Origin of the sequence: Streptomyces sp. NPDC100445 (assembly GCF_044759735.1) — a bacterium.
In the GTDB taxonomy this organism is placed as follows: domain Bacteria; phylum Actinomycetota; class Actinomycetes; order Streptomycetales; family Streptomycetaceae; genus Streptomyces.
The window spans coordinates 110,188-165,502 of record NZ_JBIVZV010000005.1 but is presented as its reverse complement, the minus strand read 5'-3'; the positions used below and the strand labels follow the sequence as shown (position 1 = coordinate 165,502).

Below are 55,315 nucleotides of genomic sequence, written 5' to 3'. Positions count from 1 at the left end.
GTCGGTGCCGCGTTCGTGGCGGTCGGCTGGCTGAGCACGCTGCGCGGGCTGCTCGCCTCGGCCCGGCACGGCACCCGGGCCCGGGCCCAGGTGGCGTAACGATCCGGCGCCGTCCGGGACGGCCCCGGGCACGGGCGGCGTAACGAACCGGGCACGCCGCACCCCGCGTGGGCGGACGGCGAGGGCCGCCCGATAGCCTTCGGCCATGACCACGCTGCAATCCGTTGTGCGACGCCGCCGCGCCGTCGCCGCCGCCGGCGCCGTTTCCGCCGGACTGCTCGTCCTGTCGGCCTGCGACAAGCCGACACCCGTCGCGACGATCACCGTCGGCAGGAGCTCGGTCAACGCCGAGGCCCTCTGCTACAACGACGGCAAGGCCCTCGACGCCAAGTCGCTGGCGAAGTGCGCCAAGAAGGCCGACGACGTCGAGTCGATCAAGGTCGGCCAGGACGAGACCGTCCGCATCGGCGTCGACCCGAAGGTCGCGGACGCCGGCTGGATCCTCCTGGTGAACGGCCGCCAGTTCACCGACACCAGCAAGGAGACGTACCGGACGATCCCGAGCAGCGCCTTCTTCAGCGCCCAGTACGGCACCCAGGGCAACACCAACGCGCTCTCCATCCGCATGGGCGGCAAGGCGAACGAGGGCGTCTGGTCCTTCAAGCTGAAGAAGGCCTGATCACGACGGCGGCACCGGTCCTGGTCGCCACCGCGGTCCCCGTCGAGCGGGACGCGGTGGCCCGGGCGCTGCCCGCGCCCGAGGAGGTACGACTGCCGGGCGCGGTGCTGCACCGCACGGCCGCCGGCTGGGACCTGCTGGCCGCCGGGGTCGGCCCGGCGCTCGCCGCCGCGTCCACCGCCGGCGCCCTCACCGCCGCCGCGCTGGCCGGCCGGCCCTACGGCCTGGTGGTCTCGGCCGGGATCGGCGGCGGTTTCGCGCCCGGCGCGCCCGTCGGCTCGCTCGTCGTCGCCGACGCGGTCACCGCGGCCGACCTCGGCGCCGAGACCGCCGACGGTTTCCTGCCGGTCACCGCGCTCGGGTTCGGGACCGTCACCCACCGCCCGCCGCCCTCACTCGTACGAGTCGTGTCCGAGGCCACCGGCGCCCGTACCGGCACCGTCCTGACCGTCTCCACCGTGACCGGCACCGCCGCCCGCGCCGCCGCCCTCCGCGCAGCGCACCCCGGCGCGCTCGCCGAGGGCATGGAGGGGTTCGGGGTGGCCGAGGCCGCCGCCGCGCACGGGGTGCCCGTACTGGAGATCCGCGCCGTCTCCAACCCCGTCGGGCCCCGCGACCGTGCCGCCTGGCGCATCGGCGACGCCCTCGCCGCCCTCACCGAGGGTTTCGGGAAGCTCGCGCCCGCACTGGAGAGTTGGAACCCGCATGACCACTGAGCCGCTGAAGATCTCGTACTCGCCCTGCCCCAACGACACCTTCGTCTTCGACGCCGTCGCCCACGGGCGCGTCCCCGGCGCCCCCGCGCTGGACGTGACCTTCGCCGACATCGACATCACCAACGGCATGGCCGAGCGCGGCGAGTCGGACGTGCTGAAGGTGTCGTACGCCGTCCTGCCGTACGTCCTGGACACGTACACGCTGCTGCCGTGCGGCGGCGCGCTGGGCCGGGGCTGCGGACCGCTGGTCCTCACCCGCGAGCCCGGGACCGACCTGACGGGCCGTACGGTGGCGGTGCCCAGCGAGAAGTCCACCGCCTACCTGCTGTTCCGCCTGTGGGCCGCGGACACGCTGCCGGGCGGGGTCGGCGAGATCGTCGTCCTGCCGTTCCACGAGATCATGCCGGCCGTGCGGGAGGGCAAGGTGGACGCCGGACTGGTCATCCACGAGGCCCGGTTCACCTACCGCGACTACGGGCTGCACAAGCTCGCCGACATGGGCGAGCACTGGGAGCGGACCACCGGACTGCCGATCCCGCTCGGCGCGATCATCGCCAAGCGCGCGCTGGGCGCCGGGACACTTCACCGGCTCGCCGAGTCCGTCCGCGCCTCGGTGCGGGCCGCCTGGGACGACCCGGAGGTCTCCCGCCCGTACGTCCTCGCCCACGCCCAGGAGATGGACCCGGCCGTCGCCGACCAGCACATCGGGCTGTACGTCAACGAGTTCACCGCCGACCTCGGCGAGGACGGGTACGCCGCGGTCCGCGGACTGCTCACCCGCGCGGCGGCCGAAGGACTCGTACCGCCCCTCGGCCCGGACGCGCTCGCCTTCCCCTGACCTTCCTAGACGTCCAGCTGGTCGGCGACCGCGCGGAGCAGGCCGGCGATCTTCTTGCCGGAGACCTTGTCGGGGTAACGGCCCTTCTCCAGCTGCGGCGTGATGTTCTCCAGCAGGGTCGTCAGGTCCTGCACGATCGAGGCCAGCTCGTCCGGCTTCCTGCGCTGGGCGGCGGCGACCGACGGGGTCGGGTCGAGCACGACGACCGACAGCGCCTGGTCGCCGCGCTGGCCGGCGACCACCCCGAACTCCACGCGCTGACCCGGCTTGAGCACATCGACTCCGGCGGGGAGAACCGAGGAATGGACGAAGACGTCACCGCCGTCGTCGCGGGAGAGGAAGCCGAAGCCCTTCTCGCTGTTGAACCACTTGACCTTGCCGGTAGGCACGTCTGTCCTCGTCCTCGTACTCGTTGGGGGAATGCTTCGGAAACGGCTCTTGATAGCACAGAGCGGGCCCACCGTGACCCGCCGCTACCAAGGCTAATGGTCTTCGGGCGGGTGACAAGACGTCCCCCGGCTGTTCTCTCGCGCCAGGAACTACCCTGGTCGGGTGCGTGACAAAACCCAACCGAATTCCCCCGAGCCCGGTGACCGGCTGATCCGCGCCGGTGCCGTCGTCTTCTTCGTCGGGGCCGTGGCCACCCTGGTGACGGTGGCTCCGATGCTGCTCGGCGCGACGCCTTTCCCGACGTACATGTTCGGCCTGAGCATGCTCATGGCCGTCGGTTTCCTCGTCGCCGCCGCCGGAGTGCTGCGGTCCGTCGCCGCCGGACGCCGTCAGGCGCGGGACGCCTCCCGGTAGCCGGCGAGCCAATCCGGGAACGCCGACAGGTCGTCCAGGACGACGTCCGCCCCGGCCGCCCGCAGCTCCGGCGCCGGGCACGGGCCGGTCGCCACGGCCACCGCGAGCGCGCCCGCCGTACGGGCCCCGCGCACGTCACCGACGTGGTCTCCGACGTACACGCCCGCGCCGTGCTCGCGCAGCGCCAGCGCCTTCTGCTCCGCCCACAGGTCGCCGACGACCACGTCCGGCTCGATGCCGAGGTGGGCCAGGTGCAGCTTGGCGTTCGGCTCGTACTTCGCGGTCACCACCATCGTCCTGCCGCCGGCCGCCCGGACCGCGTCGATCGCCTCCCGCACACCCGCCATGGCGTGCGTCGCGGTGATGGCCGTCGACGGATACATCTCCCGGTACAGATCGGCCATCACCGGCACCTGATCGGCCGGAAACCAGTGGATCAGCTCCTCCGCGAGCGGCGGCCCGAGCCGGGTCACCGCGAGATCGGCGTCGATGAACGTCCCCGTCCGCTCCGACAGCGCCAGGTAACAGGCGCGGATGCCCGGCCGCGAGTCGATGAGGGTCATGTCCAGGTCGAACCCGACGGTCAATGAGGAAGCCATACCCCACATTCTGCCGCCCCCCAAAACCCCCCAGCAGCCCCCCACCCGCCAGAATCCCGGCCACCGAAAGAGGCACGGGCGACGACACCCCGAAAGGGGCGCGGGGAACTGCGCGAGCAACCACGACCCACCCGCACCCGGCACACACCCCGAACCGCAGCCGAGCCCCACCGCGCAACCGACGGAGTCACTTCCGTTGGGAGCGCCACGCCAGGTACAGCGCCGAGGCGACCGCCGCTCCCCTGACGACCCACGGCCACGTCTCGCCGACGGCGTCGCCGAGGTGCCCCTGGGCGATCGGCTCGCCCCACCGCCCCTCGGTACGCCCCCACAGCCACGCCAGTCCAGCCGCGACCGCCGTACCCGGCAGCACCAGTACCGCCCACTTGGTCTCGGCCGGCGTCAGCCGCCGCGACCCGTAGGCGATCAGCCAGCCCAGTCCCAGCGGGAGCCAGCTGCCGAGCACCGCGCCGGCGACCAGAGCGGCGGCGGCGAGCAGCAACAGCGGGTTGGACCAGCCGGCGGCGGGCCGCGGGAACCGGCGGCGCCGGACGGTCCCGGCCACGGCGTCGTCGCCCGGGCCCGCGCCGACCTGGGCCTCCGCCCCCTTCGCATCCTCGGCCCCCGCCGCTCCCGCACCCGTGCCGTCGGCCTCCGGGGGCCGTCTGAGCAGCTCGGGGATCTCGACCCCGCCGACGAACCCCGGCACCGGGTCGAGGTCGGCCAGGGGACCACCGGGACTCATCCGCCACCAGTCGGGCGCCGCCACCGCGTCCCCCAGTTCATGCGCGGGCGCGAGGTGCGGCGGGGACGCGGCGGCGGGCGGCGGCGCCGGTGCGGCGGCGCGCGGACGCGGCACGGCCCGCGCCCACCGCCCACGGGCGCCCTTCTCCAGCGGCCCCGGCCCCGGCCCGGACGTCGGCTCGCGGTCCGCGGGCTGGGCCGGCACCGCGGTGCCGGGCGGCGGCGGCCCCCCGCCGGTGCCGTCCGCCGCCGAGACCACCTCGTCGGGGGTGCCGAGGCGCTCCAGGATGCGGCGGACGGCGGCGGGCGAGTCCACCGTCGTCCTCGCCCGCGACCGGTCGATCTCGTTGCGCAGCTCCGACACGAGCCGCATCCGGGTGGCCGACGGAAGCTGCCGTTGCTGCGCGACGTCTCCGACGCGGCTCAGATACTCGTAGACGACCTGGTCGCTCTCGATCCCCACGAAACCCCTCCGGGGTGACGCCGACTGAACCCCCGTGAGGACCGTACCCCCTCTGTCCCGGCGCCCCGGGCAGAGGGAAGTCCGCTACCGTTGGCCGGATGAGCCCCGAGGCCCACTCAGTCCCTCGGTCCCTCGCGGAAGCGCTCCGCGCCAGGGACGACGCCTCCCTGGCCGCGCTGCTGCGCAGCCGCCCGGACCTCATCACCCCCGTCCCCACCGACCTGACCCAGCTCGCCACCCGCGCCGGCACGCGCGCGTCGGTGCTGCGCGCCCTGGAGCGGCTGGACCGGTTCGCGCTCCAGACGGCGGAGGCGCTGGCGGTGGCCCCGGACCCGGCGCCGTACGACACGCTGCTGGGGCTGATGGCGGGGGACGCCGTGGACGAGGCGGTGGCCGCCGCGCTGCCGCGGGCCCTGGCCACCCTGCGCGAGCAGGCGCTGGTGTGGGGCGACGACGACCGGCTGCGGCTGGTGCGCACCGCCCGTGAACTGCTCGCGCCGTCCGCGCAGCACCCGTCCCCGACCGGGCTGGGCCCCACCGTGCGGGAGGCCACCTCGGGCATGTCGCCGGGCCGGATCCAGGAGATCGTGACGGCGGCCGGGCTGGCGTCGACCCATGACGCGGTGTCCGCGGTGACCGCGCTGACCGGGCTGTTCACCCACCGCAGGAAGATGGCGAAGCTGCTCGCCGGGGCGCCCGAGGCCGCCCGCGAGGTGCTGTCCCGGCTGGTGTGGGGGCCGCCGTACGGGCAGGTCACCGCGGATCCGGCCGCGCACCTGCGGTGGCTGCTGGACCGCGGGCTGCTGCTGCCGACGGCCCCCGGCACGGTCGTCCTGCCCCGCGAGGTGGCCCTGCACCTGCGGGAGGGCCGCGCCCACCGCACCCCGGAGCCGCTGCCGCCCGCGGTGGCGACGGCCGCGACGCACGGCCCGCAGGTGGTGGACGCGACGGCCGCCGGTCAGGCGTACACCGCCCTGGCGACCGTCGAGGAGCTGCTGAAGGACTGGGACGAGGGCGGTCCGGCGGTGCTGCGGGCGGGCGGGCTGAGCGTCCGCGACCTGAAGCGGACGGCGGTCGCCCTGGACGTGTCGGAGCCGGTCGCCGCCTTCTGGGCCGAACTGGCCTACGCGGCCGGTCTGATCGCGTCCGACGGCGAGGCCGACGAGCGGTACGCGGCCACGCCCGCCTACGACGAGTGGCTGGAGGCGCCGCCCGCCGACCGCTGGGGCCGGCTCGCCGAGGCGTGGCTGGCGGCCACCCGCGCCCCGGGCCTGATCGGCGGCCGGGACGCCAAGGACCGCACGCTGTCGGCGCTCGGCCCGGGCCTGGACCGGTCCGCCGCGCCCGAGGTGCGGCACCGGGTGCTGACGTTGCTGGCCGCGCTGCCGCAGGGCGCGGCCCCGGACACCGGGTCGGTGCTGGCCCGGCTGCGGTGGGAGCATCCGCTGCGCGGTCCGGTGGGCGCCGCCCCGCGCGAGCGCGGCGGGCCGTGGGGGAAGGACGGGGGCGAGGAGGACCTGCGCACCCGGCTCGCCCGCTGGACGCTGACGGAGGCCGAACTGCTGGGCGTGACCGGGCGGGGTGCCCTGTCGGCGCACGGCCGCGCGCTGCTCGGCGCGCCCGCCGCCCCGGCGTCCGCCGGGCCCGCCGCCGGCGCCGCGGACCCGGCCGGGCCCGGGGACAAGCTGCCCGTGCACCACCACCGGCCCGCCGCCCGGCCCGCGCCCCTGTCCGGCCCCGAGCGGGCCGCCGCGACCGCCGCCGCGGCCCGGCTGCTCACCCCGCTGCTGCCGGAGCCGCTGGACCACGTGCTGCTCCAGGCCGACCTGACCGCGGTCGCCCCCGGGCCGTTGCGCCGCCCGCTCGCGGACACGCTGGGGGTGCTCGCGGACGTGGAGTCCAAGGGCGGCGCGACCGTGTACCGGTTCACCCCCGCCTCCGTGCGCCGCGCCCTGGACGCCGGCCGGGCCGCCGCCGACCTGCACGCCTTCCTCGCCGAGCACTCCCGCACCCCGGTGCCGCAGCCGCTGGCCTACCTGATCGACGACGTGGCCCGCAGACACGGCCACCTGCGGGTCGGCGCGGCCTCGGCGTACGTCCGCTGCGACGACGACGCGCTGCTGAACGAGATCCTCGCCGACCGGCGCGCCGCCGGCCTGCGCCTGCGCCGCCTCGCCCCGACCGTGCTGGCCTCGCAGAGCGACCCGGCGGCGCTGCTGGAGGGCCTGCGCGCGATGGGGTACGCGCCCGCCGCCGAGTCCGCCGAGGGCGACGTGCTGATCGCCCGCGCCCACGCCCACCGCACCCCGCCGCGCACCGCGCCCGAGCCGGTGCCGGAGGGGCCGCCGCCGCCCGACGCCACGCTCCTCGCGGCGGCGGTCCGCGCGATCCGCGCCGGTGACCTGGCCGCCACCGCCCCGCGCAAGCCCGTCGACGGGGCCCCGGCGGGCGGCGAGCTGCCCCGCACGTCCGCCGCGGACACCCTGGCCACCATGCAGGCCGCGGTCCTGACCGGTGACTCGGTGTGGATCGGCTACGTCAACGCCGAGGGCGCCGCCACCCAGCGGGTGATCGCCCCGATCCGGGTCGAGGGCGGCTTCGTGACGGCGTACGACCACACGGCGGACGAGGTGCGCACGTTCCCCCTGCACCGGATCACGGGCGTCGCCGAGCTGGCGGAGGACTGAGTCCGCCCCGCCGGCCCCCGCGGCCCCTCGGGGAAGTGGGCCGGATGAGGCACACTGGACGTTTGGCTATTGCGGAAAGGGTGTGCCGCGCGTGAACGGTCCACTGATCGTCCAGTCCGACAAGACCCTGCTCCTGGAGGTCGACCACGAGCGGGCCGGTGACTGCCGGCGCGCCATCGCGCCCTTCGCCGAGCTGGAGCGGGCACCCGAGCACATCCACACCTACCGGGTGACCCCGCTCGGCCTGTGGAACGCGCGCGCCGCCGGGCACGACGCCGAGCAGGTCGTGGACGCCCTGGTGGAGTACAGCCGGTACCCCGTGCCGCACGCGCTGCTCGTCGACATCGCCGAGACGATGGACCGCTACGGCCGCCTCACCCTGAGCAAGCACCCCGCGCACGGACTCGTCCTCACCACCACCGACCGCCCGGTGCTGGAGGAGGTGCTGAAGTCCAAGCGGATCGCCCCGCTGGTCGGTGCCCGCATCGACGCGGACACCGTGGCCGTGCACCCCTCGGAGCGGGGGCAGATCAAGCAGACGCTGCTGAAGCTGGGCTGGCCGGCGGAGGACCTCGCCGGGTACGTCGACGGCGAGGCGCACGCCATCGACCTGCTGGAGGACGGCTGGGCGCTGCGGCCGTACCAGAAGCAGGCCGTGGAGAACTTCTGGCACGGCGGGAGCGGTGTCGTGGTGCTGCCGTGCGGTGCCGGCAAGACGCTGGTCGGCGCCGGGGCGATGGCCCAGGCCCGGTCCACCACGCTGATCCTGGTCACCAACACCGTCTCGGCCCGGCAGTGGAAGCACGAGCTGGTGAAGCGGACGTCGCTGACCGAGGACGAGATCGGCGAGTACAGCGGGACGCGCAAGGAGATCCGGCCCGTCACCATCGCCACCTACCAGGTCCTCACGACCCGGCGGAAGGGTGTCTACCCGCACCTGGAGCTGTTCGACTCCCGGGACTGGGGGCTGATCGTCTACGACGAGGTGCACCTGCTGCCCGCGCCCGTCTTCAAGTTCACCGCCGACCTCCAGGCGCGGCGGCGTCTGGGGCTGACGGCGACCCTGGTCCGCGAGGACGGACGTGAGTCGGACGTGTTCTCGCTGATCGGGCCCAAGCGGTTCGACGCGCCGTGGAAGGAGATCGAGGCGCAGGGTTACATCGCGCCCGCCGACTGCGTCGAGGTCCGCGTCAACCTCACCGACGCCGAGCGGCTGGCGTACGCCACCGCCGAGGCGGAGGAGAAGTACCGCTTCTGCGCCACCACCGCCACCAAGCGGAAGGTCACCGAGGCGATCGTCCGCCGGTTCGCGGGCCAGCAGATCCTGGTCATCGGCCAGTACATCGACCAGCTGGACGAGTTGGGCGAGCACCTGGACGCGCCGGTCATCAAGGGCGAGACGTCCAACGCGCAGCGGGAGAAGCTCTTCGACGCCTTCCGCGAGGGCGAGATCAGCGTGCTGGTGGTGTCGAAGGTCGCCAACTTCTCCATCGACCTGCCGGAGGCCACGGTCGCCATCCAGGTGTCGGGGACGTTCGGCTCCCGGCAGGAGGAGGCCCAGCGGCTCGGCCGGGTGCTGCGCCCGAAGGCCGACGGCCACCAGGCGCACTTCTACTCGGTGGTCGCCCGCGACACCCTCGACCAGGACTTCGCCGCCCACCGCCAGCGGTTCCTGGCGGAGCAGGGGTACGCGTACCGCATCATGGACGCCGACGAGATCCTGGCCGACGGCTAGGGCCTGTCGTTGGGATCGTTCCGGCGTCGCGGGGTCCGGCACGCACATCTGCGGCGTTGTCGTCGGTCCCCGACGCTCCGCGTCGACTCCCTCCTCCGCCTTGCAGCTGCACGCACCAGACCTCGCTCGGGTGGGCTGACAGGCGCCGCACCTCATGGCCGGCCTGATCCAAACGACAGGCCCTAGCGCGGCGCCGTTCCGGCCGCGCCGGGCGGTCTAGAAGAACGCGTAGCTGTCCATCCAGCCCTTGGTGGTGCCGGACTTGCCGTAGTACCAGGTGACGCCCTTCTTGTAGGCGGTGCAGTACACGCGCACCTTGTTGCCCGCGAAGACCGACTTCTTCACCTTGTAGGTGTAGCCGGGGCCGGTGTGCATGTCGGCGTGGTCCCACTGGACGACCGGGTAGGTCGCGTCCTTGATGTTCTTGGTGCAGCCGGAGGAGTCGACGGCGTAGGCGCCGGGCGCGGCCAGGACGGTGGCGCCCAGGGCGAGCGCGGTGGCGGCGGTCAGCGCGCCCACCGCCCTGCGGATCGGTGGCGTCGGGAAGGGCATGCGGTGTCCCCGTTCGGTCGGTCGAAATGATCGGACAGCGGTTGATCATGCTGTCACACGAGCCGAGCGGCAGGAGGACGCGCACGCCCGCCAACGGTCGCCGCCGTCAGGGCAGTTCCGTCGGGCCGGGGCGCCCCGCGGCCCCGATATTCGCTGGCACCCGTCCGCCGGTCCCTCTAAAATCTCCGCTCTTGCCCGCCTCCCCCACCGGAGCGCCGCCGTCCGGCCGGAAACCGGACGGCACCGACACAGCCCACGCAGCAGGCCCACCGGAGGCACCCCCTTGTCCACGCCCACCGACGACCCCCTGGCCCGAGAACGCGCCCACCTCGCCGCCTCCCGTGCCGCCCTGCGCGCCATGCGGGAGGACGCGGAGTCCCTGGACATCCGGGACGTCACCGCGAACTGGGTCAACGCCGAGGTCCTCGCCCGGCAGATCGAGGAACGCGTCAGAGCGCTGGCCGACCTCAGCGACACCCCGCTGTTCTTCGGCCGCCTCGACTACCGGCAGCAGCGGTGGGAGACGGGCGGACGCTTCTACATCGGGCGGCGGCACGTGCACGACGCCCACGGCGACCCCATGGTCATCGACTGGCGGGCACCGGTCTCGCAGGCCTTCTACCGGGCGTCCCGCAAGGACCCCATGGACGTCGGGCTGCGCCGCCGCTTCGGCTACACGGGCGGCGACCTCACGGCGTACGAGGACGAGCACCTCGACGACGCGGCCGGCTCCCCGCCGGACGGCACCGGCCCCACCAGCAAGCTGCTCCAGCGGGAGATCGAACGGCCGCGTGTCGGCCCGATGCGGGACATCGTCGCCACCATCCAGCCCGAGCAGGACGAGATCGTCCGCAGCGGGCTCGGCGGCACCGTCTGCGTGCAGGGCGGTCCCGGCACCGGCAAGACGGCCGTCGGCCTGCACCGGGTGGCCTACCTGCTCTACGCCCACCGCGAGCGGCTGGCCCGCACCGGCACCCTCGTCATCGGGCCGAACCGATCGTTCCTGCACTACATCGAGCAGGTGCTGCCCGCCCTGGGCGAGCTGGCCGTGCAGCAGGCCACCGTGGACGACCTCGTCGCCCACGTGGAGGTGCGCGGCACGGACGACGCGTCCGCCGCCGTGGTCAAGGGCGACGCCCGGATGGCCGAGGTGCTGCGCCGGGCCCTGTACTCCCACGTGACCCTGCCGGCCGAGCCGGTGGTGGTGGTACGCGGTTCGCGGCGCTGGCGGGTCCCCGCGCACGAGCTGGAGGACATCGTCCGGGAGCTGCTGGCGCGGGACATCCGCTACGGGGCCGCCCGCGAGGCGCTGCCGCAGCGCGTCGCGCACGCGGTGCTCGTGCGGATGGAGCAGGCCGGGGAGGCCCCCGACGACCGGGTGCAGGACGCGGTCGCCCGCAACGCCGCGGTGAAGGCGGCCGTGAAGACGCTCTGGCCGGCCGTCGACCCGGCGAAGCTGGTGCTGCGGCTGCTGACCGACGCCGCGTTCCTCGCCGAGCACGCCGCGGGCCTCCTGGACGAGGACGAGCAGCGGACGATCCGGTGGGACAGGCCGGTGCGGAGCGTGAAGGCGGCCAGGTGGTCGGCGGCGGACGCGGTGCTGATCGACGAGGCGGCCGACCTGATCCGGCGCACCGCCTCGCTCGGCCATGTCGTCCTGGACGAGGCGCAGGACCTGTCCCCGATGCAGTACCGGGCCGTCGGCCGCCGCTGCACCACCGGCAGCGCGACCGTCCTGGGCGACCTCGCGCAGGGCACGACCCCGTGGGCGACCCGGAGCTGGGCGGAGGCGCTGGCCCACCTCGGCAAGCCGGACGGGGCCGTCGAGGAGCTGACGGCCGGTTTCCGCGTGCCGACGGACGTGATCACGTACGCCTCGCGGCTGCTGCCCCACATCGCGCCCGGTCTCACCCCGGTCGCCTCCGTCCGGGAGAACCCGGGCTTCTTCGAGATCCGTACGGCCGCGGAGCCGGCCGGTGTCGTCGCGGCCTGCGCCGAGCTGCTGCGCAACGAGGGCTCGACCGGTCTCATCGCCGCCGACGCCCGGATCCCGGAGCTGGCCGAAGCGCTGGCCGCGGCCGGCATCGGCCACCTCGGGCCGGGTGAGGAGACGACCCGGGAGACCCGGTTGACGCTCGTCCCGGCCTCGCTCGCCAAGGGCCTGGAGTACGACTACGTGGTCCTGGACGAGCCGCGGGCCGTGGTGGACGGCGAACCGGACGAGCGGACGGGCCTGCGCCGGTTGTACGTGGCGCTGACGCGTGCGGTGTCCGGCCTGATCGTCACCCACTCGGCCCCGCTGCCCGCGCAGCTCGCCGGGTAGCGCCCGGCGCGGCGGCGCGCGGGCGCGCCGCCGTGGGCCGGGGCCGGGCCGGCTAGGCGGCGCCGTCCAGGGCGGCGCGCCAGCGGGTGACCGCCTCCGCCGAGACCGGGCCCCGCCAGCCGTCGGGGCGGGCCGCGCCGCCGATGTGGAACGCGGCGAGGCCGCCGGCCCGGAGCCGGGGCACGTGGTCGAGGCGGAGACCGCCGCCCACCAGGATCTGCTGGGCGTACCCGGGTTCGCCCCCGCGTGCCGCCTCGGCGAGCAGGGTGGGCAGGCCGTCGTCCACGCCGGTGGCGGAGCCGGCGGTGAGGTAGGTGTCCAGTCCGGGCAGGTCGGCGAGGTGCTTGCGCAGGGCGTCGCGGTCGGCGGCCCGGTCGATCGCCCGGTGGAAGGTCCACCGGCAGCCGTCGAGCGCGTCCACCACCCGCTCCACCGCGGCCAGGTCGACGCCGCCGGCCGCGTCCAGGAAGCCGAGCACGAACTGGTCGGCGCCCACCGCCCGCAGTTCGCCGGCGACACCGGTCAGCCGGGCCACGTCACCGGCCGCGAAGCCGTCCGCGAGGCGGAGCATCACGCGCAGGTCGATGTCGACGGCGGCGCGGATCGCGGCGACGGTGGCGGGCGAGGGGGTGAGCCCGTCGGCCGCCATCTCGGTGACCAGCTCCAGCCGGTCCGCGCCCCCCGCCTGGGCGGCGACCGCGTCCTCGGTGTCGAGGGCGATCACCTCCAGGACTGCACGCTTGCTCATGGCACCCCATTTCCTCCGCGACTACAGGTCTAGTCCAATCAAAGCCTACGCCGGAACGGGGCCGCCCCTCACCCGAAACGGGGACGCGGACGCCGGCGAACCCGCGGCGCGGCAGAATGCCGTCCATGGCCGACCTCGACGCCCTGCGCCTCCGCTTCACCCGCACCCTGGAAGCCGCCCGCGCCCCCGGCGGCGGCCCCGACCCCACGCCGTACGCCGACGACCTGCTCCGCCGCTGGCGGGAGCCGCAGCGCCGCTACCACACGGCGGCCCACCTCACCGAGGTGCTCGACCACGTCGACACCCTGGCGGCGTGCGCCGCCGACCCGGACACGGTCCGCCTGGCCGCCTGGTTCCACGACGCCGTCCACCTCCCCGAGAGGTCCGAGAACGAGGAGCGGTCCGCGCGACTGGCCGAGCGCGCCCTGCCGGAGGCGGGCCTGTCCCCCGCGAAGACCGCCGAGGTGGCCCGGCTGGTCCGGCTCACCGTCACCCACGACCCGGCCGCCACCGACCGCGACGGGCAGGTGCTGTGCGACGCCGACCTGGCGGTCCTGGCCGCGCCCCCGTCGGCGTACGCCGCCTACACCGCCCGGGTCCGCGAGGAGTACCACTTCGTCCCCCACGACGCCTTCCGTACCGGCCGGTCGGCGATCCTGCGCCAACTCCTGGACCTGCCCAGCCTGTTCCGCACGCCGTACGGCCGGGAGCACTGGGAGGCCACCGCCCGCCACAACCTCGCGGGCGAGCTGGAAATGCTGTCGACCTGAGATCGGGCCCCGCCGTACTGTGCGCGCATGCGGATGATGAGCGGGGACCAGGTGGACGCGGCCGTCGCGCACTGCGCGGCGACACTGCGCGCGGGAGCGGACCGCGACTGGGACGCGGTCCACGCGGCCGGCATGGACTGGACCTGCCGCACGACCGCCTTCCACATCGCCCAGGCCTTCACCCACTACGCGAGCCGTCTCGCCAGTCGCGCCCAGGAGCGCTTCCCGCTGGCCCTCACCCTCCCCGAGGGCACCGACAACGCCGGACTGATCCAGGTGATCGAGGCGACCGGCGCCCTGGTCGCCGCCGCCGTGCGCACCGCGCCGCCCGGGGTCCGCGCCTACCACCCGCAGCCCTTCGGCACCGCCGACCGCGAGGGGTTCGCGGCGATGGCCGTCAACGAGGCGCTCCTGCACACCCACGACATCGCCCGGGGCCTCGGCGTCGCCCACGACCCCGACCCGGAGCTGGCCGCGGCCGTCCTCGGCCGGCTGTTCCCGCACGTCCGGCCCGGCCCCGAACCCTGGCCGACCCTGCTGTGGGCGACCGGCCGCGGCGAGCTGCCCGGCCGCGCCCGGGTCACCGACTGGACCCTGTACAACAACCTGGTCCTCCCCACCGAGCGTCTCGTCCTGACCGGCGTCCGCCCCGCCGCCGCCGACGATCTGCGCCTGGGCGGCGGGGGCGGCCTGGACTGGCTCGGGGACGGCCCGCACGAGGGCACCCGCCAGGCCTGCTCGTACCTGATGAAGGCCTACGAGACGGGCGTCCACCGGCCGGAGTTCGGCGTCTTCGCCCTCGTCCGGTCCGAGGACGGCCGGGCGGTCGGCGGCATCTGCTTCCACGGCGTCCCCGACGACGAGCGCCGCGTGGAGATCGGCTACGACCTGGTCGAGGGCGCCCGCGGCCACGGCTACGCGACCGAGGCGGTGCGCACCCTGACCGAGTGGGTACTGGCCCGGGACGACGTCGACACGGTCGTCGCGACGATCCAGCCGGACAACCTGCCCTCACAACGGGTGGCGGAGCGCGCCGGGTTCGTCCGGGCGACCCTGGACGAGGAGCGCGTCGCCCACACCGAGTACGACATGGAGGCCGGCCACCGGCTCTACGTGCGCCGCGCCTGACGCCCCTTCGGCCGGCGCAGCCCGGACGCCCGCAGCAGGCGCACCACCTCACGGCTGCGCACCTCCACCGCACCGGCGGCCACCGCGTCCGCGTACCGGTGCGACGGCAGGTCGTAGTGGTCGCGCTCGAAGGCCCGCCGCGGCACGCCCAACGCCTCGGCGAACCGGTGCAGTTCGTCGTAGGACACATCGCTGACCAGGTGCGACCACATGCGTCCGTGCCCGGGCCAGGCCGGCGGGTCGACGTAGACGGTCATCGGCGCCTCACGAGGACGCCGCCCCGCCCGTGACCGGGCCGAGCGAGCCGACCCGGGCGACCTTCACGCCCGCCTTGTGGCACACCCAGTGCGGGTCGGGCCCCAGCTCCGGCTCCACCTCCAGGGCGTGCGGGTCGCCGCCCCCGCACACCGGGCACAGCGGCCAGCGGCCGTACCGGTCCAGCAGCGCGTCCTGCACGTCCTGCGCGACCAGCCCGGCGACGTAACCGGCGCCCTCCGGCCACTGCTCGACCCACCAGCGCCGCTGCACGACGGAGTCCTCCACCAGCGAGACCACGTCCGGCTCCGCGGCCCCGCCCGCGACCAGATCCGCGAGCACCAGGGCACGGGCCGCGTGCAACGCCTGTTCCAGGGGGCTGATGGGATTCATGCACCCCATTGTGCGCACTCTTGACCCCGGCACCGAACCGAAAATATCTTTCATGGGTGACCCAGGAACTGAAGGAAAGTTTCGGCAGTCCGGGGGGCTCACTCGCCGCCAAGGTGCGCACCCTCGGCCCCTCCATGACCCGCTCCATGCAGCGCGTCGCCGAGGCCGTCGCCGGCGACCCGGCCGGCTGCGCCGCCCTCACGGTCACCGGTCTCGCCGGGCTCACCGGCACCAGCGAGGCCACCGTCGTGCGCACCGCCCGGTTGCTCGGCTACCCCGGCTACCGCGACCTGCGCCTCGCCCTCGCCGGGCTCGCCGCCCAGCAGCAGTCCGGCCGCGCCCCCGCCATCACCACCGACATCGCGGTGGACGACTCCCTTGCCGACGTCGTCGCCAAGCTGGCCTACGAGGAGCAGCAGACGCTCGCCGACACCGCCGCCGGACTCGACACCGGCCAGCTGGGCGCCGCCGTCACCGCGCTGACCGGCGCCCGGCGCACCGACGTGTACGGCATCGGGGCCTCCGGGCTCGTCGCCCAGGACCTCACCCAGAAACTGCTGCGGATAGGGCTCATAGCCCACGCGCACAGCGACCCGCACCTCGCCGTCACCAACGCGGTGCAGCTGCGCTCCGGGGACGTGGCGATCGCCATCACGCACTCCGGGTCGACCGGGGACGTCATCGAGCCGCTCCGGGCCGCCTTCGAGCACGGGGCGACGACCGTCGCCATCACCGGCCGGCCTGACTCGCCCGTCACCCAGTACGCCGACCTGGTGCTGACCACGTCGACGTCGCGGGAGTCGGAGCTGCGGCCCGCCGCGATGTCCTCCCGGACCGGCCAGCTGCTGGTGGTGGACTGTCTGTTCGTGGGGGTCGCCCAGCGGACGTACGAGACGGCGGCGCCCGCGCTGGCCGCGTCGTACGAGGCGCTGGCCCACCGGCACCGCAGCGCCTCGCGCTAGGGTCTTTCGTTCGGATCGGGCCGGGTCAGGGAGCGGGGTCCGGTGCCGTGGATCGCAAGGCGGAGGAGGGCGTCATGGCGGAGCCATGGCAACCGACGACAAGGCGGCGAGGCGCGGTGCCAGACCCCGCGAGCCCGGCACGATCCGAACGAGAGGCCCTGGACCGCGCGACGCGCCGTTCGCCTCGGTCCGCGGGCCGGCCCGGCCTGTCGCGCGGCTCCCCGCGCCCCGGACCCGGTTCACTGGCACCCTGTCGAAAGAGTCACCGGAGCGAGCCACCCCCCATGACCTCTCATGACCTGCGTACCGAACTTGCCTCCCTGACCACCGAGGCCTTCCGCCCCGAGCTGGCCGGCATCGACCGGCTGCCCACCCTGGAGATCGCCCGGCTGATGAACGGCGAGGACGCGGGGGTGCCCGGCGCCGTCGCCACCCAGCTGCCGCGGATCACCGCCGCCGTCGACGCCGTCGCCGCCCGCATGGCCCGCGGCGGACGCCTCGTCTACGCCGGCGCCGGGACCGCCGGCCGGCTGGGCGTGCTGGACGCCTCCGAGTGCCCGCCCACCTTCAACACCGATCCCGCCCAGGTCGTCGGCCTCATCGCGGGCGGCCCCGACGCCCTGGTGACGTCCGTGGAGGGCGCAGAGGACTCCGGGGAGCTGGCCCGCAGGGACCTCGACGCGCTGAAGCTGACCGCCGACGACAGCGTGGTCGGCGTCTCCGCCTCCGGCCGTACCCCCTACGCGGTCGGCGCCGTCGAGCACGCCCGCGCCCTCGGCGCGCTGACCGTGGGCCTCGCCTGCAACGAGCACAGCGCGCTGGCCGCCGCCGCCGAGCACGCCATCGAGGTCGTCGTGGGCCCGGAGCTGATCACCGGCTCCACCCGGCTGAAGGCGGGCACGGCCCAGAAACTCGTCCTCAACATGCTGTCGACGATCACGATGATCCGGCTCGGCAAGACGTACGGGAACCTGATGGTCGACGTGCGCGCCTCCAACGACAAGCTGCGGGCCCGCTCCCGCCGGATCGTCGCGCTCGCCACCGGGGCGGACGACGCGGAGATCGAGAAGGCCCTCACCGAGACCGGCGGCGAGGTCAAACACGCCATCCTGACGCTGCTCGCCGGGGTCGACGGCCCGACGGCCGCCCGCCTTCTGGAGGAGTGTGACGGCCATCTGCGTGCCGCGCTGGCGCACGCCCCCCGCTGACCCGCACGCTCGGGACGTGCGCAACGACCCCGCCTCCACAGCGACCGCCGTCCTCGCCCGGGTGGGCGGACCGGCCAACGTCGCCTCCGTGACCCACTGCGTGACCCGCCTGCGGCTGACCCTCGCCGACCCGGCGGCCGGCGACGAGGAGGCCCTGCGGGCCGTGCCCGGCGTGCTCGGGGTGGTGAGCGGCGGGGACGTGTGGCAGGTCGTGCTCGGGCCCGGAGTGGTCGACGAGGTCACCGCGGAGGTACGGAAGCTGCTGGCCGGCCGGGACGCCGAAACCGCGGACGCCGGCCGGGCCGCCGGGACCGCCCCGGCCGCGGAGGCCGGCCGGGGCCGCGACGCCACCCCCGTCCGGACCGCCCTGCGCCGCGTCGCGCACGTCTTCGTCCCGCTGATCCCCGCCCTCATCGGCTGCGGCGTCCTGGCCGGTCTCAACGGCCTGCTGCTCAACGCCGGCCTGCTGCCCGCGCTCACCCCGGCCCTGGCCGCCGTCGCCTCCGCGTTCATGGCGCTGATCCCGGTCTTCGTCGGCTACAACACGGCGCGGGAGTTCGGCGGCACGCCCGTCCTCGGCGGGGCCGTCGCGGCGGTCGTGGTCTACCCGGGCGTGGCCCAGGTGACCGCGTTCGGCGTGCACCTGGCGCCCGGACAGGGCGGGGTGCTCGGCGCGCTCGCGGCGGCGTTCCTGGCCACCCGGGTGGAGAAGTGGTGCCGGGGCCGGGTGCCGGGCGCGCTGGACGTCCTGCTGACCCCGACCGTCACGGTCCTCGTCGTCGGCCTGGTCACGCTGTACGGCCTGATGTACGCGGCCGGCACGGTGGCCACGGCCATCGGAACGGCCGCGACCTGGCTGCTCGCCACCACCGGCGCCCTGGCCGGACTGCTTCTCGGCGGCCTGTTCCTCCCCCTGGTCATGCTGGGCCTGCACCAGGCCCTGATCCCGCTGCACGCCACCCTGATCGAACAGCAGGGCTACACGGCCCTGCTGCCGTTGCTGGCGATGGCGGGCGCCGGCCAGGTGGGCGCGGCCCTCGCCGTCTACGTCCGCCTCCGCCACGACGTCCCGCTGCGCACGACGATCAGGTCGGCGCTCCCGGCGGGCCTGCTCGGGGTCGGCGAACCCCTGATCTACGGGGTCTCCCTGCCGCTCGGCCGGCCGTTCCTCACCGCCTGCGCGGGCGGGGCGGCGGGCGGGGCGTTCATCGGCTTCTTCGCGATGCTGGGCACCCGGGTGGGCGCCACGGCGATCGGCCCGTCGGGCTGGGCCCTGTTCCCCCTGCTGGCCGGCAACCGCGGCCCGGCTGTGCTGGCGGCGATCTACGGGGGCGGCCTCCTCACCGGCTACCTGGTGGGCTTCCTGGCCACGTACGCCACCTTCCGGCCCCCCGTCCCGGTCACCGCGACCGCGACGGCGACCCCGGCGGGCGACCCCGGCCCCCGGCACCTGACGGGGCCGCCGGAGCGGTAGGGGCGCACCGGGCGACCGGCGCCGCAGGGCACCATGGAGGGGAGGAGGCGATCGACCGACATGAACCACGCCCAGCTCACCGCCCTCGGACGGGCTCTGCGGCTGCTCGGGGAGCACGGGGAGTCCCTGACCGCCGACATGCCGGACGCCCGGCTGCACGAGGTCAGGAGCGATCTGCGGCGCGCCCTGGACCTGCTCGACGACAGCGTCGCGGCCGGCGCGCCCGCCACCCGGTGCCCCGAGCACCCGCAGGGACCGGTCGACGAGAGCGCCCCCGATCTGTGCCTGCTGTGCGAGACCCGGCGCCGGGCCGCCCGGCGCTCGGAGTACCGGGGCAGGCCCCGGCCGGGCGAGCCGGTCCCGTCGGCCCCCTCCCGCTACGGCGTCCGCGGCGACCGGCCCCAGCCCCAGCAGCGGTGGCTGCCGGAGCTGTGGAACGGGCAGGAGTGGCAGCTGTGCGGCACACCGCGGCGGGACCTGCGCGAGGCCGAGGCGTACCTCGCGGCCCAGCGGCGCGGCTCCCGGCCGGCGATGGCGTACCGCCTGGTGCACGAGTTCACCGACTACGAGGTGCTCCGGGTGTGGGGCACGCCGGTACGGGTCGACATCGAGCCCATGGGCAATCTGTAGCCGGGCCCCGCGGCCGGGTCAGCTGAGGGTCTTGATCGCCGCCGCGTCGTAGGGCTCCAGCTCGTCGAAGCGGTCGGCGAGCACCTTGGCGGCCCACTCCGGGTCCTGGAGCAGCGCGCGGCCGACGGCGACCATGTCTATCTCGTCGGCCTCCAGCCGGTCCAGGAGGTTGTCGAGGTCCTGGACCGGGGAGCCCTCGCCCTGGAAGGCGTGCACGAAGTCGCCGTCCAGGCCGACCGAGCCGACGGTGATGACCGGCTTGCCGGTGAGCTTCTTGGTCCAGCCGGCCAGGTTCAGGTCGGAGCCGTCGAACTCGGGGAGCCAGTAGCGGCGGGTGGAGGCGTGGAAGACGTCGACACCGGCCTCCGCGAGCGGGGTGAGGATGGCCTCCAGCTCCTCGGGGGTCTCGGCGAGCCGGGCGTCGTAGGCCTCCTGCTTCCACTGCGAGTAGCGGAAGATCACGGGGAACTCCGGGGACACGGCGTCGCGGACGGCGGCGACGATCTCCGCCGCGAACCGCGCCCGGGCCACCGGGTCGCCGCCGTAGCCGTCGGTGCGGCGGTTGGTCTGCGCCCAGAAGAACTGGTCGAGGAGGTAGCCGTGGGCGCCGTGGATCTCCACGCCGTCGAAGCCGATGCGCTCGGCGTCCGCGGCGGCCTGGGCGAACGCGCCGATGACGGCGTCGATGTCGGCCTGGGTCATGGGGGTGGCGTCGGCGGTGCCGTCGATGCGCAGTCCCGACGGGCCGTGGGAGGGGGCGTCCGGGAAGGGCGCGTCACCCTGGTTGCGGACCGTGCCGATGTGCCACAGCTGCGGGACGATCGTGCCGCCGGCCGCGTGCACGTCCTCGGCCACCTTCGCCCAGCCCGCCAGCTGCTCCTCGCCGTGGAAACGCGGGACGCGGTCGCTCTGGCCGGCCGAGGGGTGACCCACGTAGGTGCCCTCGGTGACGATGAGGCCGACGCCGGCGGCGGCACGGCGGGCGTAGTACGAGCGCACGTCCTCGCCGGGGACGCCGCCCGGGGAGAACATGCGGGTCATCGGCGCCATCACGATCCGGTTGGGGACGGTGAGGCCGTTGAGGGCGATCGGCCGGGACAGGATCCGGGCCGTGCGGGAGGCGGGGGTCGTGACGGTCACGTGGGGGCTCCTCGGGGATTCGCTCGGTAGACCAGTCGGTATGTGCGCGCGCATTGTTGCACCCGATGAATCAACCTCTGGTACGCGGCCGCGCATTCCGCCCGAGCGCCGATCGCCCCGTGACCCCGGTCACATCCCCTTCCGCACCCGGGAAACGCCCGAGGGCGGCACCCCCTGCGTCAGCAGGAGGTGCCGCCCTCGGTCGGTAGGACAGACGATCAGCCGGAGGCCGATCAGAAGTCCATGTCACCGCCCGGCATGCCGCCGCCGGCCGGCGCGGCGGCCTTCTCCGGCTTGTCGGCGATGACGGCCTCGGTGGTGAGGAACAGCGCGGCGATCGACGCGGCGTTCTGGAGCGCGGAACGCGTCACCTTCGCCGGGTCGATGATGCCCTCGGCGACCAGGTCGACGTACTCGCCGGTCGCGGCGTTCAGGCCGTGGCCCGGGGTCAGGTTGCGCACCTTCTCCACCACGACACCGCCCTCGAGGCCGGCGTTGACGGCGATCTGCTTCAGCGGGGCCTCCAGGGCGATGCGCACGGCGTTGGCGCCGGTCGCCTCGTCACCCTCCAGCTCCAGCTTCTCGAAGACCTGGGAGGCCTGGAGCAGGGCCACGCCACCACCGGCGACGATGCCCTCCTCGACGGCCGCCTTCGCGTTGCGGACGGCGTCCTCGATGCGGTGCTTGCGCTCCTTGAGCTCCACCTCGGTGGCGGCACCGGCCTTGATGACCGCGACACCGCCGGCGAGCTTCGCCAGGCGCTCCTGGAGCTTCTCGCGGTCGTAGTCCGAGTCGCTGTTCTCGATCTCGGCACGGATCTGGTTGACCCGGCCGTTGACCTGCTCGGAGGAGCCCGAGCCGTCGACGATGGTGGTCTCGTCCTTGGTGATGACGACCTTGCGGGCGCGGCCCAGGAGGTCCAGGGTCGCGTTCTCCAGCTTGAGGCCGACCTCCTCGGAGATGACCTCGCCGCCCGTGAGGATGGCGATGTCGCCGAGCATGGCCTTGCGGCGGTCGCCGAAGCCCGGGGCCTTGACGGCGACGGACTTGAAGGTGCCGCGGATCTTGTTGACGACCAGGGTCGACAGGGCCTCGCCCTCGACGTCCTCGGCGATGATCAGCAGCGGCTTGCCCGACTGCATGACCTTCTCCAGGAGCGGGAGCAGGTCCTTGACCGAGGAGATCTTGGAGTTGGCGATGAGGATGTAGGGGTCCTCGAGCACCGACTCCATGCGCTCCATGTCGGTCGCGAAGTAGGCGGAGATGTAGCCCTTGTCGAAGCGCATGCCCTCGGTGAGCTCGAGCTCCAGACCGAAGGTGTTGCTCTCCTCGACGGTGATGACGCCTTCCTTGCCGACCTTGTCCATGGCCTCGGCGATGAGCTCGCCGATCTGGGTGTCGGCGGCGGAGATGGACGCGGTGGAGGCGATCTGCTCCTTGGTCTCGACGTCCTTCGCCTGCTCCAGCAGGGCGGCGGAGACGGCCTCGACGGCCTTCTCGATGCCGCGCTTCAGGGCCATGGGGTTGGCGCCGGCGGCGACGTTGCGCAGGCCTTCCTTGACCAGGGCCTGGGCGAGAACGGTCGCGGTCGTCGTACCGTCACCGGCGACGTCGTCCGTCTTCTTGGCGACTTCCTTGACCAGCTCGGCGCCGATCTTCTCGTACGGGTCCTCGAGCTCGATCTCCTTGGCGATGGATACACCATCGTTGGTGATCGTGGGGGCGCCCCACTTCTTCTCGAGGACGACGTTGCGGCCCTTGGGGCCGAGCGTCACCTTCACGGCGTCCGCGAGCTGGTTCATGCCGCGCTCGAGGCCGCGCCGCGCCTCCTCGTCGAACGCGATGATCTTGGCCATGTGAAGTGGTCCCTCCAGGACTGGGGGTGATTCCTTCGGACCGCGCCCGCGCCCGCGACGGACGGCTCGCCGGCCGCGTGGTTCCTTGCCCCACTTGGCCTGCGGGCCTCACCGACCCGGTCCTTCGTTGTCACTCTCACCTTCAGAGTGCTAACGCAATGATTAGCACTCGGCATGGTCGAGTGCAAGCGCCTCGGGGGGTACGAGCCCTCCGTCAGCCCCACGCGAACACGGCTCCGGGCACGGCGAAGGGCCCGCACCCTGTGCCGGTGCGGGCCCTTCGCCGTGAGAGACGTTCAGGCGCTGAGGCGAACCATGTCGGCCTGCGGGCCCTTCTGGCCCTGCGAGATCTCGAACTCCACCCGCTGGCCCTCTTCCAGGGTGCGGTAGCCGTCCATCTGAATGGCGCTGTAATGGACGAAGACGTCCGCACCACCGTCGACCGCGATGAAGCCGTACCCCTTCTCCGCGTTGAACCACTTGACGGTGCCCTGAGCCATGCCTAACTCCCCTATTACTGGCCCTTGCACAGATCCGCACTTCGCGGACCCGGGTCAGACCTCACCCCCATTCAGCCGGGGGCGTGCGCCGGAACGCGTCGACCGCGGCTGAATGTATCTGTCCAACTGCCGTCTGCAACAGGTCAATCGGACGAGAAATCTGGACGCGAGCGGTCCGGAATGTGGCGAGAATTCATCCGACTTCAGGGCAAGTCGGGCCCCACGAAGGGAACAAAAGCCGCGGAACACCCCAGCACTTTGGCTGTTTCTAGTCGGGCGCGCGGAACGGAATCCCGGAAGGCCGACCCGTGGACGGCGACCGTGTTCCCCAACTCTACCGCGCTCAATCACACAGAATTGCCCCCTCCGCTTCTCTTACGGAGAGGGCAATGTCATGAACGACGCGTAACCGGCGTTACCGAAGGTAATGATGCGGCGGTTCAGCCGCCGGCGACCGCCGGAATGATCGAGACGCCGGCACCGTCCGGCGTGGCGGTCTGGAGGCCCTGTTCGAAGCGGACGTCGTCGTCGTTCACGTACACGTTGACGAACCGCCGCAGCTTCCCCTGGTCGTCCAGGACCCGGGCGGCGATCCCCGCGTGGTTCTTCTCCAGGTCGGCGATGACCTCGGCGAGGGTCGTGCCCTCGGCGGCGACCTCGGCCGAGCCGCCGGTGTAGGTGCGCAGGATGGTGGGGATGCGAACGGTCACGCTCATGCGAGGCCAGCCTCTCGGAAGGAGTCCAGGGTCGGGCGGATGGTGGCGGTGAGGCCGGTCCCGGCCACCGCGTCCAGGGTCTTCAGGCCGTCGCCGGTGTTGAGGACGACGGTGGTCTTCGCCGGGTCCAGCACGCCGTTCTCGATCAGCTTGCGGGTGACGCCCACGGTGACGCCGCCGGCGGTCTCCGCGAAGATGCCCTCGGTCCGCGCCAGCAGCCGGATCGCGTCCACGATCTGCTCGTCGGTGACGTCCTCCACGGCACCGCCGGTGCGGCGCGCGATGTCCAGGACGTACGGGCCGTCGGCCGGGTTGCCGATGGCGAGCGACTTGGCGATGGTGTCCGGCTTCTGCGGGCGTACGACGTCGTGCCCGGCCTTGAAGGCGGCGGACACCGGCGAACAGCCCTCGGCCTGGGCGCCGAAGATGCGGTACGGCCGGTCCTCGACCAGTCCGAGCGCGATCAGCTCCCGGAGCCCCTTGTCGATCTTCGTGAGCTGGGAGCCGGAGGCGATCGGGACCACGATCTGGTCCGGCAGCCGCCAGCCGAGCTGCTCGCAGATCTCGTACGCGAGGGTCTTGGAGCCCTCCGCGTAGTACGGCCGCAGGTTGACGTTGACGAAGCCCCAGCCCTCGCCGGCCGAGTCGCCGATCAGCTCGGAGCAGAAGCGGTTCACGTCGTCGTAGTTGCCCTCGATGCCGACCAGCTCACCGCCGTAGACGGCGGCCATGACGACCTTGGCCTGTTCCAGGTCGTGCGGGATGAACACGCAGGAGCGCAGGCCGGCCCGGGCGGCGGCGGCGCCGACCGCGCCGGCCAGGTTGCCCGTGGAGGAGCAGGACAGGGTGGTGAAACCGAAGGCGCGGGCGGCCTCCAGTGCCTGGGCGACGACCCGGTCCTTGAAGGAGTGCGTCGGGTTGCCGGAGTCGTCCTTCACATACAGCCCGCCGGTCACGCCCAGCTCGCGCGCCAGGTTGTCGGCCCTGACCAGCTCGGTCCAGCCCGGGTTCAGGTTGGGCTTGCCGGCGACGTCCGCGGGGACGGGCAGCAGGGGTGCGTAGCGCCAGATGTTCGCGGGTCCCGCCTCGATGCGGCGGCGCAGCTCTTCGGTGTCGTGGGCGGAGAAGTCGTAGGCGATCTCCAGCGGCCCGAAACACTCCTCGCAGGCGAAGACCGGGCCGAGCGGGACGCGGTGGCCGCACTCGCGGCAGCTCAGGGCGGTGGCGGGGCCGAGGTCGACGGTGGAACCGCTGGTGCTTGCAACTGTCTGCACAGCCATGGAGGCGAGGCCCTTTCTCCTCATCTTCCTCACGACGCACTTCGCCGTGAGACGGATTTGGCACCTTCCCTAGCCGGGAGCCTCGCGCAGCGATCAGAGCTGATCTACGAGAACCGACTGGAGGGTTGCCGGGGCTTCATCGGGCCGTGTCCCTCTGCCCCTCTGGATGAGCAATATGTGGTTGTGGACGCGGGCGACCCCCGACATGCGATGGTCACCGGCGTTGTCCAAGACTGTAACCGAAGGCCAGGACAGTTGAGATAGTCGTCCGTACCGCGAGATGGATCACACCCTGTGTGTGGTCGTGACAGTGAGGAGCCGCAGACCGTGCTGGAAGAAGTCGAGCGCTGGCTGGCCGACCGCTCCTGGTCCGTGACCGACCGACCGCTCCACCGGATCCTGGCCGCCAAGCAGCGCACCGGCCAGACGATCAGCGTCGTGCTGCCCGCGCTCGACGAGGAGGAGACCGTCGGCGACATCGTCGCGGTCATCCGCCACGACCTCGTGGAGCAGATACCGCTGGTCGACGAGATCGTCGTCGTCGACTCCGGCTCCACCGACCGCACCGCGCAGGTCGCCGCGCGCGCCGGCGCCCGGGTCGTCCACCGCGACGACATCCTGCCCCGCATCCCCGCCGTCCCCGGCAAGGGCGAGGTGCTGTGGCGCTCGCTGCTGGTGACCGGCGGGGACATCGTCTGCTTCATCGACGCGGACCTGCGCGAGTTCTCCTCCGACTTCGTCTCGGGGATCGTCGGCCCGCTGCTCACCGACCCCGGAGTCGACCTGGTCAAGGCGATGTACGACCGCCCGCTCGGCGGCGCGGCCGGACAGGGCGGCCGGGTCACCGAGCTGATGGCCCGCCCGCTGCTCAACATGCACTGGCCGCAGCTGGCCGGCTTCGTGCAGCCGCTGGGCGGCGAGTACGCGGCCCGCCGCTCCCTGCTGGAGCAGCTGCCGTTCCCCGTCGGCTACGGCGTGGAGCTGGGGATGCTGGTGGACGCGCTGCACCTGGTCGGCCTGGACGCGCTGGCCCAGGTCGACGTGGGTGTGCGCCTCCACCGCCACCAGGACGGGCAGGCCCTGGGCCGGATGGCCGCCGCGATCTACCGCACCGCGCAGCTCCGGCTGGCCCGCGGGCACCTGGTGCGGCCCGCGCTGACCCAGTTCGAGCGGGGCGCGGACGGGTTCGAGCCGCGCACCTACTCGGTGGACACCGAGGAACGGCCGCCCATGGTGGAGATCGCCGAGTACGCCGAGCGGAAGGTGGCGTGAACGGGCCGTATACGGTCCCCTTCCGGGACGGACCGTACGTTTGAGCGTTTCCGGGCCGGGCTAGGTTGAGGCGTATGGCTTCCTCGCACGGCGCTGCTGAACAGGCTCAGGTGCTGGTCGCGTCCAATCGCGGCCCGGTTTCGTATCAGATCGACGAGGGGGGCTCGCTGCACGCCCGGCGGGGCGGTGGCGGGCTCGTCTCCGGCCTGTCGGCCATCGGGTCCGACGCGGACTCCGTGTGGGTGTGCGCCGCGCTCGGCGACGGCGACCGGGAGGCGGTGCGGCGCGCGGACGGTGGGCTGCTGCCGGCCGCGGACACCGGCGGGCAGCGGGTGCGGATGCTCGACATCGACCCGGCGGTGCACGCCGAGGCCTACAACGACATCGCCAACTCGGTGCTCTGGTTCGTCCACCACATGCTCTACCAGACCCCGCTGGAGCCGGTCTTCGACGCGGAGTTCCGGCGGCACTGGGCGTCCTACCGCGCCTACAACCAGGCGTTCGCCGAGGCGCTGGCCGAGGAGGCCGCCGAGGGCGCCGCGGTGCTGATCCAGGACTACCACCTGGCCCTCGCCCCGCGCATGCTCCGCGAACTCCGCCCCGACCTGCGCATCGGCCACTTCTCGCACACCCCGTGGGCGCCGCCGGACTACTTCCGGCTGCTGCCCGACGACATCGCCGCCGAGCTGCTCGGCGGCATCCTGGGCGCGGACCGGGCGGCGTTCCTCACCCGGCGGTGGGCGGACGCCTTCACCGCCTGCTGCCAGGTGGTCCTCGGTGCCGACGCCCCCGCCGGCACCCGGATCGGGGTGCACGGCCTCGGCGCGGACGCGGACTTCCTGCGGACGCGGGCCCACCGGGACGACGTGGCCGAGCGGATGGCGGCGCTGCGCGAGGAGATCGGCCCGGGCCCGGACGGGACGGCGCGCCGGACGATCGTGCGGGTCGACCGCACCGAGCTGTCCAAGAACATCGTGCGCGGCCTGCTGGCCTACCGGCAGCTGCTCGACGACCACCCCGAATGGCGGGAGAAGGTCGTCCACGTGGCCTTCGCCTACCCGTCCCGGCAGGACCTCGCCGTGTACCGCGAGTACACCGCCGAGGTGCGGCGGGTCGCGGACGACATCAACGAGCGGTACGGCACGGCGGGCTGGACGCCGGTCGTGCTGCACGTGAAGGACGACTTCGCGCGTTCCCTGGCCGCCTACCGGCTGGCCGACGTGGCCCTGGTGAACCCCATCCGCGACGGCATGAACCTGGTCGCCAAGGAGGTCCCGGTGGTCTCCGACGAGGGCTGCGCGCTGGTGCTGTCGCGGGAGGCGGGGGCGTACGAGGAGCTGGGCGAGGACGCGATCGTGGTGAACCCGTACGACATCGGGGGGACGGCGGACGCGCTGCACACGGCCCTGAGCGTACCGGCGGCCGAGCGGGCGGAGCGGTCCAAGCGCCTGGCCGCGGCGGCGACCGCGCTCCCCCCGGCCCGCTGGTTCCTGGACCAACTGAACGCCCTACGCGACTGACACCGCCACCGGGCCGGCCGGGCCCCTGGGTCCGGCCGGCCCGGCGCCCGGGGAGCCCGCCGGCCGCCGGCCGCTGTTGCGCGGCACGCCGGACCCGACCGAAGCGGCGAGCCACGCAGCCGCCCGGCCGCGAACCGGACCCGTCGGGGCGGCTGCCCCACCGAGCCGACCGCCCGACGCCCCCGGCCCGGCGCCCTTCGAAGCCCCCTGGTGTGCGGCACACCGGTCCCGACCGGAGCGGTGACCCGCGACGCTGAACCGGCCGCAGGCCGGGCGCGCCCGGACGAGAGCCCCCGCCGAGCCGACCGGCCGACGCCCGACGCCCCGGACCCGGCGCCCCGGGGAACGGCCGCCCCCCGGACCACCACGTCGGCCCGGCGCCCTTCGAAGCCCCCTGGTGTGCGGCACACCGGTCCCGACCGGACCGGTGATCCAGGCAGCCGCCAGGCCGCAGACCGGACTCGCCCCGACGGGTGCCCTACCGAGCCGACCGACCGACCCACGGCGCCCCGGCCCGAGAGCGGCCCCCGGACCACGTCGGCCCGATGCCCTTCGGAGCCCGCTGGTGTGCGGCACACCGGGCCGACCGGAGCGGTGATCCATGCAGCCGCCCGGCCGCGAACCGGACCCGTCGGGGCGGCTGCCCCACCGAGCCGACCGCCCGACGCCCCGGGCCCGGCGCCCTTCCAAGCCCACTGGTGTGCGGCGCACCGGACCCGACCGGAGCAGTGGCCCGCGAAGCCGGCCGGCCTCCGAGCTGGGCCAGCCGGACCGATCCGGTCGACCGTCGTGCCCTCGACCGGCCGACCCAGTGACCTGCGGGAGGGGTCGAGGACCCCGGCCGCACCGGACCGATGCCCCGGGGAGCCGACGGATCGGGGTCAGTTGCCCGCGCGACCCCAGCCGACACCTCGGCCCCGTAGGCGCGGTGTTCCCTGGGGTCGGGCAGGGGGTCAGGAGAGGTGGGTGGCGAGGTCTCGGAGGAGGGTCACGACTCCTTCCGGGCCGGCCACCACCAGGTCGGCCCGTTCCGCCAACTCGGTGACCTCCGTGCTGCCGCTGCACACCAGGAGGCCGGGGGTGCCGGCGGCGCGGAGTTCGTCGACGGCGGCGAAGGCGGGCAGGTCGCCCAGGTCGTCACCGACGTAGACGACGCAGCCGGCCCGGGTGGCGCGGGCGTGGTCCAGGAGGGCCACGCCCTTGTCCATGCCCGGCGGGCGGAGTTCGAGGACCAGGCGGCCGGGTTCGACGATCAGGCCGTGCCGGGTGGCGAGGCCGGCGAGCGGGCCGCGCAGGGCGTCGAACGCGGCCTGCGGGTCGGCGGCGCGGCGGGTGTGCACCGCGAGCGCCCGGCCCTTCTCCTCGATCCACGTGCCCTGCCCGGCGCCGGCGCGCTCCAGCAGGCCGGGCAGTTCGGCGCGGGCGGCGGCCACGCCCGGGTGCGGGGGCGGCGCGGTGACCGTGCCGGTGGCCGCCTCCCAGCGTTCGGCGCCGTAGTGGCCGAGAACGGTGAGGTGCTCCAGGCCGGGGACGTCCGCGAAGCCGCCGTAGCGGACCGCCACCTCGGGCGGCCGGCCGGTGATCACGGCGACGGAGGCCACCTCGGGGGCGAGCGCGGCCAGCGCGGGCACGGCCCCGGGGTGGGCGCGGGCCTGTTCGGGGTCGGCGACGATCGGGGCCAGGGTGCCGTCGAAGTCCAGGCCGATCACGGCGTCACGGGGCCGGGCGAGCAGCGCGGCGAGCCCGTCCCGGCCGGCCTGGGTGGTCGGGAGCGGCAGCGGGTGCAGGGAGTCCGTCGTGTGGGTGCCCATACCGCGACCCTATCCACGGAAGGCCCGTCCACTCCTCAGCGTTCGGCGCGCCGCGTCCGCCGGATCCGGCGCAGCCGGTTGACGGTGACCGGATCGTGGGCCAGGGCACGGGCGTCGTCCAGCAGGGCGTTGAGGAGTTGGTAGTACCGGACGGGGGACAGGTCGAGTTCCTCGCGGATCGCCCGTTCCTTCGCGCCGGGGCCGGGGAACGCCCGGCGCTCCAGCGCGAGGATGGCCTTCTCGCGGCTGCCGAGTTCCATGGCGACCACGGTAGCGCCGGGCACGGACAGCCCGGCTAGCCGGCGGTGCCGCTGTCGGCGGCCGTGGCCGCGGACTGGATGCGGGTCAGGACGCCGGAGGCACTGCCGCCGGGGGCGACGGCCTGCCCGATGTCCTGCTTCACGGCCGCGCTGACCGACGCCCAGGAGGTCTTGCCGACGGGGTACAGCTCCGACGTGGGCAGCTGGTCCAGGAAGGGCCGCAGGACCTTGTCGGAGGCCTTGCCGGAGGTGCTCATGGCGGTGGAGGCGGAGCCGGTGACCGGCAGCAGCCCGTAGGTGCGGGAGAAGGCGAGGACGTTCTTCTGGTTGTAGACGAAGTCCAGGAAGTCGCCGATCTGGTCGGCGTGGCCGTTCTGCCGGAAGCCCATCATCCAGTCGGCGACGCCCATGGAGGCGCGCGCCTTGCCGGTTCGGCCCGGCATCGGCACCGTGCCGAACTTCACGCCCTTGCGGGCGGCCTGCTGGATCAGGGTGGGGTGGCCGTTGAGCATGCCGACCTGGCCGTCGGCGAAGGCGGCGAAGGCGGCGGCGCGGTTGAGCTTGCCGGGGGCGACGGGGCCGGTCAGGTCCTTGGAGACCAGTTCGTCCTTGAGCCAGGCGAAGGTCTGCATGTTCTGGGCGGAGTCGATGGTGTAGGTGCCGACGTCGTCGGTGTAACCGCTGCCGCCGCTGAGCAGCCACTGCATGGTCTCGGCCTGGGCCTCCTCGGGGCCGAGCGGCAGCGCGTACGGGTACTTCACGCCCTTGGCCTTCAGGGCGCGGGCGTCGGCGGCCAGCTCGTCCCAGGTGGTCGGCGGGGTGATGCCGGCCTGGGCGAAGAGGGTCTTGTTGTAGAAGAGCACCCGGGTGGAGGCGGCGAACGGGATGCCGTACTGGGTGTGCTTCCACTCGCCGGCGTCGGAGAGCTGGGAGAGGAGGTCGGCCTGGGTGCGGATGGAGAGCAGGTCGGAGACCTGGTAGAGCTTGCCGGCCGCGGCGTAGTCGGCGTAGGCGCCGATCTGGGCGAGGTCGGGGGCGTGGCCGGCGTCGACCATCTCCTTGACCTTGCGGTCGACGTCGTTCCAGGAGTAGACGCTGACCTCGACCTTCACGCCGGAGTGGTGCGCCTCGTACTCCTTTGCCAGGTCGTCCCAGTACTTCTTGGAGCTGTTGGCGGCGGAGTCGCCGTAGTCGGCGGCGACGAGTCTGAGTGTCACGTCGGAGGAGCCCGTGCTCCCGCAGCCGCCGAGAACCGCCGTCATGCCCAGTGCGGACACCACCGCGATCGTTCCTGCCGTACGCCGACGCACCCTCAAGACCCCAACCCTGCCGTCTGACTGTTCGATATGTGGACGGTTAAGGTCTACACCACGTGAGTGGACTAGACCTTTCTTGGGTGGGAGGGTCACACTAGGGCCCGTGGTGAGACATGTCATCGCCCTCGACGTGGGCGGTACCGGAATGAAGGCCGCCCTCGTCGGCGACGACGGCGCGCTGCTGCACCGCGCCCGGCGCGCCACCGGCCGCGAGCGCGGCCCCGACGCGGTGATCGAGGACATCCTCGCCTTCGCCGCCGAGCTGCGCGCGCACGGCGCCGAGCAGCTCGGCGAACCGGCCGCGGCGGCCGGCATCGCCGTTCCCGGCATCGTCGACGAGGTGCGGGGCACCGCCGTCTACTCCGCCAACCTCGGCTGGAAGGACGTCCCCCTGCGGGCCCTGCTCGCCGACCGGCTCGGGATGCCCGTCGCCCTCGGCCACGACGTGCGCACCGGCGGACTCGCGGAGGGCCGGATCGGCGCGGGCCGGGGCGCGGACCGGTTCCTGTTCGTGCCGCTCGGCACCGGGATCGCCGGCGCCATCGGCATCGACGGCCGGGTGGAGGCCGGCGCGGACGGCTTCGCCGGGGAGATCGGCCACATCCGGGTACGCCCCGGGGGCGTGGCCTGCCCCTGCGGCCAGTACGGCTGCCTGGAGCGGTACGCCTCCGCCTCCGCCGTCAGCGCCGCGTGGGCCGCCGCCAGCGGCGACCCGGCCGCGGACGCCGCGGACTGCGCCCGGGCCGTCGCGTCCGGTGACCCGAACGCCGTCCGAATCTGGCAGGAGGCGGTGGACGCGCTCGCCGACGGCCTGGTCACCGCGCTCACCCTGCTGAACCCCCGCACCATGATCATCGGTGGCGGGCTCGCCGAGGCGGGGGAAGTGTTGTTCCCAGCACTGCGGGACGCCGTCCGGCAACGCGTCACCTTCCAGAAACTGCCCACCATCGTCCCCGCCGCCCTCGGCGACAGCGCCGGCTGCCTGGGCGCCGGCCTGCTCGCCCGGGATCTGCTGACGACCACCGCCCCCACGACTCCGGAGGTAAGCACCTGATGGCAACCGAGCGGGAGACCCCGGCCCCGGACAGCGCCCCGCCGGGGACGTGGGACGGCGGGGAGCCGCGGCCCGGCCGCGGGGCACGGACCGCCACGGCGGACCCGCTGGTGCTCACCGGCGCGCACGTGGTCCTCCCCACCGGGACCGTGCGCGACGGCCGGCTCGCCGTGGACGGCACCCGCATCGCCGCGACCGCCCCGGCCGGCGCCCGGGTGGTCGACGTCAGCGGCCACTGGCTGGTGCCCGGTTTCGTCGACATCCACAACCACGGCGGCGGCGGTGCCGCGTTCTCCGGCAGCGCCGAGGAGATCCTCACCGCCGTCGACGCCCACCGGCGGCACGGCACCACGACCCTCGTCGCCTCCATGGTCACCGACGAGATGGACCTGCTCGCCCGCCAGGCCGGCCTGCTCAGCGAACTGGCCGAACAGGGCGAGATCGCCGGCATCCACTTCGAGGGTCCGTTCATCTCCCCCTGCCGCAAGGGCGCGCACGCCGAGGAACTGCTGCTCGACCCGGACCCGGCGGACGTGCGCAAGCTGATCGACGCGGCGCGCGGCCGGGCGAAGATGGTCACCCTCGCCGCCGAGCTGCCCGGCGGCGTCGACTCCGTACGGCTGCTCGCCGAGCACGGGGTCATCGCGGCGATCGGCCACACGGACGCCAGCTACGAGCAGACGGTCGAGGCCATCGACGCGGGCGCCACGGTCGCCACCCATCTCTTCAACGCCATGCCCGGCCTGAACCACCGCTCCCCCGGTCCCATCGCCGCCCTCCTGGAGGACGAGCGGGTCACGGTGGAGCTGATCAACGACGGCACCCACCTGCACCCCGCCGCGCTGGAGCTGGCCTTCCGGCACGCCGGCGCGGACCGGGTCGCGTTCATCACGGACGCCATGGACGCGGCCGGCATCGGCGACGGCCGCTACATGCTCGGCCCCATGGAGGTCGAGGTCAGCGACGGCGTGGCCCGGCTGGTGCACGGCGGCTCGATCGCCGGCTCCACCCTCACCCTGGACCGCGCGTTCCGGCGGGCGGTCACCGTCGACCGGCTGCCGGTGGAGGACGCCGTCACCGCCCTGTCCGCCAACCCGGCCCGGCTGCTCGGCCTCTCCGACCGCATCGGCTCCCTGGAACCCGGCAAGGACGCCGACCTGGTCCTGCTGGACGCCGACTTCCGGGTGAAGGGCGTCATGCGCCGGGGCGAATGGGTGGTAGCTCCCCAACTGCCCTGATCCGTACCGCCGTCGGGGAGACGGTCACCGCCCGCGCACTGGGCCGGCAGCCGTCTCTTTGGCATGATCGTGACCCCGGAAACCGATGGCAGGCACAGGCACTTCGAGGGAGGTCGGCCCGGGTGATCCTCACGGTCACACTCAACACCGCACTCGACCTCACCTACCGCGTGCCGTCGCTGCGCCCGCACACCTCGCACCGGGTGTCGGAGGTCGTCGAGCGGCCCGGCGGCAAGGGCGTGAACGTGGCCCGGGTCCTGGCCGCGCTCGGACACGAGGTGACGGTCACCGGGTTCGCGGGCGGCGCCACCGGGCGGGTGCTGCGAGAACGGCTCGCGGACACGCCCGGGCCGGTGGACGCGCTGGTGCCGGTCGCCGGGGCGACCCGGCGCACCGTCGCGATCGTCGACGCGCGGTCCGGGGACACCACCCAGCTCAACGAGCCGGGCCCGCAGATCGCCCCCGCCGAGTGGGGCACCTTCCTGGACCGCTACGAGGAACTGCTGGCCGGCGCGGCGGCGGTGGCGCTGTGCGGCAGCCTGCCGCCGGGGGTGCCGGTGGGGGCGTACGCCACGCTCGTACGGGCGGCGCGCGCCGCGGGTGTGCCCGTCCTGCTGGACACGAGCGGCGAGCCGCTGCGCCGCGGGGTCGCCGCGCGCCCGGACCTCATCAAGCCCAACGCCGACGAACTGGCGGAACTCACCGGTTCCCACGAGCCGTCCCGCGCCACCCAGGACGCCCGCAGACGAGGGGCCCGCGCGGTCGTGGCCTCCCTCGGCGCGGACGGCCTGCTCGCCGTCACCCCCGAGGGCCGCTGGCGCGCCGCCCCGCCCACCCGCGTCCACGGCAACCCCACCGGCGCGGGCGACGCCGCGGTGGCCGGCCTGCTCTCGGGCCTCGTGGAGAACCTCGACTGGCCGACCCGCCTGACCCGAGCGGTCGCCCTGGCCACAGCAACAGTCCACACCCCGACAGCCGGCGACCACGACCCCGCCCTCTACACCGACCTGCTGCACCGGGTGACGGTGACGGGGGAGTCCGGCGCGGCCTGAACGGAGCGGCGTACCCCCGCCGACCGGCTCAGCCCTTGACCCGGCCCTTCTTGATCCACATCCGGTCGATCAGGACGTTGCACTTGTCACCGGGCTGGCAGGAGACGGCGATGGTGTTGGAGCCCTTCTGGAGATCCGGCCAGACGTAGGACTTGGTCCAGCCCTTGTCGAAGGCCCCGTCGGCGGCGCTGCGCCAGTTCCTCAGGCCCAGCTTGCTGCCGAACGGCTTGCCGTTGACGGTGACCGACATCGACTGGTCCTCGCCGGTGGCGCTGTAGTTGACGACGAGGGTGTACGGGCCGTCCTCGGGGATGTCGTTGACCGTCCAGGTCACCGAGGCGCCGACCTGGTTCAGCCCGCCCACGTAGCTGCCGTCCGCGGACCGCGCCCCGGTGACGTCCGAGGCGCCGGTGGCACCGCCGGCCAGCTGGAGGCTCTTGTCGGCGCCGTCCACCTTCGGCAGTTCGCCGGCTGCCGGGGTGCCGCTGCCCGAGGGGCTCGGGGAAGTGCTCTGGGACCGGGTCGGGGCGGGGCCCGACTGGTCGGTGGACTTGTTGTCGTCCGTGTGGCCGTTGATCATCGCGATGCCGATGCCGATGACGACCGCGGCGACCACCGCGACCGCGCCGATCAGCAGGCCCTTGGTGTTCGGGCCGCGGCGGCCGGAGGCGGGCGGCGCGGCGGACCGGCCGACCGGGGCGCCGCCGGGCAGCGTCTCCGGAGCCTGGTAGTGCGCGCTCGGCTGACCGTGGGGAGCCTGCTGCGGGGCGCCCTGCCCGTACCCGGCCTGCGGCTGGCCGTAGGTGCGCTCGCCGACCGCGCGGACCCTGCTGACCGAGTTCGGATAGCCGTAACCGCCGCCCGAGGGCGGCTGGGCTCCCCGGGCCTGGCCGTCTGCGTACAGGTAGCCGAACGGGTCGTCGTCCTCGGGCGGGCTCGCGCCGTTGTCGCCGGGCGTCATCCCTGGGGTACTCCTCAACAGGTGCGGGCGGATGCGGTAGGGGTGTGGAATGGCGAGCCTACCCGCTCTGACTCGCCCGAACGGGTGACCCGGACCGCATCAACTCGCTGACCTGCGCCTCACCCGGCGCGGCGATGCTGTTTGGGACGAGATCGTTTCTCTACGTACATCCGCTCGTCAGCGGATTTCAGCACCTCGTCCGCCGTCATCCCGCAGTGCGCCCAGCCGATGCCGAAGCTGGCGCCCACCCGGACCGCCCGGCCCTCGGCGCGGATCGGCTGGATGATCTCGTTGCGCAGCCGTACGGCGAGGTCCTGGGCGTCGGCCCGGCCGAGGCCGTCGGCGAGGATGACGAACTCGTCGCCGCCGAGCCGGGCGACCGTGTCGCCGTCGCGGACGCCGTTGCTCAGCCGCCGGGCCACCTCGATGAGGACGGCGTCGCCCGCGTTGTGCCCGAAGCGGTCGTTGATCGACTTGAAGCCGTCGAGGTCGCAGAAGAGGACGGCGAGACCCTTGGTGCCGTCGTCGCGGCCCTCCTCGGGGGCGGCGGTGTGCACATGGTGGTCGTAGGCGTCGTACGCCTCCGTGCCCGGCGCGAAGTCGAAGCCGTGGCCGGCGGGGGCGTCGAACGCGGGGTGGCCGTAGGCCGCGTCCAGGGATTCCAGTGCGCCGGCCTGCGCCGGCCGCCGACAGAGCCGGGACGCCAGGCGCGACCGCAGCTCGGCGGAGTTGGGCAGGCCGGTCAGCGAGTCGTGGGAGGCGCGGTGGGCGAGCTGGAGCTCGCGGCGCTTGCGTTCCTCTATGTCCTCGACGTGGCTGAGCAGGAAGCGGGGGCCGTCGGCGGCGTCCGCGACGACGCTGTTGCGCAGGGACACCCACACGTAGGTGCCGTCGCGCCGGCCGAGCCGCAGCTCCGCCCGGCCGCCCTCGGCGGAGGTGCGCAGCAGGGTGCCGATGTCCTCGGGGTGGACGAGGTCGGCGAAGGAGTAGCGCCGCATCGCGGAGGCGGGCCGGCCGAGCAGCCGGCACAGGGCGTCGTTGGTGCGCAGGATGCGGCCGTGCTGGTCGCCGCCCATCTCGGCGATGGCCATGCCCGAGGGGGCGTACTCGAAGGCCTGCCGGAAGGACTCCTCGCTGGCGCGCAGGGCCTGCTGCTCGCGCTCCAGGCGGACCAGGGCGCGCTGCATGTTGGCCCGCAGGCGCGCGTTGCTGATCGCGATGGCGGCCTGGAAGGCGTACATCTGGAGCGCCTCGCGGCCCCAGGCGCCGGGGCGGCGGCCGTTGCGCGGACGGTCGACGGATATGACCCCGAGCAGTTCGCCGGAGGCCTCGCCCTGCACGCCCGGGGTGTACATGGGCGCGAAGAGCCGGTCGGAGGGATGCCACTCGTCCTCGAAGCGCGGCGCGGGCCCGTCGGTGTACCACTGAGGGACGTCGTCGTCGTCGAGGACCCAGCCCTCGGTGTGCGGTATGAAGACGAGGTCGCCCCAGCGTTCGCCCATTGCCAGCCGCCGGTCCCAGGAGTCGCGGGAGCCGGCCCGGCCGGTGATCAGCGCCTCGGCGGCGGAGTTCCCGGAGAAGGCGGCGACGACCAGGTCGCCGTCGGGGCGTACGAGGTTGACGGCCGCCATCTCGTATCCCAGGGCGCCCACGACACCGTCCGCGACGGTCTGCAACGTGTCCGCCAGGCTGCGTGCCGTGTTCATGTCGGCCATGACCTGGTGCAGCTGTCGCAGGGACGCAAGGCGGACGTACGGCTCCGACTCGGTCTCCATGCTCGCCCTCCCCCCGAGACCTCGCGGCGAATCAAGGGTTTGTCTTCGGCGCTTCCTTACGGTGGCTCTCGCGTTGACTTCGACGTGTACTCGTTACGGCTCCCCGCCACTGAATCACAGCGCGCTGCCCACTCGGTACACAGTGTCAACAATTACCGTCTCCTGTGACTCAAGTCACAGCAGAACGTGAACAATTGAGTGGAGTTTCTGCGTTTCTCCCTCGCCATTTCAGTACAGGGAGTGCACGGCCGTGCACCCATGATGCACGATTCGTGCACGCGCCGTGTACGCGGCATGCACGGCCGGTGCGCGCGCCGCTGCGCCGCTGGTCCTAGGACCCGGCTCGGGCGGAGGGCCGATGCGCGCGGGGCGGCGCGGACACTAGCGTTTCCGGCGTGCTGAAGATCCCCTCCCCCATCACCCCCCTGCCTCCCGGGCATGCTGAGGGGGTGAGCAACGACGAGTTCCGGGCCGCGATGTCCCGGCTGGCCGCGGGCGTGGTGCTGGTCACCGCGCAGGAACCGCCGCTCGACCCCGACGACCCCGGCGCGCCGGGCGCGGAGGACGTCGGCATGACCGCGACCGCCTTCATGTCGGTCTCCCTCGACCCGCCGCTGGTCCTGGTCGGCCTGCGCGAGGGCTCCCGCATGGACGACCTGCTCGCCGAGCAGCCGCTGTGGGGCGTGTCCGTCCTCGCCGAGAGCCAGCGGCACATCGCGAGCCGCTTCGCCATGAAGGGCCGCATCAGCGACCGGCTGCTCTTCGCGGACATCCCCCACGTCCGCGGCGAGGCCACCGGTGCCCCGCTGGCCGGCGGCGCGCTGGCCACCCTGGAGTGCCGTACCGAGCAGCGGGTGGCGGCCGGGGACCACACCCTGGTCGTCGGCCGGGTGCTCACCGCGCGGATGCCGCCCGCGGAAGGCGGTCCGCTGCTGTACTTCCGCGGCGGATACCGGCAACTGGACTGAACCCGGTATTCTCCGCCGCCCCGCCGCCGTTACCGAATTCGACGGCCCGCGGCCCGGGGAAAAGGGAATGCCCGCGGTGCCGGTGCGACGGCCCACCCCTGAGAAGTGGCACGGAAAAACTCCGCGGCCGCCGCCGGTATCCGCTCCGCCCCTGTCACGGGAATGCCGGTCAGCCCCAGTCGCGGCCCGTGCGTCCGCGTTTGGTCTGGGCGCGCTGCTTCTTCTCCCGCAGCCGGCGCTCGTTGATGCCGCGCGGGATGCGCGTCGGCCGGCGGGGCTTGGGCGGCGGGGCGGTGGCCTCCGCGAGGAGCGCGGCCAGGCGTACGGCGGCGGCCTCGCGGTTGCGCCACTGGGAGCGGTGCTCGGAGGCCCGTACCGACAGCACCCCGTCGACGAGGCGGCCGGCGAGCCGCTGGAGCGCCCGCTCCTTCCACACCGGCGGGAGCGCCTCGGTGGCGGCGAGGTCGAAGCGCAGCTCCACCTGCGAGTCGCTGGTGTTGACGTGCTGTCCGCCGGGCCCGGAGGACCTGGAGAAACGCCACGTCAGCTCGGCCTCGGGGAGCGAGACCGAGCCGCGGATGAGGTAGGGCCCGGACATGTATGCCATGTTCCCGGTCCGGAGGGGTGCACGTCACCTGGATTTCCGGTTCGGTAAAAAAGGTAAAGGCATCCGGAACCACCGGGACCCCCCTCGACGTTGTCCGGGGTGACGGTAGCTTCGTCGGCACAGATGTGCACGTATGCACGGGTATCTAGGAAGGGACTCCCAACATGGCTGTAAGCCTCTCCAAGGGTGGCAACGTCTCGCTGACCAAGGAGGCTCCGGGCCTGACCGCCGTCACCGTGGGCCTCGGCTGGGACGTCCGCACCACCACCGGCACGGACTTCGACCTGGACGCCTCGGCGATCGCGGTCAACGCGGAGGGCAAGGTCTACTCGGACGCCCACTTCGTCTTCTTCAACAACAAGCAGACCCCGGACAGCTCCATCGTCCACACCGGTGACAACCGCACCGGTGAGGGCGCCGGCGACGACGAGGCGATCAACGTCAACCTGGCCGCGCTCCCGGCCGACATCGACAAGATCGTCTTCCCGGTCTCCATCTACGACGCCGAGAACCGCGGCCAGAACTTCGGCCAGGTCCGCAACGCCTACATCCGCATCGTCAACCAGGCCGGCGGCGCCGAGATCGCGCGCTACGACCTGTCGGAGGACGCGGCGACCGAGACGGCGATGGTCTTCGGCGAGCTGTACCGCAACGGCGCGGAGTGGAAGTTCCGCGCGGTGGGCCAGGGTTACGCCTCGGGTCTGGTCGGCATCGCCCAGGACTTCGGCGTCAACGTCTGATCCGTGCTCACCGCGTCCCCGCCGGCAGGCCGGGACGTGGGACCGGCGGGTGCCCGCCCCGGGCGCCCGCCGCCGCTCCCGCGCGGGTCAGGCGTGGCGCGGTCTGCCGTCGCCGTACAGCCAGTCCTTCCAGATCTCGTGGAAGTCCTTGTCCGGGGCCTTCTTCTCCACATACGCGGTGAACTGGGCGGTGCTGGCGGTGCCGTGGCGGTGCGCGGCGGCCCAGCCCTGCACGATGTCGTAGAAGGTGTCGTCGCCGGTCGTGCGGCGGATCTTCTCCAGGACCATCGCGCCGCGCTGGTAGACGGGGCTGTCGGAGATGTGCGCGGCGCTGGACGGCCTCGCCGGCGGGAAGGCCCAGATCTCCTCGTGGTCCCCGTCGTAGAACCGCCGGAACGTCTCCCGGGTGCTGGGGCCGCCGTGGTCCTCCTTGTAGAGCCACTCCGCGTAGGTGGCGAAGCCCTCGTTGAGCCACATGTCCCGCCAGGACGCCGGGGTGACCGAGTCGCCGTACCACTGGTGGGCGAGTTCGTGCACGAGGGTGGAGGTGTCGGGGGCACCGGGGAAGACGGGGCGCGTCTGGGTCTCCAGGGCGTATCCGGCGTCGTCCGGCCGGTCGATGATCACGCCGGTGGAGGAGAAGGGGTACGGCCCGAAGTTGGTCTCCTCCCACTTGATGACGCCACGGATCGCGGAAAGCGCCTTGGCGCTCGCGCCGGCCTGCGTGGGGTCGACCGCGGTGAGGATCGGCAGGCCGTGCGGCCCCGTGCTGCGCGCGATGTCGTAGTGGCCGACGGCGACGGTGGCGAGGTAGCTCGCCATGGGCTGGGCGGTGTGCCAGTGGTAGGCCGTACGGCCGCCCTTGGTCCTGCGCTCCGTCAGCTCGCCGTTGGAGACCGCCTGGAGACCGCTCGGCACGGTGACGGTGATGTCGTACGTCGCCTTGTCGGACGGGTGGTGGTTGCCCGGGAACCACGCCATGGAGCCGACCGGTTCGCCGAGGGCGAGGGCGCCGTCGGCGGTCGGCAGCCAGCCCTCCCGGGAGCCGTCGGGGTCGGTGAGGGTGCGCGGGGTGCCCGAGTAGCGCACGGTGGTGCGGAAGGTCTCGCCGTCGCTGAGACCGGCGTGCGGGCGGACGGTGAGCTCCTGGCCGCGGCGGCTCCAGCGGGCGGCCCGGCCCTCGACGGTGACCGAGTCGACGCGCAGCCCGGCCAGGTCCAGGTCGAACGCGGACAGGTCCTGGGTGGCGCGGGCCGTGATGACCGCCGTGCCGGTGAGACGGCGGCCGGCCGGGGTGTAGTCCAGCGTGAGGGCGTAGTGGCCGACGTCGTAGCCGCCGTTGCCCGCCTTGGGGAAGTACGGGTCGTGCAGGCCGGGTCCGCCCGCGGTGTCCTGTGCCCCGCCGTCGCACGCGGTGCCGGTGACGGCGAGGAGCAGGAGGGCGGCGGCGGCCGGGACAAGGCGCGCGGATCTGGACATGTCACTGATCCTAGGCGTCCGCCGTCCGGACGGGACCGGCCCGGTTCCCGGGCGCACCGGGGGCGGGGCCCGCCCGGCCGCCGTGACACCATCTCCTCTCGTGCTCGACATCGGATACGCCCTCTCCAACCGGTTCCCGGACCCGCCGCAGACCGACTACCGCCGTGCGGACGTCCACGCGCTGCGGCACGACCTGTTCTGCGGGGACGTGTACCTCGCGGACACCGTGACGGACCGGGAGCTGTCCACGGCCTGGGGATGGGTGCCGGTCCTGGACTTCGCGTGGGCGCTGTGCGACATCGTGGAGCGGCTGGACCGGGACCCGATGGGCTCGCGCGCCGCCCGCCCGCAGCGGGCCGAACTGGACTTCACCGAGTCCAGCGACGCACTGCTGTTCGAGCGCCGCTTCGGCTGGGTGGAGATCAGCTCCGACTGGCAGCCGGCCGAGGAGTCCCCGCTGACCTTCTCCCACACCGAACTCCGGCGCGAGGCCCGTGACTTCCTGCACGACCTGCTCGCCGACCTGACCGACCTCCACGAGGACCTGGCGGAGAACCCGGCGGTCTGGACGCTCCAGGCCCGCTTCCCCCGGGTGCCGTGACTCAGCCCTCCACCCGGATCCCCAGCCCCGCCGCGAGCGCCGGGGCCAGGTCCAGGAGCTGACCGGGGCTGATGACCGCCCCGGAAAGGCGCTCCAGGCCCCGGGCCACGTCCAGCGGGGCGGCACCGCGCAGGTCCACGTCGGTGAGGGTGGCCCCGCCGAAGTCGGCGCCCCGCAGCGCGCAGCCGGGGAACTCCACCCGCTCCAGCCGGGCGCCCGCGAAGTCCGGCTCGACCAGGACGCAGGACTCGAAGACGACGTCCTTCAGGCAGGCCTCCCGCAGGTTCAGGTAGTCGATCTTGCCGCCCCGGATCACCACCCGCTCCAGGACCGCGCCGTGCAGCTGGGTGCCGCCCAGGCGCGGATCGATCAGCTCCACGTCGCGGAACGTGGCCTCGGCGAGCTGCGTGCCGACACCGCGCAGCCCGGTCAGCACCGAGTCGAGCACGCGGGCCCGGCCCAGCGCCGTGCCGTCCACCGCGCAGCCCGTCAGCGCGCAGTCCATGAACCGGGCGCCCATGCCGTCCTGGCCGGACAGGTCCAGCTCCCGCAACTCCAGCCCGTCGTAGTCGCCGTCGGGCGCCAGCTCGGGGCCGGCCCACGGCTCCAGGGCCGGCAGCCGCACCTCCGGCCGCCGCGCGCCCCGTACCCCGGCGCGCCCCGCCGGTCCGCCACCCGTCGCTCGTCTCACCATCCCCCCATGCTGCACCCCGCCACCGACAACGGTCCCCGCCCCACCCGGATGCGGCACGTCCCGAACCGTGGTGTCCTGGCCAGATGAGTGACGGCCGAACGGGCGAGCCCTCGACGGCGCCGGTCACCCCGGCGGGCGGAGCCGATCCGCACCGCTGGTGGGGGCTGGTCGTCATCGCCCTCGCGCAGCTCATGGTCGTCCTCGACGCGACGATCGTGAACATCGCGCTGCCCTCCGCCCAGCACGCCCTGCACATGTCCGACGGCAACCGGCAGTGGGTCATCACCGCCTACACCCTCGCCTTCGGCGGGCTGCTCCTGCTCGGCGGCCGGATCGCCGACCTCGTCGGCCGCAAACGAAGCTTCGTCATCGGGCTCGTCGGCTTCGCCGCCGCCTCCGCGCTCGGCGGCGCGGCCACCAGCTCGGGCATGCTCTTCGGCGCCCGCGCGCTCCAGGGCGCCTTCGCCGCCCTCCTGGCCCCCTCCGCGCTGTCCCTGCTGACCACGACCTTCACCGACCCGCGCGAACGCGGCAAGGCGTTCGGCATCTACGGCGCCCTCGCCGGCAGCGGCTCGGCGATCGGGTTCATCGTCGGCGGACTGCTCACGGAGTACCTGAACTGGCGCTGGTGCCTGTACGTGAACGTCCCCATCGCGGTCGTCGCCGTGCTCGGCGCCCTCGCCCTGCTCCACGACCACCCCGGCCACACCGGCGTCCGCCTCGACGTGCCCGGGGCCGTCCTCGGGTGCGGCGGACTGGTGGCGGTCGTCTACGGCTTCAGCGAGGCCGAGCCGCGCGGCTGGACCGACCCGCTGGTCCTCGCCCTGTTCGCGGTCGGCGTCCTCCTGCTCGTCGCGTTCGTCCGGTGGCAGACCCGGGCGCCCAGCCCGCTGCTGCCGCTGCACATCGTCCGGGACCGCGACCGCGCCGGCTGCTTCCTCACCATGATGCTCGCGGTGATCGGCATGTTCGGGCTGTTCCTGTTCATGACGTACTACCTCCAGGACGTCCTCGCCTACTCGCCCGTCCGGGCGGGGCTGGCCTTCCTGCCGCTGACCGCCGCCATCATCACCGGGTCCACCCAGATCTCCGCCCGGCTGCTGCACCGCGTGGCGCCCCGCCTGCTGATGGTGCCGGGCATGCTGCTGGCCGCCGCCGGCCTGCTGCTCCTGACCCGGATGACCGTCCACTCCACCTACACCGGGGAGATCCTCCCCGCCCTGCTGCTGCTGGGCCTCGGCATGGGCCTGACCTTCATGCCGGTGTTCGCCACCGCCACCGCGGGCGTCGCGCCCCGCGACGCCGGGGTCACCTCGGCGACCGTCAACACCTCGCAGCAGGTCGGCGGCTCCATCGGCACGGCGCTGCTCAACACCGTCGCCACCACCAGCGGCGCCGCCTACGTCACCGCGCACCTGCGAGGCCCCGCGGACCGGGCCACCGTCGTCCCGGCGGGCGTGGTGCACGGCTACACCGTCGCCATCGGGTGGGCGGCCGGGGTGATGCTGCTGGCGGCCCTGGTGGCCGCCCTCATGGTGACCGCGAAGGCGCCGGGGCGGGGGGCGCCGGCCGACGCGCCGGTGGCGGAGCCGGTGCCCTGACCGGCCCGGCCGGCGGCGCGGCTCAGTCCCGGGACCCGGCGAGCCCGGCCAGCGCCCCGTCGGTGAGCCGGTACACCGTCCACTGGTCCTGCGGGCGCGCGCCGAGCGCCTCGTAGAAGCCGATCGCGGGCCGGTTCCAGTTCAGCACCGCCCACTCCAGCCGCTCGTAACCGCGCTCCACGCAGATGCGCGCCAGCTCGGCCAGCAGCGCCCGGCCGTGCCCTCCGCCGCGCGCGGAGGGACGCACGTACAGGTCCTCCAGGTAGATGCCGTGCACCCCGCGCCACGTGGAGAAGTTCAGGAACCACAGCGCGAACCCGACCGGCTCGCCGCTGACGTCGTCCACGGCCAGGTGCGCGAAGGCGGCCGGCCGCTCCCCGAACAGCGCCTGGCGCAACTGCTCCGCGTCGGCCCGCACCTCCGCCAGCGACTTCTCGTATTCGGCCAGTTCACGGACGAGGGCGTGGATGACGGGGACGTCGGCGGGGGTCGCGGCACGAATCATGGGGGGAGGTTAACCGGCCGGTCCCCCGGGTCTCAGTGCCGTCCCGCCACCCGGTCCGCCACCTTGGCCAGGCGGGAGGAGGCCAGGCCGGGGCGCAGGCGTTCGCGCCGGTCGGCGGCCCGGTAGGTGGCGTACATGCCCTGGACACCGAGCCAGCGGAAGGGTTCCGGTTCCCACCTGCGGACCTTGTGGTTCACCCAGGGCAGCTCCGTCAGCTCGGTGCGGCCGCCCTGGCCGGAGTCCCGCTGCACCAGGTCGCGCAGGGTGCGGGCGGCCAGGTTGGCGGTGGCGACACCGGAGCCGACGTAGCCGCCCGCCCAGCCCAGCCCGGTGGAGCGGTCCAGGGTGACCGTGGCGCACCAGTCGCGCGGCACGCCCAGCACCCCCGACCAGGCGTGCGTCACCCGCGTGCCCGCGAGGGAGGGGAAGAAGCGGGTGAGGATCTCCCGCAGGGCCTCGACGGTGGCCGCCTGGGTGCGGCCGTCGTTGTCGGTGCGCGACCCGAAGCGGTACGGCACCCCGCGCCCGCCGAGCGCGATCCGGCCGTCGGCGGTGCGCTGGGCGTACATGTAGGCGTGGGCCATGTCGCCGAGGGTCTCCCGACCGTCCCAGCCGATCGCCGCCCACTGCTCCTCCGCCAGCGGCTCGGTGGCGATCATGGACGAGTTCATCGGGAGCCAGGTCCGCCGCTGGCCCTTGAGGGAGGCCGTGAAGCCCTCGGTGCAGCGCAGCACGTAGGGGGCGCGGACGGTGCCGTACGGGGTCACGGCGTGCTTGGGCCGGATCTCCGTCACCGGTGTCGACTCGTGGATGGTCACGCCGAGCCCCTCGACCACGGCGGCGAGCCCCTTGGCGAGCTTCACCGGGTGCAGCCGGGCCCCGTGCGGCGTCCAGGCCGAGCCGACCGCGTCCGCGACCCGGATCCGCTCGGCCGTCTCCCGGGCGCCGTACAGCTCCCGGTCCGTCTCGCCGAACGCCAGCTCATGCTCGTGGAGGGCCCGCAGCCGCGCCAGCTGGGCCGGGGTGGTCGCCACCTCCAGCACCCCGCCCCGGTGCACGTCGGCCTCGATGCCCTCCGCCCCGGCCACCGCGACGACCTCGGCCACGGTGTGGTTCATCGCCTGCTGGAGGCGCACGGCGGCCTCCCGGCCGTGCAGCTTCGCGTACCGGTCGCGGCCCGCGACGCCGTTGTAGAGCCAGCCGCCGTTGCGGCCGGAGGCGCCGTAGCCGCAGAACTTCTGCTCCAGGACGGTGATCCGCAGGAAGGGCGCCGCCTTCTTCAGGTAGTACGCCGTCCACAGGCCCGTGTACCCGCCGCCCACGATGACGACGTCCGCGGAGGCGTCCTGGGACAGCGGCTCCCGTACCGCCGGAAGACCGTCGTCCGCGTACCAGAAGGAGATGCCACCGTTCACGACACTGCTCGCCGAGCTGCTCATGGCCGGGACGTTAACCCTTGAGCCCGGCCGGTGTCTCCTTCGGATTCCATGCTTTTCCCCGGCCCCTGACCAGCGGATAGCAGGCCAGCCCGATCAGCGCCGCCACGAAATGGCCGAAGTCGGTGAAGGTCGGACCGGCCGCCAGCGGCAGCCCGAACACGGCCAGCACGGCCAGCAGGTAGCCGTACCGCCAGGGCACCGCGATCCGGTACGCGAGCACCGCGATCACCCCTGCCAGCGCGTAACTGACCCCGATGTCGAGGGTGTCGACCGCCGCCGGCGGGGCCAGGCCCTCCCGGATCGCCCTGAGCAGCACCCCCTCGCTGACCAGCGAGGCCAGGACGTGCGCGAGCACGCAGACCGCCAGCCAGCGCACCGTCCCCAGCCACCGCTCGGCCGGCGCGTGGAACACCGTGTACAGGAAGGCGTACGGCACCCAGCGGCCGCCCTCGATCCACAGCGCGCTCACCACCAGCACCCGCACCGGGCTGCGCGACAGCTCGTGCAGGTTGGTCGACCGGTGCCGCAGGAAGCGGTCCTCGAAGTCCGGCGGCATGTGGTGCAGGACGACCGTCGTGACGAAGAGGACCGCCAGCCACACGTACGTGCCGGGAGCACTGCGGACATACGCCCGCACCCCGCGCACAGCCCGCCGAGATCGCATGCACCGATTCAGCCACGCCGGCGCCGCCCGGCCCGTGATCGACATCCCCGGCGTTCCCCCGCCGCACCCCCGGCCGGACATGAAAAAGGCCCAGGTGGGAGGGGCCCCGCCTGGGCCGGTGGAGCCCCCTGTCGGATTCGAACCGACGACCTACGCATTACAAGTGCGTTGCTCTGGCCGGACTGAGCTAAGGAGGCCTGACGCGCGCGCGTGGCGCCGCCGTGCCAGTGCAGTGTACCCAGGTCCCGCAGCGGCTCCGGGAGGAATTTTCCCGAAGTTCACAGGGGCCCGGGTACTGACAGAGCGAGTGAACGCCAGGTACCGTCTCGATCCGGTTCACTCACGTGGACTACACCAACCACCTTCCTACAACGGATCGTCCGGCACGTTCCTGCCGGTAGAAGGGGTCCATTCACCATGGCCACTGTCACGTTCGACAAGGCGACCCGGATCTACCCGGGTTCCACCAAGCCCGCCGTCGACTCGCTGGAGATCGCGATCGAGGACGGCGAGTTCCTCGTCCTGGTCGGCCCGTCGGGCTGCGGGAAGTCCACCTCCCTGCGCATGCTCGCGGGCCTGGAGGACGTCAACGGCGGCGCCATCCGCATCGGCGACCGCGACGTCACGCACCTGCCGCCCAAGGACCGGGACATCGCCATGGTGTTCCAGAACTACGCGCTGTACCCGCACATGACCGTCGCCGACAACATGGGCTTCGCGCTCAAGATCGCCGGCGTCAACAAGGCGGAGATCCGGCAGAAGGTCGAGGAGGCCGCGAAGATCCTCGACCTGAGCGAGTACCTGGACCGCAAGCCGAAGGCGCTCTCCGGCGGTCAGCGCCAGCGTGTCGCCATGGGCCGCGCCATCGTGCGTGAGCCGCAGGTGTTCCTCATGGACGAGCCGCTGTCCAACCTGGACGCCAAGCTCCGCGTCTCCACCCGCACCCAGATCGCCTCGCTCCAGCGCCGCCTGGGCATCACCACCGTGTACGTCACCCACGACCAGGTCGAGGCCATGACGATGGGCGACCGCGTGGCGGTCCTCAAGGACGGTCTGCTCCAGCAGGTCGACTCGCCGCGCAACATGTACGACAAGCCTGCGAACCTCTTCGTCGCCGGCTTCATCGGCTCCCCCGCCATGAACCTGGTCGAGGTGCCGATCACCGACGGCGGCGTGAAGTTCGGCAACAGCGTCGTCCCCGTCAACCGGGACGCGCTCAAGGCCGCCGCCGACAAGGGTGACCGCACGGTGACCGTCGGCGTCCGTCCCGAGCACTTCGACGTGGTCGAGCTGGGCGGCGGTGCCGCCACGGCCCTGACGAAGGACAGCGCGGACGCGCCGGCCGGTCTGGCCGTCTCCGTGAACGTCGTCGAGGAGCTGGGCGCCGACGGCTACGTCTACGGCTCCGCCGAGGTCGGCGGCGACGTGAAGGACCTGGTGGTCCGCGTCAACGGGCGCCAGGTGCCGGAGAAGGGCGCCACGCTGCACGTCGTGCCGCGGCCGGGCGAGATCCACGTGTTCTCCACCTCCACCGGTGAGCGGCTGACCGACTGACGTCCACCACGTTCGGCAGGGGCCCCGCGCGCACCGCGTGCGGGGCCCCTGCCGTGCCGCGGGGTGGTCGCCCGGGTGGGCGGCGTCAACCCGTTACCCCGAAAGCGGCGCCGTCTCATCCCCCATAAGGGTGACGGATTGTCGCCGTGTCGCTACCTGCCGCTACCCTCACACGCGTGAAGCACTCCACCACCCCACAGACGCGACGCGGCCACCGGGGCGGCCCTGCCCGCCGGATCGGCCGCACACTCGCCCTCGTCCTGCCCGTCTTCCTGGTGCTCTCCGGGACCCTCGCGGTCACCCGGGTCAACTGGACGGGGAGCCCCTCCAGTTCGGTGCTGGCCGCCTCCGACGTCTCGACGGCCGCGGTCCCCGTCCGGAAGGCCGCCGCCCGGGCGCCGCAGGACGTGCTCCGCGACCACCTGATGACCGAACTCCAGGACAAGAACCCCGGAGTCGTCCTCACCCACCTCCAGCAGGCCGTCAACGGCCATCCGAGGCTGGCCCGGCACTGCTCCTCCATCGCCCGCGCCCTCGGCCGCGCCGCGGTGGGCATCTACGGCGCCTCACGTGCCCAGTCGTACGCCCGCCCGGTCTGCGACACGGCCTTCGCCTCCGGCGTCCTGGCCGCGCACAGCTGAGTACCGGCGGGCACCGGGCAACGACTCCCCGCGAGCGTGTTGCCGCCCGCACCCGGCGGTGGGGCGCCACGTACAGTGCCGTCATGACCCATCCGAGCGCCGCGTCGCGCCCCACTCAAGCCGTGGTCCTGGCCGGTGGCCAGGGCTCCCGGCTGCGCCCGTACACCGACGACCGGCCCAAGCCGATGGTCGAGATCCCCGGCACGGGGACGCCGATCATCGGCCATCAGCTCACCTGGCTCGCCGAGGAAGGCGTCACGGACGTCGTCGTCTCGTGCGGCCATCTCGCCGACGTCCTGGAGAAGTGGCTGGACTCGGCCGACCTCCCGGTCTCCGTGACCACCGTGGTGGAGAGCGAGCCGCTCGGCCGCGGCGGCGGCCTGCGCTACGCGGCCGCGCGCCTCCCCCACCCCGAACGGCCCTGGTACGCCACCAACGGCGACATCTGGACGCGGTTCTCGCTGCGCGACATGGCCGACTTCCACACGGAGCGGGACGCGGTGGCCACGCTGGCCCTGGCCCGTCCGCGCATCCCCTGGGGTGCCGTGAAGACCGACGGCTTCGGGCACATCACCGACTTCATCGAGGCCCCGCCGTCGACGTTCGAGATCAACGCGGGCGTGTACGTCTTCTCGCCCGAGTTCTCCGCGCTGCTGCCCGAGCGCGGCGACCACGAGCGGACGACGTTCCCCCGGCTGGCCCGGGAGAAGCGGCTCGCCGGGTTCACGATCCCGCACGGCGCCTACTGGCGGGCGATCGACACCGCCAAGGACCTGACCGAGGCCGCCAAGGAGCTCGCGGCGCTGGGACGCTGAGCCGGGTCCGGACGGCACCACCGAAGCACCGCAACCGGCCGACCGCATGGCGAAGGGCCCCGTACCGTCCTCGGTACGGGGCCCTTCGCGTGTCGTCGTGCGTCAGCCCAGCAGGCCGCCCACCAGGCCCGGCTTGCCGCCCGACGTCGTGCTGCCGCCCGAGCCGGTCGTGCCGCCGGTGGAGGTGGTGCCGCCGGTCGAGGTGGTGCCGCCCGTCCCGCCGGTGCTGGTCGGGCCCACCGTCGTGCTGGGGGCGCCGCCGCCCGTGGGCGGGACGCGGCGGGGTGCGACCTGGCCGGTGGTGCCCTGCGTCTGGCTGGGCGTCGTGGTGGTGGCGCCGGTGCCGCGGCCGCTCGCCCCGGGGGGTGTGGCCGTTCCCGAGGGGACCGCGCCGGCCGTGGCGCCGCCGGTGGGCGTGGCGGAGGCCGTCGGGGCCTTGCGGTGCCGTTCGCCGGGCTCCTGCGGGAGCGGGGAGCCGGGGAGCTGGTTGCGGGGGGCCTCTCCGGGGCCGGGGACGACCACGCGGCTGGAGTCGCGGACCGCGCCGCCGAGCAGGGAGCCGACGAGGAGGGTGAGGCCGATGCTGACGGCCGTGAGGACGGCGCCGCGCCGCAGGACGTAACGGCGCAGCTCCCAGATGTCGGCGCGGGGGCCGAGCCGGCGCCAGGCGCTGCCCGCGAGGCGGCCGTCGACGGAGTAGACGGGCGCGCCGGCGATGATCAGCGGGGACCAGGCGGCGAGGTAGATGATGTCCGGCGCGTCGTAGGCGGGGACCGTCTTCCAGCTGACCGTGACGAGCAGGGCGGCGGAGAGCAGGGCGCCGACGACGGCGGCCACGCGCTGCCAGCAGCCCAGGACGGTCAGGACACCGACGACGACCTGGAGGAAGGCGATGACCAGGCCGGAGCCGACGGGGTGGTGCAGGGCCGCCTGGCGCAGGGGTTCGGCGACGGCCCAGGGGTGCAGGGTGTTGAGCCAGGTGACCATGGAGCCGCGCTTGCCGCCGTCGAAGTAGACGGGGTCGCAGAGCTTGCCCATGCCGGCGTAGAGCGAGATGAAGCCGAGGAAGATGCGCAGCGGGAGCAGGACGACGCCGAGGTTGAGTCGGCGGCCCGGGTAGTAGGCGTGCCGGGCCGGGTCGTCGCCGTGACGCTTGCCCGGGCGCGGGGTGTCGGCGTCCGTGCCGGTGCCGGTGTCCGCCGGGTACCCGTCGTACGGGTCGTACGGGTCGTGGCCGGTGTCGGGGTGGGTCTGCTCGTCGTAGGCACCGGTCACGGTGCGCATGTGCGGCAGGAGGCGGGTGCCGTCGGCCTCGGCGGCGGTGCGCTGGTGGCCGACGACGGGCGTCTCGACGGTCTGGTCCAGGGTGTCGTACGTGTCGGCGTACCCGGTCTGGACGCGCGGGATGACCCGGGTGGCGCCGGCCGCGGACTCCTCGGTGTGGCGGACGCTGCTGCCCCGCACGGCCTGGAGGAGGCGGTGGGCGCCGGTGTCGTCGGGCGCGGACCGGCCGCTCCACACGACGGGGCGGCGGCGGCCCGCCGTGCCCACGACGGGCATCCGGGACGCGTCCTGACCGGCGCTCAGATGCCGGGCGATCCGCGGGGACCGGCTGCGTTTCGCCGACGCGCCCAGCTGCACGCGGAAGCTGGCGTGAGCGACGATGACCTGCGCCGGATCGCTCGGCACCTTCACCATGCTCAGCGCGGGAACGTCGTCGAAGCCCGACGAGCGGTCCCCCGTGGGTGTGCGGGGTGTTCTGGTGTCCACACTCATCTAACCGAGTGATGTCGCGTTAGGACACTGCCTTGACCGCCCGGATGTGTCCGGACCCCGTCAAGGCGGGCCGTCGGGCGGCACGGGCGCCGTAATCCCCCCGCGGGGGCGAGCCGCCGGACGGGCGTTCGATCCCCGCTCCCGTCCGGGGCCCCGTCGGGACGGGCTGTCAGGCGCGCCTGCGGGCCGCCTCGTGGAGCACGATCCCGGCGGCCACACCGGCGTTGAGGGACTCGGCGCCGCCGGGCATCGCGATGCGCACCCGGTGGTCGCAGGTCTCGCCGACCAGGCGCGACAGGCCCTTGCCCTCGCTGCCGACGACGATGACGACCGGGCCGCCCAGGGCCGTCAGGTCGCCGAGTTCCACCTCGCCGTCCGCGGCCAGGCCGATCACCGTCACGCCGTCCTTCTTGTACGACTCGAGGGTGCGGGTCAGGTTGGTGGCGCGGGCGACCGGGGTGCGCGCGGCGGTGCCCGCGGAGGTCTTCCAGGCGCCGGCGGTCATACCGGCCGAGCGGCGCTCCGGGACGATCACGCCGTGGCCGCCGAAGGCGGAGGCGGAGCGGACGACCGCGCCGAGGTTGCGGGGGTCGGTGACCCCGTCGAGGGCGACGACGAGCGGGTCCTCGCCGTTGTCGGCGGCGGCGGCGAGCAGGTCGTCCGGGTGCGCGTACTCGTACGGCGGGACCTGGAGGACCAGGCCCTGGTGGTTCAGGCCGTTGGTCATGCGGTCCAGCTCGGCCCGCGGGGCCTCCATCAGGTTGATGTTGCCGCGCTCGGTGGCGAGCTGGAGGGCCTCGCGGACGCGCTCGTCGTTGTCGATGAACTGCTGGACGTAGAGCGTGTTGGCGGGCACGCCCTCGCGGAGGGCCTCGTAGACCGGGTTGCGGCCGACGACCAGCTCGGAGGTGGACCTCCCGCCGCGGCCCCGCATCGTGGGGCGGCGCACGGCCTGCTTGGCCTTGGCGTTGGCGACGCGGTTCTTCTTGTGGCCCTTGCGCATCTCGGCGGGCGGGGTCGGACCCCGGCCCTCCAGGCCCTTGCGCCGCTGGCCGCCACTGCCGACCTGCGCGCCCTTCTTGCCGGACATGCGACGGTTGTTCGCGGCCATGATCTACCTGTTCTCTACGGAAGTGTGTGTACGTCTTCGGGTGTGCCGCCCGGGCGGGCCGGGCGGCACGGTCCGGTCGGGGACCGGTGGTCAGCGCGGGGCCAGGCTCCAGCGGGGGCCCTGGGGCCCGTCCTCGATGAGCAGGCCCGACTGGTTGAGCTGGTCGCGGATCGCGTCGGCGGTGGCCCAGTCCTTGCGGGTGCGGGCGGACTCGCGCTGGTCGAGGACGAGCCGGACGAGGCTGTCGACGACGCCGTGCAGGTCCTCGCCCCGGTCGCCGCTCTCACCCGCCCACCGCGTGTCGAGCGGGTCCAGGCCGAGGACGCCGAGCATGGCCCGCACCTCGGCGAGCCGGGCGACGGCGGCCTCCTTGTCGTCGGCGGCCAGCGCGCTGTTGCCCTGCCGGACGGTGGTGTGCACGACGGCGAGGGCCTGCGGCACGCCCAGGTCGTCGTCCATCGCCTCGGCGAAGGCGGGCGGCACCTCGGCGGCGGGCTCCACGGCTCCCCCGGCCTTCTCCACCACGCGCTGCACGAAGCCCTCGATCCGCGCGAACGCCGACTCGGCCTCGCGCAGCGACTCCTCGCTGTACTCGATCATCGAGCGGTAGTGGGGGGTGCCCAGGTAGTACCGCAGCACGATGGGGCGCCACTGCTTGACCATCTCGCTGACCAGGACGCTGTTGCCGAGCGACTTGGACATCTTGTCGCCGGCCATGGTGACCCAGGCGTTGTGCACCCAGTAGCGGGCGAACTCGTCGCCGTAGGCCTTGGCCTGGGCGATCTCGTTCTCGTGGTGCGGGAAGATGAGGTCCAGGCCGCCGCCGTGGATGTCGAACGCGCTGCCCAGGTACTTGTGGGCCATCGCCGAGCACTCCAGGTGCCAGCCGGGGCGGCCGGGTCCCCACGGGGTCGGCCAGGTCGGCTCGCCGGGCTTGGCGGACTTCCACAGCGCGAAGTCGCGCGGGTCCCGTTTGCCGGTCTCGCCCTCGCCGGACGGCTGGAGCAGGTTGTCCAGCTCCTGCCGGGACAGCTCCAGGTACGAGGGGAGGGAGCGCACGTCGAAGTAGACGTTGCCGTCGGCCTCGTAGGCGTGGCCGCGCTCGATGAGGCCCCGCATCATCTCGATCATCTCCGGCACGTGGCCGGTGGCGCGCGGTTCGTACGCCGGCGGCAGGCACCCGAGGGCGGTGTAGCCGTCGTTGAAGGCGCGCTCGTTCTCGTACCCGATCGACCACCAGGGCCGGCCCTGCTCGTGGCTCTTGGCGATGATCTTGTCGTCGATGTCGGTGACGTTGCGGACGAACGTCACCTCGTAGCCGCGGTACTCGAACCAGCGGCGCATGATGTCGAAGTTCAGGCCCGACCGGATGTGCCCGATGTGGGGGGCCGCCTGCACGGTGGCACCGCACAGGTAGATCGAGACGCAACCCGGCTTGAGCGGGGTGAAGTCACGGATCTGCCGGGCGCTGGTGTCGTACAGGCGAATAGTCACCACTCCAGGGTAGTGGGCGCCGGACAGTGCCGTGCGCCCACCGCCCGGAACGCCGCGGTCACGACATGCCGACGACCTTCTGCGGCCGGATGCGTACGACGACCCGCTCGGCGTCGTCGGCCGAGGCGGGGTTGAAGTCGGCGTAGTCCTTGCCGGTGTACTTGCGGCTCAGCTCGTCGATGAGTTCCTGGCCGCCCTCGGTCGTCAGCTCGGCGGTGCCGCGGATCTCGGCGTACTCGTAGGGCTGCTCGGGGTTCATGACGACGACGGTCACCCGCGGGTCGCGCTTGAGGTTCCGGTACTTGCGGCGGTCGGACGTCGTGGAGAAGAGGACGTCGTCGCCGTCGCGCTTCACCCATACCGGCGACATCTGCGGGCCGCCGTCGGGCTGGAGGGTGCCGACGACGATGAACACGGTGCCGTCGAGCAGGGACTTCACACGGTCGGACAGGACAGCGGACACGGATACCTCCACGAAACCGTCAACGGTGACTCTGCGGGTACCCTCGCATGCTCTCAGCTCACCCGCACCACGAGTGCGGTGGCCACGGCCATCAGTCCCTCGCCGCGGCCGGGGAAGCCCAGCCCGTCGGTGGTGGCGCCGGAGACCGAGACGGGGGCGCCGGCCGCCTCGGACAGGATCTTCTCCGCCTCCGCCCGGCGCTTGCCGATCTTCGGGCGGGGGCCGACCACCTGGACGGCGACGTTGCCGACGGCGAAGCCCGCCGCGCGCACGATCCGGGCGGCCTCGGTGAGCAGGGTGACCCCGGACGCGCCGGACCACTCGGGCCGGCCGGTGCCGAAGTGCTGTCCCAGGTCGCCGAGGCCGGCGGCGGAGAAGAGGGCGTTGCACGCGGCGTGCGCGACGACGTCCGCGTCGGAGTGGCCGGCCAGTCCGGGGCCCTCGCCCTCCCAGCGCAGGCCCGCGCACCACAGCTCGCGGCCCTCCTCGAAGGCGTGGATGTCGGTGCCGACACCGACCCGGGGCAGCACCGGCGGCGCCGGCAGCGGCTGGGTGCCGGTCGCCTCAGAAGCCATCGGTGAGCCTCCTGCGGGCCAGGACCGCCTCGGCGAGGACCAGGTCGAGGGGGCGGGTGACCTTGAAGGCCTCCTCGTGTCCGGGGACGGCCACGACGGTGAGGCCCAGCTGTTCCACCATGCTCGCGT

55 protein-coding genes, 1 tRNA gene and 1 riboswitch (2 of these 57 running past the window's edge) are annotated in these 55,315 nt (G+C 73.5%); of the genes, 26 read left to right on the top strand and 30 right to left on the bottom strand.

The window, feature by feature from the left end:
- From ACIQVT_RS14885 to ACIQVT_RS14870, 4 genes are all read left to right on the top strand, one after another.
- Window positions 1-99, top strand: partial view of an MFS transporter gene (locus ACIQVT_RS14885; protein WP_403752198.1) — the final stretch only. 1,302 nt of this gene lie to the left of the window's left edge; the window shows 99 of its 1,401 coding nt (coding positions 1,303-1,401); the start codon falls outside the window, past its left edge; it ends in the stop codon at window positions 97-99.
- Window positions 100-205: 106 nt separating this feature from the next.
- Window positions 206-679, top strand: a complete 474-nt coding sequence (locus tag ACIQVT_RS14880; RefSeq protein ID WP_403752195.1) for a DUF2771 domain-containing protein — start codon at window positions 206-208, stop codon at window positions 677-679.
- A complete protein-coding gene (locus ACIQVT_RS14875) occupies window positions 679-1,395 on the top strand; it encodes a futalosine hydrolase (protein ID WP_403752980.1) in 717 nt (238 codons plus the stop codon). The genes ACIQVT_RS14880 and ACIQVT_RS14875 overlap by 1 nt, the downstream gene beginning before the upstream one ends.
- A complete protein-coding gene (locus tag ACIQVT_RS14870) occupies window positions 1,385-2,233 on the top strand; it encodes a 1,4-dihydroxy-6-naphthoate synthase (protein ID WP_403752192.1) in 849 nt (282 codons plus the stop codon). The genes ACIQVT_RS14875 and ACIQVT_RS14870 overlap by 11 nt, the downstream gene beginning before the upstream one ends.
- 5 nt (window positions 2,234-2,238) lie before the next feature.
- Here the strand turns inward: ACIQVT_RS14870 and ACIQVT_RS14865 are convergent, their stop codons facing one another.
- Window positions 2,239-2,622: a cold-shock protein gene (locus ACIQVT_RS14865; protein WP_403752189.1), complete on the bottom strand. Its 384-nt coding sequence runs from the start codon at window positions 2,620-2,622 to the stop codon at window positions 2,239-2,241.
- Between the two features lie 163 nt (window positions 2,623-2,785).
- On the opposite strand from ACIQVT_RS14865, the gene ACIQVT_RS14860 reads away from it, so the two are divergent.
- The gene (locus ACIQVT_RS14860; protein ID WP_403752186.1) at window positions 2,786-3,037 is read left to right on the top strand and encodes a hypothetical protein; all 252 of its coding nucleotides are present in this window, start codon (window positions 2,786-2,788) and stop codon (window positions 3,035-3,037) included.
- Here the strand turns inward: ACIQVT_RS14860 and ACIQVT_RS14855 are convergent.
- Both ACIQVT_RS14855 and ACIQVT_RS14850 read right to left on the bottom strand, forming a co-directional pair.
- Complete coding sequence (locus ACIQVT_RS14855) at window positions 3,013-3,645, bottom strand: HAD family hydrolase (RefSeq protein ID WP_403752183.1); 633 nt, start codon at window positions 3,643-3,645, stop codon at window positions 3,013-3,015. The two genes, ACIQVT_RS14860 and ACIQVT_RS14855, sit on opposite strands and share 25 nt — an antisense overlap.
- A gap of 178 nt (window positions 3,646-3,823) precedes the next feature.
- Window positions 3,824-4,843, bottom strand: coding sequence for a hypothetical protein (locus ACIQVT_RS14850; RefSeq protein ID WP_403752180.1), 1,020 nt, complete (start codon window positions 4,841-4,843; stop codon window positions 3,824-3,826).
- Window positions 4,844-4,941: 98 nt separating this feature from the next.
- Between ACIQVT_RS14850 and ACIQVT_RS14845 the strand changes: the two genes are divergently transcribed.
- Both ACIQVT_RS14845 and ACIQVT_RS14840 read left to right on the top strand, forming a co-directional pair.
- Window positions 4,942-7,530 carry a helicase-associated domain-containing protein gene (locus tag ACIQVT_RS14845; protein ID WP_403752177.1) on the top strand — a complete coding sequence of 863 codons (2,589 nt, stop codon included), beginning with the start codon at window positions 4,942-4,944 and terminating at the stop codon, window positions 7,528-7,530.
- Between the two features lie 91 nt (window positions 7,531-7,621).
- Window positions 7,622-9,265, top strand: coding sequence for a DNA repair helicase XPB (locus ACIQVT_RS14840; protein ID WP_403752174.1), 1,644 nt, complete (start codon window positions 7,622-7,624; stop codon window positions 9,263-9,265).
- A 216-nt stretch (window positions 9,266-9,481) separates the two neighbouring features.
- Here the strand turns inward: ACIQVT_RS14840 and ACIQVT_RS14835 are convergent, their stop codons facing one another.
- Window positions 9,482-9,817 carry a hypothetical protein gene (locus tag ACIQVT_RS14835; protein WP_403752171.1) on the bottom strand — a complete coding sequence of 112 codons (336 nt, stop codon included), beginning with the start codon at window positions 9,815-9,817 and terminating at the stop codon, window positions 9,482-9,484.
- 283 nt (window positions 9,818-10,100) lie between these two features.
- Between ACIQVT_RS14835 and ACIQVT_RS14830 the strand changes: the two genes are divergently transcribed.
- Window positions 10,101-12,140, top strand: a complete 2,040-nt coding sequence (locus tag ACIQVT_RS14830; protein ID WP_403752168.1) for a HelD family protein — start codon at window positions 10,101-10,103, stop codon at window positions 12,138-12,140.
- 52 nt (window positions 12,141-12,192) lie between these two features.
- On the opposite strand, the gene ACIQVT_RS14825 is transcribed toward ACIQVT_RS14830, so the two are convergent.
- Window positions 12,193-12,888: a copper homeostasis protein CutC gene (locus ACIQVT_RS14825; RefSeq protein WP_403752165.1), complete on the bottom strand. Its 696-nt coding sequence runs from the start codon at window positions 12,886-12,888 to the stop codon at window positions 12,193-12,195.
- A gap of 125 nt (window positions 12,889-13,013) precedes the next feature.
- On the opposite strand from ACIQVT_RS14825, the gene ACIQVT_RS14820 reads away from it, so the two are divergent.
- Window positions 13,014-13,658 carry a hypothetical protein gene (locus ACIQVT_RS14820; protein WP_403752162.1) on the top strand — a complete coding sequence of 215 codons (645 nt, stop codon included), beginning with the start codon at window positions 13,014-13,016 and terminating at the stop codon, window positions 13,656-13,658.
- A 27-nt stretch (window positions 13,659-13,685) separates the two neighbouring features.
- The gene (locus ACIQVT_RS14815; protein ID WP_403752159.1) at window positions 13,686-14,786 is read left to right on the top strand and encodes a GNAT family N-acetyltransferase; all 1,101 of its coding nucleotides are present in this window, start codon (window positions 13,686-13,688) and stop codon (window positions 14,784-14,786) included.
- Here the strand turns inward: ACIQVT_RS14815 and ACIQVT_RS14810 are convergent.
- Both ACIQVT_RS14810 and ACIQVT_RS14805 read right to left on the bottom strand, forming a co-directional pair.
- Window positions 14,768-15,043, bottom strand: a complete 276-nt coding sequence (locus ACIQVT_RS14810; protein ID WP_403752156.1) for a DUF4031 domain-containing protein — start codon at window positions 15,041-15,043, stop codon at window positions 14,768-14,770. The two genes, ACIQVT_RS14815 and ACIQVT_RS14810, sit on opposite strands and share 19 nt — an antisense overlap.
- A 7-nt stretch (window positions 15,044-15,050) precedes the next feature.
- Entirely contained in the window at window positions 15,051-15,434 is a 384-nt protein-coding gene (locus ACIQVT_RS14805; RefSeq protein ID WP_403752153.1) for a hypothetical protein, read from the bottom strand.
- Window positions 15,435-15,490: 56 nt separating this feature from the next.
- Between ACIQVT_RS14805 and ACIQVT_RS14800 the strand changes: the two genes are divergently transcribed.
- From ACIQVT_RS14800 to ACIQVT_RS14785, 4 genes are all read left to right on the top strand, one after another.
- Complete coding sequence (locus ACIQVT_RS14800) at window positions 15,491-16,396, top strand: MurR/RpiR family transcriptional regulator (RefSeq protein ID WP_403752150.1); 906 nt, start codon at window positions 15,491-15,493, stop codon at window positions 16,394-16,396.
- A 284-nt stretch (window positions 16,397-16,680) separates the two neighbouring features.
- Window positions 16,681-17,604, top strand: a complete 924-nt coding sequence (gene murQ, locus ACIQVT_RS14795) for an N-acetylmuramic acid 6-phosphate etherase (protein WP_403752147.1) — start codon at window positions 16,681-16,683, stop codon at window positions 17,602-17,604.
- Window positions 17,605-17,620: 16 nt separating this feature from the next.
- A complete protein-coding gene (locus tag ACIQVT_RS14790) occupies window positions 17,621-19,078 on the top strand; it encodes a PTS transporter subunit EIIC (RefSeq protein WP_403752143.1) in 1,458 nt (485 codons plus the stop codon).
- Window positions 19,079-19,138: 60 nt separating this feature from the next.
- A complete protein-coding gene (locus ACIQVT_RS14785; protein ID WP_403752140.1) occupies window positions 19,139-19,708 on the top strand; it encodes a hypothetical protein in 570 nt (189 codons plus the stop codon).
- Between the two features lie 18 nt (window positions 19,709-19,726).
- Here ACIQVT_RS14785 and ACIQVT_RS14780 read toward each other — a convergent pair whose 3' ends face one another.
- From ACIQVT_RS14780 to thrC, 5 genes are all read right to left on the bottom strand, one after another.
- Window positions 19,727-20,848, bottom strand: coding sequence for an NADH:flavin oxidoreductase (locus ACIQVT_RS14780; RefSeq protein WP_403752137.1), 1,122 nt, complete (start codon window positions 20,846-20,848; stop codon window positions 19,727-19,729).
- Window positions 20,849-21,081: 233 nt separating this feature from the next.
- The gene (gene groL, locus ACIQVT_RS14775) at window positions 21,082-22,704 is read right to left on the bottom strand and encodes a chaperonin GroEL (protein ID WP_403752134.1); all 1,623 of its coding nucleotides are present in this window, start codon (window positions 22,702-22,704) and stop codon (window positions 21,082-21,084) included.
- A gap of 296 nt (window positions 22,705-23,000) precedes the next feature.
- Window positions 23,001-23,204 (bottom strand): cold-shock protein, encoded by a 204-nt coding sequence (locus tag ACIQVT_RS14770; RefSeq protein WP_004929928.1) that lies wholly within the window; start codon window positions 23,202-23,204, stop codon window positions 23,001-23,003.
- A gap of 440 nt (window positions 23,205-23,644) precedes the next feature.
- Window positions 23,645-23,920 (bottom strand): MoaD/ThiS family protein, encoded by a 276-nt coding sequence (locus tag ACIQVT_RS14765; RefSeq protein WP_403752131.1) that lies wholly within the window; start codon window positions 23,918-23,920, stop codon window positions 23,645-23,647.
- The gene (gene thrC / locus ACIQVT_RS14760; RefSeq protein WP_403752128.1) at window positions 23,917-25,200 is read right to left on the bottom strand and encodes a threonine synthase; all 1,284 of its coding nucleotides are present in this window, start codon (window positions 25,198-25,200) and stop codon (window positions 23,917-23,919) included. The genes ACIQVT_RS14765 and thrC overlap by 4 nt, the downstream gene beginning before the upstream one ends.
- Before the next feature lie 17 nt (window positions 25,201-25,217).
- Window positions 25,218-25,373, bottom strand: a riboswitch (SAM riboswitch).
- A gap of 154 nt (window positions 25,374-25,527) precedes the next feature.
- Between thrC and ACIQVT_RS14755 the strand changes: the two genes are divergently transcribed.
- Both ACIQVT_RS14755 and ACIQVT_RS14750 read left to right on the top strand, forming a co-directional pair.
- Window positions 25,528-26,472, top strand: coding sequence for a glucosyl-3-phosphoglycerate synthase (locus ACIQVT_RS14755; protein ID WP_403752125.1), 945 nt, complete (start codon window positions 25,528-25,530; stop codon window positions 26,470-26,472).
- Between the two features lie 74 nt (window positions 26,473-26,546).
- Entirely contained in the window at window positions 26,547-27,992 is a 1,446-nt protein-coding gene (locus ACIQVT_RS14750) for a trehalose-6-phosphate synthase (RefSeq protein WP_403752123.1), read from the top strand.
- Window positions 27,993-28,945: 953 nt separating this feature from the next.
- Here the strand turns inward: ACIQVT_RS14750 and otsB are convergent.
- The 3 genes from otsB to ACIQVT_RS14735 are packed head-to-tail and all read right to left on the bottom strand — an operon-like array spanning window position 28,946 to window position 31,343.
- Window positions 28,946-29,803, bottom strand: coding sequence for a trehalose-phosphatase (otsB, locus tag ACIQVT_RS14745; protein ID WP_403752119.1), 858 nt, complete (start codon window positions 29,801-29,803; stop codon window positions 28,946-28,948).
- 35 nt (window positions 29,804-29,838) lie between these two features.
- Window positions 29,839-30,063 (bottom strand): DUF3263 domain-containing protein, encoded by a 225-nt coding sequence (locus tag ACIQVT_RS14740; protein ID WP_361987279.1) that lies wholly within the window; start codon window positions 30,061-30,063, stop codon window positions 29,839-29,841.
- Window positions 30,064-30,098: 35 nt separating this feature from the next.
- Window positions 30,099-31,343, bottom strand: a complete 1,245-nt coding sequence (locus ACIQVT_RS14735; protein ID WP_403752116.1) for an extracellular solute-binding protein — start codon at window positions 31,341-31,343, stop codon at window positions 30,099-30,101.
- A gap of 142 nt (window positions 31,344-31,485) precedes the next feature.
- On the opposite strand from ACIQVT_RS14735, the gene ACIQVT_RS14730 reads away from it, so the two are divergent.
- From ACIQVT_RS14730 to ACIQVT_RS14720, 3 genes are all read left to right on the top strand, one after another.
- A complete protein-coding gene (locus ACIQVT_RS14730) occupies window positions 31,486-32,433 on the top strand; it encodes an ROK family protein (RefSeq protein WP_403752977.1) in 948 nt (315 codons plus the stop codon).
- Window positions 32,434-32,543: 110 nt separating this feature from the next.
- Window positions 32,544-33,671, top strand: a complete 1,128-nt coding sequence (gene nagA / locus ACIQVT_RS14725; RefSeq protein ID WP_403752974.1) for an N-acetylglucosamine-6-phosphate deacetylase — start codon at window positions 32,544-32,546, stop codon at window positions 33,669-33,671.
- A gap of 122 nt (window positions 33,672-33,793) precedes the next feature.
- Window positions 33,794-34,723, top strand: a complete 930-nt coding sequence (locus ACIQVT_RS14720; RefSeq protein ID WP_403752113.1) for a 1-phosphofructokinase family hexose kinase — start codon at window positions 33,794-33,796, stop codon at window positions 34,721-34,723.
- 28 nt (window positions 34,724-34,751) lie between these two features.
- Here the strand turns inward: ACIQVT_RS14720 and ACIQVT_RS14715 are convergent, their stop codons facing one another.
- Both ACIQVT_RS14715 and cdgB read right to left on the bottom strand, forming a co-directional pair.
- A complete protein-coding gene (locus ACIQVT_RS14715; protein ID WP_403752110.1) occupies window positions 34,752-35,684 on the bottom strand; it encodes a carbohydrate-binding protein in 933 nt (310 codons plus the stop codon).
- 119 nt (window positions 35,685-35,803) lie between these two features.
- Complete coding sequence (gene cdgB, locus ACIQVT_RS14710) at window positions 35,804-37,459, bottom strand: diguanylate cyclase CdgB (protein ID WP_403752107.1); 1,656 nt, start codon at window positions 37,457-37,459, stop codon at window positions 35,804-35,806.
- A gap of 449 nt (window positions 37,460-37,908) precedes the next feature.
- On the opposite strand from cdgB, the gene ACIQVT_RS14705 reads away from it, so the two are divergent.
- Window positions 37,909-38,427: a flavin reductase family protein gene (locus tag ACIQVT_RS14705; RefSeq protein ID WP_403752104.1), complete on the top strand. Its 519-nt coding sequence runs from the start codon at window positions 37,909-37,911 to the stop codon at window positions 38,425-38,427.
- A gap of 169 nt (window positions 38,428-38,596) precedes the next feature.
- Here ACIQVT_RS14705 and arfB read toward each other — a convergent pair whose 3' ends face one another.
- Window positions 38,597-39,034, bottom strand: coding sequence for an alternative ribosome rescue aminoacyl-tRNA hydrolase ArfB (arfB, locus tag ACIQVT_RS14700; RefSeq protein WP_403752101.1), 438 nt, complete (start codon window positions 39,032-39,034; stop codon window positions 38,597-38,599).
- A 164-nt stretch (window positions 39,035-39,198) separates the two neighbouring features.
- Between arfB and ACIQVT_RS14695 the strand changes: the two genes are divergently transcribed.
- Window positions 39,199-39,774 (top strand): TerD family protein, encoded by a 576-nt coding sequence (locus tag ACIQVT_RS14695; protein WP_403752098.1) that lies wholly within the window; start codon window positions 39,199-39,201, stop codon window positions 39,772-39,774.
- An 87-nt stretch (window positions 39,775-39,861) separates the two neighbouring features.
- Here the strand turns inward: ACIQVT_RS14695 and ACIQVT_RS14690 are convergent, their stop codons facing one another.
- The gene (locus ACIQVT_RS14690) at window positions 39,862-41,253 is read right to left on the bottom strand and encodes a M1 family metallopeptidase (RefSeq protein WP_403752095.1); all 1,392 of its coding nucleotides are present in this window, start codon (window positions 41,251-41,253) and stop codon (window positions 39,862-39,864) included.
- Window positions 41,254-41,353: 100 nt separating this feature from the next.
- Between ACIQVT_RS14690 and ACIQVT_RS14685 the strand changes: the two genes are divergently transcribed.
- Window positions 41,354-41,854 carry a hypothetical protein gene (locus ACIQVT_RS14685; protein ID WP_403752093.1) on the top strand — a complete coding sequence of 167 codons (501 nt, stop codon included), beginning with the start codon at window positions 41,354-41,356 and terminating at the stop codon, window positions 41,852-41,854.
- Between the two features lies 1 nt (window position 41,855).
- Here the strand turns inward: ACIQVT_RS14685 and ACIQVT_RS14680 are convergent, their stop codons facing one another.
- Window positions 41,856-42,548, bottom strand: a complete 693-nt coding sequence (locus ACIQVT_RS14680; protein WP_403752090.1) for a pentapeptide repeat-containing protein — start codon at window positions 42,546-42,548, stop codon at window positions 41,856-41,858.
- 83 nt (window positions 42,549-42,631) lie between these two features.
- Here ACIQVT_RS14680 and ACIQVT_RS14675 point away from each other — a divergent pair, with 83 nt between their 5' ends.
- Window positions 42,632-44,149: an MFS transporter gene (locus ACIQVT_RS14675; protein WP_403752087.1), complete on the top strand. Its 1,518-nt coding sequence runs from the start codon at window positions 42,632-42,634 to the stop codon at window positions 44,147-44,149.
- A gap of 22 nt (window positions 44,150-44,171) precedes the next feature.
- Here the strand turns inward: ACIQVT_RS14675 and ACIQVT_RS14670 are convergent, their stop codons facing one another.
- The 4 genes from ACIQVT_RS14670 to ACIQVT_RS14655 all read right to left on the bottom strand — a co-directional run bounded on the left by ACIQVT_RS14670 (window position 44,172) and on the right by ACIQVT_RS14655 (window position 46,954).
- A complete protein-coding gene (locus ACIQVT_RS14670) occupies window positions 44,172-44,654 on the bottom strand; it encodes a GNAT family N-acetyltransferase (RefSeq protein WP_403752084.1) in 483 nt (160 codons plus the stop codon).
- A 32-nt stretch (window positions 44,655-44,686) separates the two neighbouring features.
- Entirely contained in the window at window positions 44,687-46,093 is a 1,407-nt protein-coding gene (locus tag ACIQVT_RS14665; protein ID WP_403752081.1) for an NAD(P)/FAD-dependent oxidoreductase, read from the bottom strand.
- A 10-nt stretch (window positions 46,094-46,103) separates the two neighbouring features.
- A complete protein-coding gene (locus ACIQVT_RS14660) occupies window positions 46,104-46,757 on the bottom strand; it encodes a rhomboid-like protein (protein ID WP_403752078.1) in 654 nt (217 codons plus the stop codon).
- A gap of 119 nt (window positions 46,758-46,876) precedes the next feature.
- Window positions 46,877-46,954: transfer RNA gene (locus ACIQVT_RS14655), tRNA-Thr, on the bottom strand.
- A gap of 220 nt (window positions 46,955-47,174) precedes the next feature.
- Between ACIQVT_RS14655 and ACIQVT_RS14650 the strand changes: the two genes are divergently transcribed.
- From ACIQVT_RS14650 to ACIQVT_RS14640, 3 genes are all read left to right on the top strand, one after another.
- Complete coding sequence (locus ACIQVT_RS14650) at window positions 47,175-48,311, top strand: ABC transporter ATP-binding protein (RefSeq protein ID WP_403752075.1); 1,137 nt, start codon at window positions 47,175-47,177, stop codon at window positions 48,309-48,311.
- A gap of 176 nt (window positions 48,312-48,487) precedes the next feature.
- Window positions 48,488-48,952 (top strand): hypothetical protein, encoded by a 465-nt coding sequence (locus tag ACIQVT_RS14645; protein ID WP_403752072.1) that lies wholly within the window; start codon window positions 48,488-48,490, stop codon window positions 48,950-48,952.
- 83 nt (window positions 48,953-49,035) lie between these two features.
- Entirely contained in the window at window positions 49,036-49,767 is a 732-nt protein-coding gene (locus ACIQVT_RS14640) for an NDP-sugar synthase (RefSeq protein WP_403752069.1), read from the top strand.
- A gap of 102 nt (window positions 49,768-49,869) precedes the next feature.
- Here ACIQVT_RS14640 and ACIQVT_RS14635 read toward each other — a convergent pair whose 3' ends face one another.
- The 6 genes from ACIQVT_RS14635 to ispD all read right to left on the bottom strand — a co-directional run.
- Window positions 49,870-51,543: a DoxX family membrane protein gene (locus ACIQVT_RS14635; RefSeq protein ID WP_403752066.1), complete on the bottom strand. Its 1,674-nt coding sequence runs from the start codon at window positions 51,541-51,543 to the stop codon at window positions 49,870-49,872.
- Between the two features lie 169 nt (window positions 51,544-51,712).
- Window positions 51,713-52,654 carry a 23S rRNA (guanosine(2251)-2'-O)-methyltransferase RlmB gene (gene rlmB / locus ACIQVT_RS14630; RefSeq protein ID WP_403752063.1) on the bottom strand — a complete coding sequence of 314 codons (942 nt, stop codon included), beginning with the start codon at window positions 52,652-52,654 and terminating at the stop codon, window positions 51,713-51,715.
- 90 nt (window positions 52,655-52,744) lie between these two features.
- The gene (cysS, locus tag ACIQVT_RS14625; protein WP_403752060.1) at window positions 52,745-54,148 is read right to left on the bottom strand and encodes a cysteine--tRNA ligase; all 1,404 of its coding nucleotides are present in this window, start codon (window positions 54,146-54,148) and stop codon (window positions 52,745-52,747) included.
- Between the two features lie 58 nt (window positions 54,149-54,206).
- Entirely contained in the window at window positions 54,207-54,611 is a 405-nt protein-coding gene (locus tag ACIQVT_RS14620) for a PPOX class F420-dependent oxidoreductase (RefSeq protein ID WP_403752056.1), read from the bottom strand.
- Between the two features lie 53 nt (window positions 54,612-54,664).
- A complete protein-coding gene (gene ispF, locus ACIQVT_RS14615) occupies window positions 54,665-55,186 on the bottom strand; it encodes a 2-C-methyl-D-erythritol 2,4-cyclodiphosphate synthase (RefSeq protein WP_403752053.1) in 522 nt (173 codons plus the stop codon).
- Window positions 55,176-55,315, bottom strand: partial view of a 2-C-methyl-D-erythritol 4-phosphate cytidylyltransferase gene (ispD, locus tag ACIQVT_RS14610; protein WP_403752050.1) — the 3' portion only. Its footprint extends 613 nt past the window's final position; the window shows 140 of its 753 coding nt (coding positions 614-753); its start codon lies beyond the right edge, outside the window; its stop codon occupies window positions 55,176-55,178. Before ispD ends, ispF begins: the two co-directional genes overlap by 11 nt.

Excerpts from the sequence above, each read along its gene's own strand:
- ACIQVT_RS14695 (WP_403752098.1), top strand. The coding sequence starts at position 39,199 with ATGGCTGTAAGCCTCTCCAAGGGTGGCAACGTCTCGCTGACCAAGGAG.
- ACIQVT_RS14770 (WP_004929928.1), bottom strand. The coding sequence starts at position 23,204 with ATGGCTCAGGGCACCGTCAAGTGGTTCAACGCGGAGAAGGGGTACGGC.
- ACIQVT_RS14880 (WP_403752195.1), top strand. The coding sequence starts at position 206 with ATGACCACGCTGCAATCCGTTGTGCGACGCCGCCGCGCCGTCGCCGCC.
- ACIQVT_RS14855 (WP_403752183.1), bottom strand. The coding sequence starts at position 3,645 with ATGTGGGGTATGGCTTCCTCATTGACCGTCGGGTTCGACCTGGACATG.
- ACIQVT_RS14825 (WP_403752165.1), bottom strand. The coding sequence starts at position 12,888 with ATGAGCAAGCGTGCAGTCCTGGAGGTGATCGCCCTCGACACCGAGGAC.
- ACIQVT_RS14690 (WP_403752095.1), bottom strand. The coding sequence starts at position 41,253 with ATGTCCAGATCCGCGCGCCTTGTCCCGGCCGCCGCCGCCCTCCTGCTC.
- arfB (WP_403752101.1), bottom strand. The coding sequence starts at position 39,034 with ATGGCATACATGTCCGGGCCCTACCTCATCCGCGGCTCGGTCTCGCTC.
- ACIQVT_RS14635 (WP_403752066.1), bottom strand. The coding sequence starts at position 51,543 with ATGAGTGTGGACACCAGAACACCCCGCACACCCACGGGGGACCGCTCG.
- ACIQVT_RS14640 (WP_403752069.1), top strand. The coding sequence starts at position 49,036 with ATGACCCATCCGAGCGCCGCGTCGCGCCCCACTCAAGCCGTGGTCCTG.
- ACIQVT_RS14740 (WP_361987279.1), bottom strand. The coding sequence starts at position 30,063 with ATGGAACTCGGCAGCCGCGAGAAGGCCATCCTCGCGCTGGAGCGCCGG.
- ACIQVT_RS14765 (WP_403752131.1), bottom strand. The coding sequence starts at position 23,920 with ATGAGCGTGACCGTTCGCATCCCCACCATCCTGCGCACCTACACCGGC.
- cdgB (WP_403752107.1), bottom strand. The coding sequence starts at position 37,459 with ATGGAGACCGAGTCGGAGCCGTACGTCCGCCTTGCGTCCCTGCGACAG.
- ACIQVT_RS14815 (WP_403752159.1), top strand. The coding sequence starts at position 13,686 with ATGCGGATGATGAGCGGGGACCAGGTGGACGCGGCCGTCGCGCACTGC.
- ACIQVT_RS14660 (WP_403752078.1), bottom strand. The coding sequence starts at position 46,757 with ATGCGATCTCGGCGGGCTGTGCGCGGGGTGCGGGCGTATGTCCGCAGT.
- otsB (WP_403752119.1), bottom strand. The coding sequence starts at position 29,803 with ATGGGCACCCACACGACGGACTCCCTGCACCCGCTGCCGCTCCCGACC.
- ACIQVT_RS14785 (WP_403752140.1), top strand. The coding sequence starts at position 19,139 with ATGAACCACGCCCAGCTCACCGCCCTCGGACGGGCTCTGCGGCTGCTC.
- ACIQVT_RS14650 (WP_403752075.1), top strand. The coding sequence starts at position 47,175 with ATGGCCACTGTCACGTTCGACAAGGCGACCCGGATCTACCCGGGTTCC.
- ACIQVT_RS14750 (WP_403752123.1), top strand. The coding sequence starts at position 26,547 with ATGGCTTCCTCGCACGGCGCTGCTGAACAGGCTCAGGTGCTGGTCGCG.
- ACIQVT_RS14675 (WP_403752087.1), top strand. The coding sequence starts at position 42,632 with ATGAGTGACGGCCGAACGGGCGAGCCCTCGACGGCGCCGGTCACCCCG.
- ACIQVT_RS14810 (WP_403752156.1), bottom strand. The coding sequence starts at position 15,043 with ATGACCGTCTACGTCGACCCGCCGGCCTGGCCCGGGCACGGACGCATG.
- ACIQVT_RS14715 (WP_403752110.1), bottom strand. The coding sequence starts at position 35,684 with ATGACGCCCGGCGACAACGGCGCGAGCCCGCCCGAGGACGACGACCCG.
- ACIQVT_RS14870 (WP_403752192.1), top strand. The coding sequence starts at position 1,385 with ATGACCACTGAGCCGCTGAAGATCTCGTACTCGCCCTGCCCCAACGAC.
- ACIQVT_RS14665 (WP_403752081.1), bottom strand. The coding sequence starts at position 46,093 with ATGAGCAGCTCGGCGAGCAGTGTCGTGAACGGTGGCATCTCCTTCTGG.
- ACIQVT_RS14820 (WP_403752162.1), top strand. The coding sequence starts at position 13,014 with ATGGCCGACCTCGACGCCCTGCGCCTCCGCTTCACCCGCACCCTGGAA.
- ACIQVT_RS14835 (WP_403752171.1), bottom strand. The coding sequence starts at position 9,817 with ATGCCCTTCCCGACGCCACCGATCCGCAGGGCGGTGGGCGCGCTGACC.
- ACIQVT_RS14670 (WP_403752084.1), bottom strand. The coding sequence starts at position 44,654 with ATGATTCGTGCCGCGACCCCCGCCGACGTCCCCGTCATCCACGCCCTC.
- ACIQVT_RS14805 (WP_403752153.1), bottom strand. The coding sequence starts at position 15,434 with ATGAATCCCATCAGCCCCCTGGAACAGGCGTTGCACGCGGCCCGTGCC.
- ACIQVT_RS14680 (WP_403752090.1), bottom strand. The coding sequence starts at position 42,548 with ATGGTGAGACGAGCGACGGGTGGCGGACCGGCGGGGCGCGCCGGGGTA.
- ispF (WP_403752053.1), bottom strand. The coding sequence starts at position 55,186 with ATGGCTTCTGAGGCGACCGGCACCCAGCCGCTGCCGGCGCCGCCGGTG.
- groL (WP_403752134.1), bottom strand. The coding sequence starts at position 22,704 with ATGGCCAAGATCATCGCGTTCGACGAGGAGGCGCGGCGCGGCCTCGAG.
- rlmB (WP_403752063.1), bottom strand. The coding sequence starts at position 52,654 with ATGGCCGCGAACAACCGTCGCATGTCCGGCAAGAAGGGCGCGCAGGTC.
- murQ (WP_403752147.1), top strand. The coding sequence starts at position 16,681 with ATGACCTCTCATGACCTGCGTACCGAACTTGCCTCCCTGACCACCGAG.
- thrC (WP_403752128.1), bottom strand. The coding sequence starts at position 25,200 with ATGGCTGTGCAGACAGTTGCAAGCACCAGCGGTTCCACCGTCGACCTC.
- ACIQVT_RS14845 (WP_403752177.1), top strand. The coding sequence starts at position 4,942 with ATGAGCCCCGAGGCCCACTCAGTCCCTCGGTCCCTCGCGGAAGCGCTC.